Raw genomic sequence first — 57671 nt, 5'->3', positions numbered from 1 at the left:
AATTTATGGGATTTGATACAGCCGGTGTAGTAGGCAGTTTGCAGTAAACAGTGTCCAGTAGGCGGTTGGCAGAAGTACAAATGATAGAAAGTTATCCTGCTTTTCCGAAGGCAGGATTTATAATTCCAATGAAATAGTCCAGCTTCTAACGAAGCCAGATAACAATAACTTATAACTAATTCCTAATAACTATAACCCTTTGGAACATCAACCTAACAATCCTCTTCACGGGCTTCGACTCGATACCATCTTGGAACAATTGGTGGCACATTATGGATGGGAAGAACTCGGAGAGCGGATTACCATACGTTGCTTTACGCATAATCCATCCATCAAGTCCAGTTTATCCTTTCTGAGAAAAACTCCCTGGGCCAGAGAAAGAGTGGAGGGCTTGTATCTGAAAATGTTGAGGGATACGAAAAAGAACCTTTGAGGTCTTTTCTCAGACCTCGAAGGTTTAATCTCCGATCTATCTTTTTTACGAAAACAATATTTTTGATTTTAATAAACAACTTCAATCTGGAAAATCAGAAAACCGAAATGGATCTGCCAAAGTAGCTCGGCCAAAAGAAAATGACTTTATATATTTTTTGTGGTTTTAAAACAACAAAATTAGTATTTTTATGTAGTTTTAAAACTTCATTATGCAAGTATTGATCGATTTTCAGGATTCATTGCTGCTGGCAATAAAAGAGGATTTTCAAAGGTTTTTGAGTAAAAAGATCAATTGGAATCAGCGAATGATTGGTATTAAAGGACCAAGGGGTGCAGGAAAGACCACACTCATGCTTCAGCACCTCAAATTCACCTTATCCAAAAATCAGGTAAATGGCCTATATGTCACAGCAGATCATCCTTGGTTTTATCAAAATACTTTATTGGATACTGCTATGAGTTGGTTTCAGAAGGGAGGCCAAGTTTTATTGATAGATGAAGTGCACAAATACCCCAATTGGTCGAGGGAACTGAAGAATATTTATGATGGGTTACCCCAGCTTCAGGTGATTTTTTCAGCCTCTTCTGCCTTGGATATTTATCGAGGAGAATCGGACCTAAGCAGACGGGTAATTAGTTACTCCCTACCTGGATTATCCTTCAGGGAATACCTTAAGCTATCTGAGGTGGTTGACTTTCCTTCTTTTTCCCTTGAGGATCTACAAAAAAGGCATCGGGAAATAAGCCAAGAAGTAATTTCAAAATTCCGTCCATTGCCCCATTTTGAAAAATACCTCAGCAGAGGATACCTCCCAGTTTTTATAGAAGGTGAACATGAGTATGGATCTAAACTCGAACAAATAATCAATACAGTAGTAGACACAGACCTGGCCTATATCTCTTCCTATAATGCCGGCACAGCCGCTAAGGTCAAAAAATTACTTGGAGTGATTGCTGAATCTGCCCCCTTCAAACCCAATGTTTCGGCTATTTCCGCTAAACTAAGTATTTCTAGAGATCGGATTTTAGAGCATATCTATCAGTTGAAAGATGCAAGAATTCTAAACGTTTTACTTACAAAAGGCAAAGGAATCTCAAGATTACAAAAACCGGATAAATTATATCTTGAAAACACAAACCTTTCTTTTGCCATCAACTCCTCCCCGGATAAAGGAGCTCTTCGAGAGACTTTCCTCCTAAATCAGTTGCTGAATGCAGGATACGAAGTGTTTGAGCCCAAAAAAGGAGACTTTTGGGTGAATGGATTAACTTTAGAAGTGGGTGGGAAAAACAAATCCTCCAAACAAGTCATCAGTGAAGAAAAATATTTGATAGCTAGTGATGATATAGAAACTGGCTGGGGAGAAAAGGTTCCATTATGGCTTTTTGGGTTCCTATATTAAAAAATCAGGATCTAAAGACAAGATTATCCGATTCATTTTTGCTGCCATCCCTGAGCCAGAGAAAGAGTGGAGGGTTTGTATCTGAAAATGGTGAGAGATACGAAAAAGAACCTTTGAGGTCTTTTCTCAGACCTCGAAGGTTTAAATCATCACTAGAGATGAGGAATTTTAGTAAATCGATTGATTTTAATCTTTAAGCTCCAAACAATAGATAAAATAGGAGTTTGCATAATCATTGGATAATCTATGTTTAAAGGAATCCGGTAGCCTATCGGAATTCTCTAGAATCCGTTCTCCGGAAACACCAAAATACAATATTCCATCCTCTACAAACTGAGGGGCAAATAGGTTGATCCCAGAAATTGAATTGTCGACCAAACCACGATAGATTTTCAATTCACCAGAATTAAAATCCAATAAACCCAAAGCTTGATTCCCTTTTTGACTCAGTCCAAATAGTATTCTATTCCCATTCAAACCATAGATTTCACCTAGTAAGTAGCTGTATTTCTTTTCATTGAAAAGCTGAAGCATATCCATTGCACCTTGAATTTGGGAAAATCGATCTTTTGTTACAGCATTTGCTCCAAAATCTACCTGAAATAGCGGTTTGAAATCGACTTGATCCCAAATGTAAATTGTATCATTAAATGCCTGAGAGAATAGTGTTTTTCCATTCCAATTGGAAAAAGGTGAGAAAGTCTGGTTGTAAAAGCGGTACCGGTTTTTATCAATGGGTAAATAGGATTTGGAACTACTGAAACCGTAGCTTACAATGTCCCATTCTCCATCATCTATACCATTTGTGTACGCTATTGTATTTGAATCTTTTCTGAAATGAACTTTAGCCTTGAAAGGTAGTTTCTCTGTTCCAGTCTCTTCTAATTCTTCATTTAACCAAGTGATTTGCTGGCCATAGGTGATTATTCCAATACTATCATTTTGAGTAATGATTTGGGTAATTGCGTTGGCATTCAATTTATCATCAAATCCAAAATCAATACTTTTTCGTACCGCGCCACTCTTTTCTATCTGATGAAGACTAAATACAATTCCTTCTTCAAACAAATAAAAATAATGATCAGATTTGCGGATAGTTGGGGTACCAGAAATTGGATACTTCGTTTTGACCTCAATGATTTCCAAGCTTTTTCCTATTTCAGAGACTAATAGCGACTTATCTACTTGTATAGGAGTAAATGAAAATTGATCAGTCTTATTTGCACAGGAGAAAAAGATAAAAAGCAAAATGAAGATTAAATTTCTCCACATATTCTATTAATTAAAAATGATCTTGGAAGATGTTTCAAATCTTTGAAAGAATCAAGTCAAGGATCTAAAGTAACTTTTGACGAACCCTCCAAGGGTTTAAAATCCCTTGGAGGGTTACAAAAAAGCCCGATTCCACAAATGCAGAACCGGGCTTTAAGCTATAGGGTTGTTTGGTTGATTAATTACACGTAATTGTTGAGCATTACAGGCATTACGAGCATCAGGATATCTTCATTTTCGTCCTGCTCAGCTGGCAAAATCAAACCTGCTCTATTTGGTGCGGAGAACTTCAGGCTGACTTCTTTGCAAGAAAGATTGTTCAACATTTCCACCAAGAATTTGGCGTTGAATCCGATTTCGATATCCTCTCCATCATGCTCGCAAGATAATCTCTCATTTGCCTCATTAGAGAAATCCAAATCCTCCGCAGAGATCATCAATTCGGATCCGGTCAATTTCAATCTCACCTGATGTGTGGTCTTATTGGCATAAATCGCGATACGACGAAGTGAGCTTAATAAGTCCTGACGATCGATGGTCATGATGTTTGGATTGTCCGCAGGAATTACGTTTTCATAATCCGGGAATCTCTCATCAATCAGACGGCAGATCATTTTAATATTGTTGAACTTGAAGTAGGCGTTCGATTGGTTAAATTCCACACTTACCGGTACATTTTCGGATGGTAAAGTGGATTTTAGAAGATTGAGTGCTTTTCTTGGAATAATTAAGCTCGCAGGACTGGAAGAAGCCACGTCCACTCTTCTATAGCGTATCAATCTGTGACCGTCAGTTGCTACAAAAGTAGTATTGGTATCGCTAAGGTTGATATATACACCAGTCATTGCAGGTCTCAATTCATCAGAACTGGTCGCGAAAATGGTATTGGAAACAGCACTGGAAAGTACCTCTGTGGACATATCCACAGTAGTCGCATTATTGACAGTTGGGATTTTTGGAAAGTCTGTGGCATTCTCTCCAGCCAATCTATAGCGTCCATTATCAGAGCTGATTTCCACAGCATAAGTGTCATGATCTATGCTGAAAGTTACAGGCTGCTCCGGAAGGTTTTTCAACGTTTCGATCAAAATCCTTGCAGGTACTGCGATATTTCCGTCTTCTTTGGCTTCTACGTTGATTTCAGTAATCATTGACGTTTGAAGGTCCGAAGCAGTGATCGTCAATAAACTGTCTTTGATTTCAAAAAGAAAATTTTCCAAAATCGGAACTACCGGATTGGTGGTGACTACACCATTGATCGCCGAAAGCTGCTTTAAAAGGGCAGAAGAGGAAACAATAAATTTCATATCGTAGGGCTTAGTTGTATTTTACTTTTGGAATGGGGGTAAATTTATAAATAAAATCGGATTGAAAAGTCCGTAAACGCTTTTCATATACAAATATTATCTTGATTTCTTGAAATTAAAGCTAGATAGTTTTTTTAGAAAACTTTCTAACTCTCCAAGTAGAGATCAATCCTCCCGCAATCAGCAATATCAGGACGGGCACCAAAACATTGATGGTCTGCCAAAAACTTTTTTGCTGAGCCACCTTTACTTTATTCAATGGTCGAATTTGGAAAGCTTTGTTTCTGGAAGCAATAATCCCTTCTGGATTAATTAAATATTGAGAAAGATTCCTCAGGAATAATTTATTGGCAAAAACCAGTTGATTGAATGGATCGTCTCCCAATGTCAGCATTCCACCCGAAACTGGGTCCTTTTGACTTTGAAATACCTCGCCATCTCCAATTACCACCACTTTGCCTGATCCATTTTCTTTGAAATTCTCCTTGGCAAATTCTTCAGGAATAAACCTATTTTTAAACAAGGAGGTGAAATCCCCTTCCAATAAGTAGGCTAAAGGAAGGTTTCGAGTAGCAAATTGATCCACGTCAGGCTCTTCCTGCATATCCCGAAAAGCGACTCTGGCTGGAGCCGGGAGAATTCTCGCGAAATCTGAGCTAAACAGCAAAGGAGTCTTGCGAATTCCCTGAGCCAATACAGTATCCAAACTACTAACAAATCGCATGTACACCACATCTAAGCCTTTGGTGATAGGATGTTGCTGCATTCTGCTGGCCTGAATATAAAATGGCCAAGGTAAAGGGACTAATTGTTCCTGATTCCCAAAATTCCCGCCCATAACAGGGAAATAGCCAAAGTTCAAATCTTGAATCAAATCTTTATTGATTCGGACTCCATATTTGAAAAGGAGGTTTTCCAAGCCGTTTTCAAAAGGCATTGCTAATGTTCCCTCTCCTCCTGCCTGGTTGATATCTACAGCAACCCCATCGCTCAAAATGACCAGATTACCACCCCGCATCACATATTGGTCCAGCAGATAAACTTCTCTTTCTGTGTAGGTTTCTCTTGGGCCTTGAATGAAAATGATTTGAAAATTGATGAGGTCCTCTACTGTTCGGGCTTGTTCCAAGGGTACTTTGAAAATCTCAAAATCACCATCTAAAGCTTCTACCAGACCATATCCATCATCTTCCGCCATTTCTCCATGGCCGATGAGCATAGCGATGGCTGCAGAGCTAGGCTGACTTAGTTTTCTGATAGCATTGCTTAATTCAAATTCAAGATTTTCGATGGATTGATTCAGGATTTGTTCCTGACTCATTCCCTCTTCGCCTTTCAATACCAAAGCACCGGTTTCAAATTCTTCATTGTAGACTAGAATTCCGGGGAAAATCAATTGACTTTTCTGCCCTGCATTTTGATTAACCATCAAGTTGGTCGGGTTGATTCCGTAATCTGCCAATTGAACCACAAACTCCTGCTGCTCCTCTGCCGGCAAACTCAATGGGTCGAAATAGGAAAAAGTTATTTTTTCGCTGCTGTATGCATTAAAGGTTCTTACAGTTTCTTCGATAGATTTTTGAAGCCTCCTCATTCCACCCGGAAGCTGATCTCCGACCAGTAATATCTCCACATGAAGAGGGGTTTCTAGCTGCGCCAAAACTTCCTCCGTGGCCGGGTGAAGTGAGTACCGTTTATCATCCGTCAAATCAAGTCTGAAACGAAGCAGCTGGCTTGTTGCAACCAAAAGCAGTAGTCCTCCAAGCAGGATTCCCCAAGATTTGGTGATATGTCCGAAATACCGACTCATTTATTTTTCAATACTAAAATGGAGGCTCCCAAAAACAGCCAAATCATCCCTGCCAAAAAGAAGAGATCAGAGGAGTCAATCACTCCACGGCTCAGATTGACATAATGATAACTGAGGCTGATCTCTTCTATCCAATAAGAAATAGCTCCCAGCTGCAAATCAGCAATTGCCGTGAAGCCAAAGTAGATCAGAAAGCAAAGAAAAACTCCCAATACAAATGCGACCACCTGTTGAGAGGTTAGTGCGGAAGCGAAAATTCCCACAGCACCAAAGACGGCACCGATCATCAATAACCCAATCCAGCTTCCAAAAAAGCCGGCTTGATCCAAATTACCAATCGGATCGCCTAGCTGAACAATACTGATATAATAGAGCAGGGTAGGCAGTACGGCCAAAATAATTAGGCAAAGCAATGCTAAATATTTGGCTATAATAATTTGAGTCAGTGAAAGTGGCGCAGTTCTTAATAGCTCCCACGTTTGGTTTCTTTTTTCCTCAGCAATGGCACGCATGGAAAGCGCTGGGATCAAAAAAGTAAACACGTAAGGAGTGTAAGTAAATAAGGGCTCCAAATCGGCATAGCCATATTCCAAGACGCTGGTTTCGGGGAAAACCCAAACGATCAAGCCTATGGCGACAAGAAACAAGGCTAGAATCAAATAGCCAAGGAGACTACCGAAAAAAGCATTGATTTCCTTAATGAATAGGCTTTTCATCTTGTGATTTCCCGGAATAGTTCTTCTAAATTTTTCTTGCTTTGGCTCAGGTTAACCAAGTTAAGATTTCGCTCTGAGACAACTCCCAAGATAGCTTTTCTTCCAGCGTTGGGATCTGATACCTGAATTTGAATTTCATTCGGACCTTTCCTTCCAAAAGTGACTTTTCCAATAGTTGAAAACCAATCAAGCTGAAGCTCTTCCTCAGTTTCCAAGGATAAGGTGCTTTGTTGATTTCCAGACTGTAAATTTTGCAAGGAGTCCGCGGCCAATATTTTTCCCTTATTGATGATGACCACATCTTGGCAGATAGCTTCCACTTCCTGCATGATATGGGTGGAGAGAATCAATGTTTTTTCTCTTGCAACCTCCTGAATCAACTTGCGAATTTCTACAAGTTGGTTGGGGTCCAGCCCGGTGGTAGGTTCATCCAAGATCACTACCTGAGGATCATGAATTAAGGCTTTGGCTAATCCTACCCTTTGTTGATAACCTTTTGAAAGCTGGGAGATTTTTTTGTGTTGTTCTGGAATCAAACCTGTTTTATCCAGCATTTCTGCTAGCCGGCTTTTGAGTTGTGAACCAGAAAGACCATAAAGTCCGCCAGCAAAGGATAAAAACTCTTTTACATACATATCCTGGTAGAGCGGGTTTTTTTCGGGCAAATAACCAATCAGAGGGCTCACTTCTTTAGGATTAGTCAAGGCATCTTTTCCCATGACCTGAACATTACCGCTTTCTGCGGCTAAATATCCAGTAATAATTTTCATGGTAGTGGATTTGCCAGCGCCATTTGGTCCAAGAAATCCAAGAATTCTCCCAGGCGAAGCAGAAAAAGTTACCTGATCCAAGGCCTTTTGAGAACCGTAATTCTTACATAAGTGAGAGACTTCTAAGGACATAGGCTATAAAAGAGACCAACCGGGAGTTCACCCGCATGGCATGGGCAAAAACCCGGTTGAGAAGGTCTAGGACAAAAATAGTTATTGCCTGTGGAAAGGCAAGTATTTCAGTACTCAGTTTTTGATAGCTGCCTTTAGTCAAGTCTTTTCAGACTTCTGATTTTAGATTTCAGACTTACTTTTTCCCCTTAGGTCTCAAAGGTCTACATTCCACATCCACTACAAAGTAATTTGGATGCGTTTCCAAAGTCTGAACAATGGTAGTCGCCACATCTATAGGGCGCATCATATTTTCGTGGGCTTGCATGCCTGGAATGTCATCAAAGAAATTGGTTTGAATGGAACCAGGGTAGATGGTTGATACTTTGATGCCAAAGTCACGTAACTCCATGTACAAGGAATGTGAAATTCCTCTTACGGCGTGTTTGGTGCCCACATATCCGGCAAATTGATTTACACCATTCAGTCCTGCAATAGAAGCTACATTCAGAATATGCCCTTCATCTGCCACTTTCATGCCAGGGATTACTCTCTTGGTAGTATAGAAAATACCGTGGACGTTGGTATCAAACATTGCTTTCCAATCTTCTGAAGAAAAAGACTCAGTTGCTCCAGCTATACCAAAGCCGGCATTGTTGACCAAAATGCGAATGTCAGTCCCTAATTTTTGAGTAGTAGCCTGAAAAGCCTTTTCAACACTTTCTTCCTGAGAAACGTCGCATGTGAAAAAGTGAAAGTTTGGATGCTCGAGTTTAGGCTGATTTCTACTCCAACCTGCTACAGTCACTCCTTTTTCCAATAATAATTTAACAAGTTCAAGACCGATGCCCTTGCTGACACCGGTGACAATGGCGGTTTTATTTTTTAATTCCATAGAAAAGCTTTTTAATAAAAAGCAGATTGGATGGAATTGGTTCGGTAGTAAGGTATTTTTTCCTGCTGTTTCTTTATAAAAATCAGAAATATCTAACTTGCTTTTCTTTTACAAACCCCAATCATATTATGAAAAAACTGATAATTCCCTTTGTTCTGCTAAGCGGGATGGCTTTTGGCCAAACAAAACTTCGGCCTGCTATAGATAAAAAAGCTGCCGAAATTGAGTCCAAGGTTATTGAATGGAGAAGAGATATTCACCAAAATCCCGAACTCGGGAATCAAGAGGTTAGAACTGCTAAAAAAATTGCTGATCATCTGAGGTCTTTAGGAATAGAAGTAACTGAAGGAGTGGCCGTGACTGGAGTAGTAGGATATTTGAAAGGAGGGAAGCCAGGACCTACTGTTGCACTTCGTGCTGATATGGATGCCTTACCGGTAACCGAGCGAGTTGACCTACCTTTTAAATCCACAAAAACGGCTATTTACAATGGTCAGGAAACTGGTGTGATGCATGCATGCGGGCATGATACCCACGTCGCTATTTTAATGGGCGTTGCAGAAATCCTGGCAGGTATGAAAGACCAATTACAGGGTAATGTAAAATTTATTTTCCAACCTGCTGAAGAGGGAATATATGAGCCAGGAGTGTCTACCTGGGGTGCAAAACAAATGGTAGAGCAAGGAGTGATGAAAGATGTGGATGCTGTTTTCGGTCTGCATATTTCAGCCCAAACTGAAGTGGGTAAAATAGGCTATAGATCAGGACCTGCACAAGCTGCGGTTGATAATTTGGAGATCATCGTTCACGGTACCCAAGCCCATGGTGCTTCTCCTTGGTCAGGAGTGGATCCTATTGTGACTTCCTCCCAGATTGTGACAGGTTTGCAGACCATTCTTTCCAGAAGCGTCAATATCACAGAAAATCCGGCTGTGGTAACAGTAGGCGCTATTCATGGAGGCATTCGACATAATATCATTCCTGAAAAAGTGGAGATGATTGGAACCATACGAACTTTTGGAGAAGAGCAGCAGGCGCTAGTTCATAAAAGAATTACTGAGATTGCTACCAATATTGCCGAAAGTGCCGGTGCCAGAGCAGAAGTAAATATTCAAAAACTATATCCATCCACTGTGAATGACCCTAATCTCACCAGCAAAATGGTGGCTACTTTAGAAGCTGCTGCAGGGAAAGAGAATGTGAGGGTTAATCCACCTGTAACCGGGGCTGAGGATTTCAGCTTTTACCAGAGGGAAAAACCAGGGCTATTTATCGGTTTGGGAGGAATGAAAAAAGGAGGAGATCCTACCAAAACACCTTCTCATCATACACCTGATTTTTACATAGACGAGAGCGGATTTATTTTAGGTTTGAGGGTGATGAGTTATTTCGTAGTGGACTATATGAATAAGTAGTGTGAATATTTTTTCTGATTTTCCGCAGTCTTCTCAGTTGCTATATTTTCTTTGCTTGACCGATTGGATACTTCGACTTCGCTCAGCACAGGAGACCGAAGACCGAAGCTTCGGATTCTGATCTTTTTTGCTGAGAATAAGCCGTATTTCCATCTTACTGGAAGAACCGGATATATATAACATTTAAAAGAACCCAGGTTTTAATAAGGCTTGGGTCTTTTATTTTTCCTTCAGGTGATACTGGATTTTGTATATTTAAAATCCATTGAAAATTAATTACACATGAAATGCCCATGAGAATAAATCTCATGCTGGAGGAATTATTATCCTGTGCATTTCATGTGACCTTTAAAATCAAACTATAGACACATGAAACGATTAATACTTCCCTTCTTATTGCTTTCCACTACCGCTTTTTCACAATCGAACTTGAAGCCTGCCATTGATAAAAAAGCGACTTCCATAGAGTCAAAAGTAATCGAGTGGAGAAGGGATTTTCATAAATATCCGGAATTGGGAAATCAGGAATTCCGAACAGCCAAAGTCATTGCCGAACATCTTCGATCTTTGGGAATGGAGGTCACAGAGAATGTGGCAGTAACTGGCGTGGTGGGTGTTCTTAAAGGAGGGAAGCCGGGTCCTATGGTAGCTTTAAGAGCAGATATGGATGCACTTCCAGTGACCGAGAGAAATGACTTGCTATTCAAATCGGTGAATACAGCTACTTACAATGGACAGGAAACAGGTGTAATGCATGCCTGTGGGCATGATTCCCATATGGCGATTTTGATGGGAGTAGCTGAAGTGATGGCAAGTATGAAAGATCAATTAAAAGGGTCTGTAAAGTTTATTTTTCAGCCTGCGGAAGAAGGAGTTTATGATGCGGATATTGCAGGTGCCGAACTCATGGTAAAAGAGGGAGTGATGGAAGATGTAGACGCCATTTTTGGATTGCATATTTGGGCTCAAATTGAGGCAGGTAAAATTGGATACCGATCCGGTCCATTTATGGCTGCTGTTGACAATTTGAATGTGACCATTACGGGGACCCAAGCGCATGGAGCATCACCTTGGTCTAGTGTTGACCCTATTGTAACTTCAGCACAGGCTATTATGGGTTTGCAAACCATTTTATCAAGAAATGTAAATATTACCGAAAATCCTGCTGTAGTTACAGTGGGCGCTATTCATGGTGGAATCCGTCATAATATCATCCCAGAAAAAGTGGAAATGATTGGTACGATCCGAACTTTCGGAGATGAACAACAAGCTTTGGTTCATCGAAGAATTACAGAAATCATCACCAATATTGCAGAAAGTGCAGGGGCTAAAGCCGATGTAAATATTGGTAAGCTTTATCCTTCAACCGTGAATCCACCTGAGTTGACTGCGAAAGTGCTGCCCTCAGTAGAATCAGCAGCAGGTAAAGGGAATGTGATTGCAATGCCTCCGGTAACAGGAGCTGAAGATTTCAGCTTTTTTCAAAGAGAGAAGCCTGGTTTCTTTTTCTTTTTGGGAGGTATGAAAAAAGGCGGAGATCCTTTGATTACGCCTTCTCATCATACACCGGACTTTTTTATAGATGAAAGCGGATTTCTTTTGGGAGTCAGAACGCTTAGCTATTTGACGGTGGATTATATGGAGATGAATAAGAAGTAATCTTGAATATCTGAAGTTTGGCTGTTCATTTGGTCAGAGTTCAAGAGTTCACCGTTCAGTTAGTCTTCGGTCAAAAGCTCCATTTTCCGAAATCATCATACTAAACGACCGTAAATCTGAACTCTCAAATCGTAAACAATTTAGCTTCCAACCAAAAAATAAAGCCCGGCTGCCAATGCTGCTCCGGCAATAGGACCTAAGATTGGAACCCAGGCATAGCTCCAATCAGAGCTGCCTTTTCCATGGATTGGTAATAGCTGATGTACTATTCTAGGACCTAAATCCCGGGCAGGGTTGATTGCATAGCCTGTTGTTCCTCCTAAAGACATGCCAATCACCCATACTAGAAATGCCACAGGGAGCGCTCCTACAGAACCTAATCCAATCGGAGTTTGATCAGCGTCTTCGATTTTTGCTCCTGTAATGTAGAGGATGACAAAAATTAGCACGAAGGTTCCTATAACTTCCGAAATAAAGTTGTTTTTCAAATTTCGAATAGCAGGGCTGGTTCCAAATGGGGCCGCAATTTCTCCCGGATCTTTGGTCACTTTGAAGTGGTCGACATGCATGAGCCATGAAAAGAATGCACCTAATCCTGCGCCTAATACCTGAGAGCCAATATATCCTGGAGCCATAGCCCAATCAAATTTTCCAGCTAAAGCTAGACCGACAGTGACCGCCGGATTGAGATGTGCTCCACTATATGGTCCCGCAACCACCACTCCCGTAAATACTGCCAGAGCCCAAGCCGTGGTAATGACCAGCCAGCCTGAGTTATGTCCTTTGGTTTGTGGTAAAACCACATTGGCAACTACTCCAGAGCCTAATAAAAGCAAGAGGCCTGTGCCTATAATTTCTGCAACGTATGGATTCATATGCTATTCTACCCAGTTTTTTGATCTTTCGACCGCTTTGTGCCAAAAATGTAGAAATTTTTCCCGTTTTTCTTTTTCCATATCGGGCTGAAAGCTTTTATCTGTTTTCCAAAGTTCCTGAATTTCTTTTCGGTCTTTCCAGAATCCGATCGCTAATCCGGCCAAAAATGCTGCTCCAATAGCTGTTGTTTCGATGATTTCCGGTCTTTTGATTTCGCACTCCAAAAGATCCGATTGAAACTGCATCAAAAAATTATTGGCAGTTGCTCCTCCGTCTACCCGGAGTTCTTTGGTCTTTTCTCCGGCATCCTTTTCCATTGCTTTCAGCACATCATATACCTGATAAGCGATGGCTTCCAAGGCAGCTCTGGTAAAATGCGCAATTGTTGTTCCCCGCGTAATCCCGAAGAAAGCTCCTCTGGCATTTTGATCCCAGTGAGGCGCTCCCAAACCGGCCAAAGCTGGTACAAAATAAACGCCGTCATTATCCTCTAAACTTAGGGCAAGCTTTTCAGTTTCTTTAGCGTTTCCAAAAAGCTCTATCCCATCTCTTAACCATTGAATTGCTGCACCTCCTATAAACACGGATCCTTCCAGTGCATAATTGATTTCATCTCCGATTTTCCACGCTACTGTGGTTAGCAATTTGTTTTTTGAGCTCACAGCCTCCTTACCAGTATTCATGACTAAGAAGCAGCCGGTGCCATAAGTGGTTTTCGCCATTCCCGGCTCTGTGCAAAGTTGCCCGAAAAGTGCGGCCTGCTGATCTCCTGCAATGCCCGCGATGGGGATTTTACTGCTCAAAACATCACCTGCTGTTTCGCAATACACCTCAGAGCAGGATTTTACCTCAGGAAGCATGGACTTGGGAATGTTAAATAGTTCCAGTAATTCATCATCCCAGTTTTGCTCATGGATATTATACAACATGGTCCGGCTGGCATTGGTGATGTCTGTAATATGACAATTCCCTTTGGTGAGTTTCCAAATAATCCAAGAATCTACGGTTCCGAAGGCTAGTTCTCCAGCTTCAGCTTTTTCTCTTGCTCCCTCTACATTCTCTAAAATCCAACGAATTTTGGTGGCTGAAAAATAAGAATCAATGATTAATCCTGTTTTGGAAACAATCATTTCAGAATGACCCTGATCTTTCAATTCATTGCAATAGGCGGAAGTTCTTCTGTCTTGCCAAACAATAGCATTGTAAAGCGCTTTTCCTGTTTTTCTATCCCAAACGATGGTGGTTTCACGCTGATTGGTAATGCCTATGGCTGCTACTTGGTCGATGCCAATGCTTTTGTTGACCACAGATTCAATCATCACAGAGGACTGTGATTTCCATATTTCTTCAGGATCATGTTCTACCCAGCCTTGTTTGGGGAAATGTTGTTTGAATTCCTTTTGTGCAACAGAAACGATTTGCCCTTTTTTGTCAAAAATGATCGCTCGGGAACTGGTGGTTCCCTGATCAAGGGCCATGATGTAGGGTTTGTTTTGGGTCATTGTCTGGATTTATGTTAAAAAGAAAAATTCTAAGCTTTAATTAAATACTTTTCGGCGACTTTCTTAAATGCAATTAACTCTTCCTGTATCCAATTTTCATCTTTTTGAAGCTCTTTGGCCATGAGTCGAGCTACTTTCTCAGCAGAGTCCAAGGCGGCCTGAGCATCCAAAATGAGCATTCGAATTCTTCTGGATAAAACATCTTCTACTCTGACTGCCATTTCATTTTTGACAGCCCAAAGAACCTCAGCCATCAGGTTTGGAAAATCAGTATGGATTTTTTCAGAAAGCGCGGGATCGCTTTTTGCCAGCCCTTTTATTTCTTTGGCATCTGAGCCATACACTGACCAGTGACCTTCCGGCACGCGTTCGGTATAGCCATGAAGTTTCATTTCAAAGGATTGGCTCGGCACTAATAATTCACCTGAGATTTCAGGAAAATGTTCGACTGTATCTTCTCCCATTTTCCGGTAGGTAGTCCATTTTCCACCCGTGAGTGTCACGAGCTTACTTTCTGAAACGATCACCTTATGGCTTCTTGATATTTCCTTGGTTTTGGTACTGCCTTCTTTAGGTCTTGCTAATGGTCGCAATCCTGCGAAAACAGCTTTTACGTCTTTTCTACTTGGGGCTTTAGTCAGATAGCCCGCTGCTGTTTCTAACACAAAGTCAATTTCCTTTTCCAAAGCTTCGGGTTCTAGTTTGGCTTTTTCACGAAGTGTATCTGTGGTGCCTACTACCAGTTTTCCATGCCATGGAACTGCAAAAAGTACTCTTCCATCTTTGGTTTTGGGGATCATCAGTGCGTCCTTTCCGCCCAGAAAATCCATATCCATAACCAAGTGAATGCCCTGACTAGGTTGGATCATTTTAGGGGATCCTGGCTGGTCCATTTGTAGAATTTTGTCAGCAAAAACTCCCGTGGCATTGACCACCATTTTAGCCTGAAGGGTGTAATTGGTACCGTCCAATTCATCCTTGACTTTCAAACCCGTAATTTTTCCATTTTCATTTTTGATCAGATCTTTGACGGATGCATAATTGAGAATGCAGGCTCCGGCATCATCTGCAGTTTGCGCTATGGCCAAGGCTAGTCTGGCATCATCAAACTGTCCATCGTGGTAAACCACTCCTCCTTTCAGTCCTTTTTGTTTGACTGCAGGTAGGCGTCTGATGGTTTCTTCCTTTGATATGAATTTACTCTTACCCAATCTTAGTGAACCTGCCATCCAGTCGTAGATCTTTAAACCCACGCTGTATTGAACTCTGTCAAACCAAGTGTAGATGGGAATAATAAAAGGCTGGTTTTCTGTCAGGTGAGGTGCGTTTTGCAAAAGTTTACCCCTTTCCTTCAGGGCTTCCAACACCAAGCCTATATCGCCTTGGGCTAAGTAGCGAACTCCTCCATGCACCAGTTTGGTGCTTCTACTAGAGGTTCCTTTTGCAAAATCAGCTTTTTCCAACAATACCACGGTCAAACCTCTGGATATGGCGTCTAATGCCACTCCCAAACCGGATGACCCTCCTCCAATCACAGCAATATCCCAAATTCTGGAAGTATCAGAAATTTGCTTAATGTTTTCTTCTCTATTCATTTGTCAGTAAAAATAACTCAAAAAGAAATAAAAAGAAACTAAAAGAAAGTAAAAAATAGATTTTTACTCCATTTTGCTTTCTTTTACTTAATTTAGTCAAAATTCATTGGATATGACACAGGCAGAGCGACATCGTTTTATTTTGGAGGAATTAGACAAGGCTGGATTTGTGACAGTGTCAGATCTAGCGAAGGCTATGGATGTCACTATGGTAACTGTCCGAAAGGATCTAAAAGTCTTGGAGGATAAGGGGCTATTGTATCGATCCCATGGCAGTGCAACTTCGGTTTCTCCTTATGTTTCTGACCGCTCTGTTCAGGTAAAAAAGTTGGAGCAGGTGGAGGAGAAGTCCAAGATTGCTGAGAAGGCCTTAGCCTACATTGAGGATCAGGAAGCAATCATCATTGGCTCTGGCACCACGGTGGTCGCTTTAGCCCAGGCTATTCCCAGAAATAAACCCTTGACTGTTCTTACTGCAGCGATGAATGTGACTTTAGCCCTGATGGACATGCAGGATGTAGAGTTAGTTCAGCTAGGTGGGGTTGTCAGAAAAAGTAGTAGCTCTGTAGTGGGACATTATGCAGAAGAAATGCTTCAGAGTTTTGCTTGCAGCAAACTTTTTTTGAGTGTGGATGGCATTAGTTTGGAACATGGCTTGACGACCTCCAATATGATGGAGGCTCATTTAAATGCTCAGATGATCCAGTCTGTTCAGAAAACAATAATTTTGGCAGACAGCCGGAAGTTTGGCAGAAAAGGCTTTGGAAAAATCTGCGAATTGGAGGATATAGATGTAATAATTACTGATTCCGGTATACCCGAAATCTACCGTGAAAAGCTGGAGGAAAAGGGGATTGAATTGGTGGTGGTTTAATAATCCTTGTAGAGCTTCCTTAATACCGCCGAACCATCTTTGCTAAGTTTGACTTCATAGATGAAATTATATTCATCTTCGGTAAGGTCATTGAATTTTTCTCCTTCACCGATAAAGTAATTGGCCAAACGACTGACGGTGTTACTATGTCCTACAACCAGTACATTTCCCTCCAATTCATGGAGTTTATCGACCAACTCATCATGGTTGGAAGGTTCATAGGATTGAATTTCTACACCGGCTTGTTCAGCAGTTGGCTGTGCAGTGAGTTGAGTTCTTTTATAATTAGTACTGAATATGTGTTTAATTTCCTGGTCTTTCAGGATTTGAGCAAGCTTTTTAGCCCGGATATACCCTACCTGAGCTAATTCCGGATCCGGATCCTGAACCAGTTGTTTTTCTGCGTGACGAACAATATAGATTGTCTTTTCTTTCTTCTCGGATTTACAAGAAATCATCAGAAAACAGATTAAAAGAAGTCCTATCAAAGCTTTCATAGTATTCAAGTTAGAAAAATATTTTCAAAAAGGTATTTTCCAAATAAGCCTTCGGCGAAATACCTCTCCCGCAAAGTAGCAAAGAGAGGAAGAGTATTTTATTCAACCTCAATCCCGTAGGGATTTAAGCTAGGTAGAAAAAGGTTTATCGCCTTTCTTTCATTCCGTAGGAATGATACTTTCCTCTTCTTTATCCCTTTGCAACTTTGCCACTTCGCGGGAGAAAAAAGGATATTTCAAGATATGCCTGCGGAAGATAGGGATCGAAATACAGTGGAAATACAATAGAAATACGCCTTCGGCGAAATAGCTCTCCCGCAAAGTAGCAAAGAGACGAAGAGTATTTTATTCAACCTCAATCCCGAAGGGATTTGAGCTCGGTAGTAAAAGGCTTATCTTCTTCTTTTCATTCCGTAGGAATGGAACTTTTTTTCTCTTTATCTCTTTACATCTTTTCCTCTTCTCGGGAGATAAAAAGATATTTCAAGATATGCCTGCGGCAAGATACGGGTCAAATCCCCCTTTGGAAACGTAAACCCATTTAAGGACTTAAACTTTAACAAAGGGGGCAAGGGGGATTTTATTGAAGATTTAATGGAAATACGCCTTCGGCGAAATAAATCTCCCGCAAAGTGGCCAAGAGTGGAAGAGTATTTTATTCAACCTCAATCCCGTAGGGATTTAAGCTGGGTAGAAAAAGGTTTATCGCCTTTTTTCCATTCAATAGGAATGGAATTTTCTTTCTCTCAATCCCTTTGCAACTTTGCCTCTTCGCGGGAGCTTAAAAAACATCATCGTTGCTAACCAATTAATCAACCAGAGAACGTATTGTCCAGATGCTGATCTTTAGCTTTAACTTCTTCAAACTCATAAAACTGCTCCCAGAATTCATTTTCCGGTAAAGCGGCTCTGAGGTATAGCTTCTCTTTTTTGATTGGGTGAACAAAGACTAAATTGAAAGCATGAAGGTTGATGCTGGCATCAGGGTTGGGCTTCGCAAATCCATACTTCAAATCTCCACGGATCGGGCAACCCAAAGAAGCTAATTGAACACGTATCTGATGAGGACGCCCTGAGATAGGCCTCACTTCTATCAGCCAGTGATCATTCAGTTTGCCTAAAGTTTTATAATTCAGTTCAGCTTTTTGGGACCCTGGAACTTCACGCTCATGCGCAGTGACCACATTTTTTTGCTCGTCCTTAGTAAGCCAATGGGTGAGCTTACCCATCTCTTCTCTTGGTCGCTTTTTGACGATTGCCCAATAGACTTTATGAATATCTCTTTTTCTAAAAAGCTCCATCATACGTTCCAAACCTTTGCTGGTTCGGGCAAAAGCCACCAATCCACTTACCGGTCTGTCCAAGCGATGGATGGGATGTAAAAAAACTGCTCCGGGCTTATTGTATTTTTCTGCAATATAATCCTTGCAGTAATCAGTCAGGGTTTTGTCACCTGTCTTATCTCCTTGCACTAAAACTCCCGCAGCTTTATTTACAATCAAAAGGTGGTTGTCCTCATAGACAACGTTGAATGGCTTCTTTTTCATAGATTCCACAAAGGTAGGCAATTTGTAATTAGTTCTGGTTTTCTATCAAGCATGTCTTGATTTTTAGTTGATTCTCTTTATACTAGCACTTTAATTTTAATTGTATAATGAAATCTCTACTGTTTATTCCAGTTCTTTTTTTGATTTTTTGCTGTTCACCAACAAGCAATAAAGAAAACCAAAGCATAAATGGGAAAGCTATTTCTTTGGTTGCAGAAGACTCTACTGTTGTCAAAGACATCTTAGCTAGCACCTTTATATTTCAGGATGGAGATCAGAAGCATTTGATCTTCCGTGATGCACCGGCGTCCACTATTTATGTTTTTGATCGGGAAAGTGGAAAGCTGGAATATAAGTGGACTAAAACAGGAGATGTACCGGGAGCCTTTTCGATGGCTACAAAGAATCTAAATCTTACAAATTCAGGTGAACTTGTTTTAATTGATATTAATCAGGGTTTAAGAGTTTTTACAAAAGATGGAGAATTGATCAATGGAGCAAGTCCAGTCGCCAATCAATGGAGTTTTGGAGGCCCGTTTAATCTTTTTCGAAACACCGATTTGGTCAATATCGAAGGAGAAAATTTCATTCTATATTCCTTAGATAAATTAGAAGCTGAGCGAGAATATAATCCAGCTTATCTTCAGAATCGAAATAATCTGGTCTTAACAAATCTAGAAACCGGAGCACATCGTTTTATTTTACAATTCCCAGAGAGTTCCAAATTTCTGAATGGGAAAATTTATCCTTTCGAAGATTTTAGACCAAACTTCGTTGTAGATGAATCTGCAAATAAGCTTTTTGTAATTTTTCAAAATGAACCTATTCTTTATACCTATTTATGGAATGATGGAAATCCGAAATTTCAATCCGCTAAACGAATTGAGCTGCCAGGTTTCGAAGAAAATGAAGGCTGGGAGCCAGGTTCTATTCAAATGGCTCAGATCACCGATCAAGTGAACGAGCCATTTCCTGCCAGAATTCAGGCTTTGGAAAAGGTAGAAGGAGGGTTTTTGTTAAGCTACAGTACCAAGCCTACAGATAAAGACAATTATACCAGATATAAAAATAAGGAGATTACCAAGGATTCGTTCGCTCAAATCATCGAGGAGACAAGGCGAAAAACAGTGTTTATGGATATGAAAGGTCAAATATTTTCTGTTGATTTTCCAGAAATGCATTACGAAAGCTTTCAAATTATTGGGGATAAAATCCACTGGATGAAAAAACCAATTCCAGGAGAAGAATCAGAAAAGTTTACTGTATTCTGGGGCACTCTGAAAATTGAATAAATCAATTTAATTTTTTCGCGATATCTGCCATAATCGATTCAGCATGTACAATGGAATTTTCGATGAAAAACTCCCGTGTATTCAATCCGCCGCAGACTACTCCGGCCAAATATACGCCCGATACATTTGACTCTTGATTGGCTTGGTCATAGCAGGGTTGGCGCTTATCGTCCAGTGATAATTCCACTCCTAACTGATCCAAGAGGGCAAAATTAGGTTTATAGCCTGTCATCGCCAATACAAAGTCATTGGCAATCGTGACGTCTCCCTCAGGAGTTGAGATGGTGACTTCTTTTTCTTTGATCTCCTTCACCTTGGACCGGGTAAATGCACGAATACTTCCCTCTTTTATCCGGTTCATGATATCTGGGCGCACCCAATATTTCACATTGTCATCTACTTCATCACCAAGTAAAACCATACTTACTTCAGCACCTTTTCTCCAAGTTTCCAAAGCGGCATCGACTGCTGAGTTAGCTCCTCCAACCACCAGTATTTTCTGTCCTATGAAAGGCCATGGCTCCTTATAATAGTGCATCACTTTGGGCAATTCCTCACCGGGAACATTCATCAGATTTGGCAAATCATAAAAACCTGTGGCCAATACGATTTTCCGGGTTTGGTAAATTCCCTTGGAAGTAGTGATCTGGAAATGGTCTCCAGGTCTTTCCAATTTTTCTACCCCCTCATACAAATTGACATTGAGTTTGAAGTGAAAAAATATCCTCCTGTAATATTCCAAGGCTTCAGTTCGGGTAGGCTTATTTTCTACCGACATAAAAGGGATACCTGCCATTTCCAATCGGTCGGAAGTAGAAAAAAAGCGCATATTGATCGGATAATTATAAATGGAGTTCGTCAGAGCTCCTTTTTCCAAAATCAAATAGTCTAAGTCATGCTTCTGGGCTTCCACCCCACAGGCTAATCCAATGGGGCCTCCCCCAACTATAATTACATCAAAAATTTTATTCATATACTTTAATAGGTCTGAATTTGTGCTGAAGCATCCTTGAATTTACTCTCGTCCCAATCGAAAGTCCTTTCTTGAATGGAAATAAGGTTGTTTTTGTTCCATAAAACCGAACTTGCAGAGCGAGTTCCGTAATTGCCGTTAGCTCTGATAAGTTGTGCTGACAAAGCAATTTCTAAGTCTTTGGGAGCTCCTGTATCAGGTAATTTCTCCAAAGCATAAGTTTGCTTGGACTTTAGGATTTGAAGGAGCTTGCTGTTGCTTGGATCCTGTTCGAGGGTTTCCTTCAGTTGCTTTTTTGCCAACTCAGTTTTGGGCCAAGGGTCATTGAGCAAGCCATTACTCAATCCATGAATTCCGGGTTCGACTTCTTGGATTCCATTCCCAAAATTACTAAAGTAGAAAAGCTCTTTTCCGTCCGAAACCAAGAGATTGAATCCCTCATAACGATTTTTTTCCTTTTCGATTTCTTTCAAATAATCTTTGGGAGAAATGCTGTCTTCCAGGAAATCTTGTACCAGTTTTCCTCTTGAAATTTCCCCATAGCCCATTTTCCTGAAATCCCGATAATTCGTCAAAAAAGACCAACGGCCGTTTAAATGAAACCCCATCCACGTACCTCCACCTCTCAGATCTTTTCCAGCAATAAAGTCACTTTCCCAGAGTTGCAAAGGGGCTGTGGGTCTTTCAAAAAACTCATCCCGATTGGCTGAGATTACCAAGGGATATTCGCTATGATTTTGCCAGGAGAATGCTACCAAACACATATTTAAATATAAAGCGAAAGGCCGGATAAACCGGCCTCTCTAGGTGAATTAACCAACTTTTGACTCTTTCAAGCTTGGATAATCTGTGTAACCTTTCTCTCCGGGAGTGTAAAATGTGTCCTGATCCCAGTCCTGCAAAGGCGCACCTTCCGCAAATCTCTCAGGCAAGTCAGGATTAGAAATAAATGGTTTACCAAATGCCACAGCATCGGCTAATCCTTCCTCAATCACTTTATTTCCACTTTCTTGATCAAAATTATTATTGATCACCAAAGTACCCTTATATATCGGTCTGTATCGCTTTGCGATGTTTGACTCCAAATAAGAGATCTCTGATACATCGGTGAAAGGCTCTGATAGGTGTAGATACGATAAGTTGTAATCGTTTAGCCTATTGACTATGTAATCAAATGTTGGAATTGTCTCTTCATCTGCCTCCATTCCAAAAGCTCCATGCAAGGAAGGGTTCAGTCTTACACCAATTCTGTTTTCAGGCATCACTTCCTTAATGGCGTCAATGACCTCAAATAGAATTTTTGCCCTGTTTTCTATGCTTCCACCATACTCATCAGTTCGCTGGTTGGAAGAGTTGTTGAAAAATTGGTGAAGCAAATAGCCGTTGGAAGAGTGGATTTCTACTCCATCAAAGCCTGCCTCCATGGCATTCTTTGCTCCATTTTTAAAATCTTGGATAGTTTGTTTGATATCTTCCAAAGTCATTTCCTTTGGAGTGACAGTCTCCTTGAATCCCTCTGGAGTATAAGACTTGGAGTTAGGGTTGATCGCAGATGGGGCATGTGGTAATTCCCCATTATGAAAATCAGGGTGAGAAATTCTTCCTACGTGCCATAACTGGATGAAAATATGACCTCCTTTGGCATGAACTGCCTCGGTTACTTTTTTCCAACCTTCCACTTGCGCTTTGGAGTGAATACCCGGGGTATTAACATATCCCACCGCTTTTTTAGAGATTTGGGAACCTTCAGTGATAATTAATCCAGAGGAAGCTCTTTGTTCGTAGTATTTTACATGAATATCAAAAGGAGCATTCTCCTCATTGTTAGCTCTACTTCTGGTCATTGGAGCCATCCAAACTCTATTGGAAAGTTTCATGCCTCCAACCTCTACAGGTTGTAAAAGTGCTTGCTTAGTACTCATAAAGAATAATTGGTTTAGTTCTAAAATTGAATGTCTATACAACTAACTAGTCTTAATGAAAGTTCACGATTCAAAAAATTGATTATCTTAAAAGCCTGATCACCCCAACAATGAACCCTACCTTACTGATAATTACCGGTGCTGCAAGTGGTATCGGTTTGGAGCTGGCGAGTTATTTTGCCAAGCTTTCCACTAATCTGATTTTGATTGATACCGATGAAAAAACTTTGAAAGAGTCTTTTCAGGAAAATGAACAAATCAGTTTGATCGCAGCAGATATCACTCAAGAAGACACTTGGAACAAAGCTATTGATCTTGCGAAAGGACGATTCACTCCCATATCTCACCTTATTAATTGTGCAGGTGTAATCCAGCCTGGATTTTTGCTGAATTATAAAATCAGCGACATTGGCTATCACTTAGATATCAATACAAAAGGTAGCATCTTAGGCACTACTCTGATTGCGAGGGAAATGAAAAATCAGGAGTTTGGGCATATTATCAATATTTCCTCTCTGGCAGGAATAGCACCTGTTGCAGGGCTTTCATTATATACAGCTTCCAAATTTGCGATTCGAGGTTTTTCACTTGCTGTGGCGGCAGAATTGGAAGAGTATGGTGTCGAAGTTTCAGTTGTCTGTCCTGATTTAGTCCGAACCCCCATGCTGGAAACGCAACTAAATTATCCGAAAGAATCAGTTTTGAGCTTCAGCGGTCCGGAAAAAGTACTGACTCCTGTTGATGTTCGCGAGGCTATCGTCCAATTAATAAAAAAGCCAAAACGGATGATTTGTATTCCGGAACGAAGAGGATTGCTGGCCAAAATAGCCGGAACTTGGCCGGGATTGGGTGAATTTTTTCGGGCTGGTCTGGAGAGAAAAGGTGAAAAGGCCTTGTCTAGACTAAAATAATGTATTGAAGGTAAATTTTTTAACAGATTTTAATACGATTCTTATCGTACTTTTTTTGATAATACGACACTTTTCGTAAACTTTGTACGAAGACAATCGTATAGACTCACATGAATAAACCAACAGAAGCAGAATTGGAGATCTTATCTATCCTTTGGAAGATGGGAGAAGCAAGTGTACGACAGGTACATGAAAAGTTGGCGGAGACCAAAGATACTGGGTATACTACCACTTTAAAGATTATGCAGATCATGCATGCGAAAGGAATGCTTTCTCGAAATGAGCAAAGTAGAACTCATATCTATAGTCCTTTGACCAATCAAAAAGAAACGCAAAAATCACTTTTGAAAAATTTGATGAGCACCGCTTTTGGGGGCTCGAGCAAATCCTTGGTGATTCAGGCATTGGGAGAAGAAAACCCTTCCCAAGAAGAATTGAATGAGATCCGAAACTTTTTAGACCAACTTGAAAATAAAAAATCATGAATCTATTGAATGATTGGATTCCGGAAAATCTCCTGCAGGCCTTGGGCTGGACCTTGGTCCATTCCATCTGGCAGCTGATATTAATTAGCGCTTTTCTATGGATAGCCTTGAAGCTATTTTCCAAGAAATCCCCGGAATTCAAATACAAATTTGCAGTGGCTGCCTTAGGCATGAGTTTGATAGTTACATTCGCTACACTTTGGTACGAGTTTTCCGTTCTCCCAGCAATTGGAAGTAAGCTAACTACCAGCTCAGAACTGATCTTTTTTCAACTATCAGGAGGAATTGCAGAGTCTAATCTTTCTTGGATCGAGTCGTCTATTTTATGGATAGAGTCCCAAATTCCCTTATTCGTCAACTTTTGGTTTTTTGGTTCTATACTCTTCTTGATGAGACTTTTTACCAGTCTTTCGGAGATTAGGAGATTAAGAAAAACTAGTATTAACACTGAGGATTATACCCTGCTTGCTGCTGTTGAAAAAGTGAGAAAAAGATTGGGGATCAATAGAAATGTGAGTTTAAGGATCACCCAAAATAGCCTTTCTCCGTTGACCTTTGGGATTTTCAAGCCTATGATTCTGATACCTGCTGGATTAATATTTCATCTTAGTCCAAGCCAGTTGGAGGCAATTATTGCACACGAACTGGCCCATATCAAAAGGTATGATTACCTCACCAACTTGATGCAGTCTATGATGGAGGTATTCTTTTTTTACCATCCATGTTTCTGGTGGATGAATCAGACTGTTAAAGAACTGAGAGAAAATGCAGCCGATGATTTGGCAGTGTCGACGGGGGTGGAGCCCAAGGAACTCGCTTATAGTTTGGCCGAAGTATTAAATTTTAAACAACAAAACGCACCGGAATTGGCTATGACAGCCAGTAAAAGAAGGAATCCAACCCTTCATAGAATTAAAAGAATGATGGGATTTCCAGCCCAGATTTATCCACAAAACCCTATTATTTCACTACCCATGCTACTAACCCTATTATTAAGTGCGGGACTGATGGCAAGTGCCCAGCAGGATTCTCCGCTAAACACAGAAAGAGAAGAACCAAATGTGTATCTAGAAAACCCGGATTTGGGTGATTTCATCCCAAAAAGTGAGCTTAAGCCTACTTGGACAAAGGCAGATACCAGTAAAAAGGAGGAAACCAAAAAAGTAATAAAAGTCGAAGGTGAAGAGCCTATGATTTGGGAGTCAGAAGGTAATACTTTTATTCTGAAAGGCCAGGGATCTAATAGTTTCCGGTATCAAATTAAAGGGGATACTTTGATTTCAAATGGGGACACTATTATTATGAAAGGGAAGACATCCATGATATTCAAAAATGGACCTTCCTTAAGTCCAGCTCCTAAGCTTGACATGATGGTAGCCCCTGAATTCTCAGAAAACTTTATGGTAATGGCTGTTCCTGAATTTCCTAAAGAGATGATGCCTCCTATGGTATTCGACATGGAAATCATGGAGAGCATGCCGCCTATGCCCAACATGCCTTTGAAAGGGTTTAATATGCCTCCGATGCCTCCAATGCACTTGTCTGATACCTCAGAAATGTCCGGAGAAGAGAGAGAAAAGTGGGTAAAAGAATGGGAAGCAAAGGCTGAGCTTTGGGCTAAAAAAGCAGAGGAATCAATGAAGGAGTTTGAACCTAAGCTCAAAGAATGGCAAAAGAAAATGGAGGAATGGCAAAAGTCTCAGGAGCCAAGAATGAAGGAGTTTGAGCAACAAATGAAAGCTTGGGAAAAAGAAAATGAACCGAGGGTAAAAGCTTGGGAGGAAAAAATGAAAGCTTGGGAAAAGGAACAAGAGCCAAAGCTCAAGGAGTTTGAAGCCAAGATGAAAGAATGGGAGAAATCTCAACAACCCAAAATCGAGGAGTTTCAAAGAAAAATGGAAGAATGGCAGAAAGAAAATGCCAAGAAAATGGAGGAGTTTAGAAAGGCTATCGAAGCTGAATTCAAAAAAACTAAGGAAGATTCCAAAAAATAAAATTGTGTGTTGATAATCTAAAAAGGCCCGGTTGACTGACCGGGTTTTTTTGTGGAGTCTATTTTTTTTGCCTAAAGGAAAAATATATTTTTTCTTAAAGGAGTCTTTAAAAATCTGATTGGCATGAATTTTTATGGGAAAATGCCCCACTTTTTTTACTAAAACTGACAAGATCTTGGGTGTTGATTACTTATTCTGTTCAAAAATGTTCGATTTTGGCTCATTTTGAGGGTTTTTTGAACATCATGAAATCATCCTTAAAGCGCTGAATACCAGTAAAAAAATCTGATAAATTTTTTGATAAATATTGGCTTGGATCAAACTTTTGGCTACTTTTAAGTTAAAGTGGGAAAAAGTGGGAGAAAGTGGTAGAATGTGAAAAGCATTTTATTACTTTTGTCTTTACTACAAACTCGTCTTAAAGCGCTAAGAAGAAATGTTCAACAGTCAATATGAATGTAAGCTGGATCCGAAAGGTCGTCTGGTCTTGCCCTCCAAGATTAAAGGGGCGATTCCGGAGGCTAACGGTACTACGCTCATGCTTCGCATGGCTGAAGACAAATGTCTTGCACTTTATCCAATGGTCGAGTTCAAAAAATTGGAGAACCAGATCAAAGCATTATCCATCAACAATCCTGAGCAGCGTAAGCTTCAAAGGACATTTTTCATCACAAGTGTGGAAGTGGAACTGGATAGTGCCGGTAGACTTTTGATCCCCAAGCTTTACCAAACCTATGCTGGATTAGAGAAAGATGTGGTAGTCGTAGGGATGGGTAGCAGGATTGAAATCTGGAATCCACAAAATTATCTGAATAATATCATCGAAGATCCGGCGGACTTGTCCAGCCTGATGGAAAAGTATCTCTCCTGAAGCTATGACTGAGTCTGTGTACCATATTCCAGTGATGCTCGCCCAATGCACTGAAGGCTTGGCTATTGACCCCAACGGCATCTATGTAGATGTGACTTTTGGAGGCGGTGGTCATTCCAGAGAAATTCTCAAGCAATTGGACAAAGGTCATTTGTATGGTTTCGATCAAGATCAGGATGCTGAAGCGAATATTCCGGCTGACCCTAAGTTTACTTTCGTTCAGGCCAACTTCAGAGATATCAAAAAATACCTTCGCCTATATGGGGTGAAGAAAGTAGATGGAATCCTCGCTGACCTCGGAATCTCTTCTCATCAAATCGATGAACCTAGTCGTGGTTTTTCTACCCGATTCAAAGGTGACTTGGATATGAGGATGAATCAGTCAGCGCCACTGTCTGCCAAAGAAGTGCTGAATACTTATGAAGAAAGTAAGCTGCATAAGATTTTCGGAATCTACGGAGAGGTGAAAAATGCAAAAACGCTTGCTCAGGCAGTAGTAGCTGAAAGAGCACAGCAAGCATTTGAAACGACGGAAGGCTTCACGGCTTTTCTCAAAAAATATGCGCCTCGAGGAAAGGAATTCAAATATTTCGCTCAGGTATTTCAGGCTTTGAGAATTGAAGTGAATGATGAGATGGGGGCCTTGGAAGAGATGCTGATGAGCGCGGTTGAGCTATTGAAGCCGGAGGGTCGATTGGTGGTGATGAGTTACCACAGCCTGGAGGATAGGTTAGTTAAAAACCTGATCCAAAAGGGAAAATTTCAGGGTGAGTTGGAAAAGGACTTTTATGGAAATCCCATGAGGCCTTTGGAGCCTGTGAGTAGAGGAGCAGTAGTAGCTGATGAAAAGGAAATAGCAGCTAATCCAAGAGCTAGAAGTGCGAAGCTCAGGGTAGCTAAAAAGACAGGAAAATGAGTCAGAACACCTTTAGAAAGAAGTTGAAGTCTGGAAATAAGCCGAAGTCATCCGGCTCAGGAAAGACTATTTTCTCCTGGATAGAGGAAAAGCTGGATGTGACAAAAATTCTTGGAGAGGGAGTTCCGGTACAGCTGGTTCCTCCTGTAGGATTTATTGTGATGCTGGCACTTATATATATATGGAGTAATCACCGGGCTGAAAATATGGTCCGAAAAATAGAAAAAGCACAGCAGGAAGTAGAGGATCTGAGAGCAGATGTCACAACGCTTGAGGCGGAATACATGCTCAGTTCCATGCAATCAGAGCTGGCTAAAAAAGTAGAGTCTCAAGGTATAATTGAATTAGAACAACCTCCTATCAAAATAGAAGTCAAGAAGTGAATATCAAGCGATCCATAGTGCTAAGAGTGAGGGTGGTTTTCATCCTGATTGCGCTTGCGACAGCAGCGATACCGCTTCGTATTGCCAAAATTCAGTTTGAGGAAGGAGATAAATGGAGAGAAAAGGCAGAGACTATCAATTTTCAATACAGAGAAGTACCGGCAACAAGAGGTAATATCTACGCCGGCGATGGCAGTCTTTTGGCTACTAGCCTTCCTTTTTATAGAGTTGCTATGGATCCGACAATTGCCAAGTCAGACCGCTATAATGCGGGAATCGATTCTTTGGCCAAAATGCTTTCAGCTTTTTATAAAGACAGATCTGCAACTGCATATAAGCGCATGATCACGGATGCCCGTAGGGACAATAAAAGATATCTGGTCTTGAATCGAAAGCAGATAGGGTATCAGGATATGCAAAAAATGTCCAACTGGCCGATTTTCCGTGATGGGCGATTAGGCGGCGGCGTTTTGTTTGAAAAAGTAGAAAAGCGATACAGACCATTCAATGAGTTGGCCAGCAGAACTGTCGGCTTTTTGAATGAAAATGAATACGGGGCTGGAATCGAATATAGCTTCAATGAGTATTTGAAAGGCCAGGACGGAAAAGCATTGTTTCAGCGGTTAGCTGGTGGCAGTTGGAAGCCTGTTTTTGACGCAGAAGATATCAAGCCTGAAGATGGATATGATGTGATTACCACTTTGGATGTCAATATTCAGGATGTGGCCGAAACTGCTTTGCTAAAGCAACTTATAGAAAGGGAAGCAGCTTTTGGATCCGTGATTGTCATGGAAGTGAAAACCGGGCAAATCAAAGCAATTGCCAATCTTCAAAGAAACAAAAACGGCAAGGGCTACGGAGAAAACTACAACTTCGCCATAGGAGATCAAGGCAATACCGAGCCGGGATCTACTTTCAAGCTACTTTCCATGCTGGCACTTTTGGAAGAAAATAAAGTGAGCTTGAATCAATCTATAGAGACTGGAAATGGTGCTCATAGATTTTATGACCGAACCATGCGAGATGCAAAAAATGGAGGATTTGGCACTATCACTATTCGTGAGGCTTTTGAGAAATCTTCTAATGTGGCTATCTCCAAATTAGTGGATATGCACTTTGGATCCAGTCCTTCCAAATTTTTATCCTATGTGGAAAAGGTTGGAATCAATCAGCCTTTTGGTTTCCAGTTGGCTGGGGAAGGCAAGCCTTTTTTTAAAAAGCCTGGCAGCAAACAGTGGTACGGAACTTCTCTTCCTTGGATTTCTATCGGATATGAGATAAAGCTTAACCCTCTTCATACGCTTGCTTTATATAATGCGGTGGCGAATGGTGGCGAAATGGTCAAGCCTTATATCGTGCAGGCAGTGATCAAAGGAAATAGAATTGAAAAAGAATATCAGCCGGAAGTGCTTCGGAAAAGAATTGCATCTGAAAAAACCATCAAGCAACTGCAAGAGCTTTTGCAGGGAGTAGTGGAAAACGGAACAGCTAAGAATATTTCCAATGCCGATTACAAAATAGCAGGTAAGACGGGTACCGCTCAGAAATTAATCAACGGTCGCTATACCCAGAAATACTACACCAGCTTTGCAGGATATTTCCCGGCAGAAAAGCCAAAGTACTCCATGATTGTAGTAATCGATAGCCCAAATGGATTTGCAGCTTACGGGGGAGATGTTTCAGCACCGGTTTTTAAAGAAATAGCAGACAGGATTTATGCTTTGGATATAGAGTTGAATCCAACGGGACCTTCTCAAATATTACGTGCCGAAGCCTCCACTTCCACTTTGCCATTTGTAAAAGCAGGAAAAGCAGAGGAAGTGCATCAGATCTTGGAGCAATTGGGAGTAAAAGCCAATGCTGTTCAGGCTGATGATTGGGTAAAAGTAGTCGCTCAGGATAATAGAGTAGGCTGGAAAATTAATGATACCGAAAAGGCAATGGTCCCTGATGTTTCAGGTCTGTCCTTGAGGGATGCCCTTTTCATTTTGGAAAACAAGGGCTTGAAAGTGAATTACAGCGGAAAAGGCTTGGTACAAGAGCAATCTCTAGAACCAGGAACCAAGCTTCTACCGAATACAACCATAAATCTGGTGTTGGGATGAAGAAAGTGCTAAAAGACATATTATATAAAGTATCATTGATCGCCACTACCGGAGATATGGAAGTGAAGGTTAAGGATATTGTCTTTGATAGTAGAAAAGTAAGTTCAGGTTCGGCCTTTGTAGCTATTGCCGGAACTCAAGTAGATGGACATGAGTACATCAATGCTGCTCTTGAAAAAGGGGTAAAGGTCATTGTTTGTGAAAATCTTCCGGAAAATCTTTCAGAGGGAATTACCTGGGTTCAAGTTCAGAATTCTGCGAAAGCTCTGGGGATCATGGCCTCTAATTTTTATGACAATCCTTCTCACCAGATTAAGGTAGTTGCGATTACCGGAACTAATGGGAAAACCACCACGGCAACCCTTTTGCATCAGCTATTTATTTCAATGGGATATAGCACTGGCTTATTATCCACTGTTGAAAATAAGATCAACGAGGACGTTATTCCTGCTACACATACCACACCGGATGCGGTTAGTGTGCAGGCTTTGCTTCGCAAAATGGCTAATGCCGGTTGTACCCATTGCTTTATGGAAGCCAGCTCTCATGCTATTGTTCAGGAAAGAATTGCAGGGCTGAAGCTAATTGGTGCAGTATTTACCAATATCAGCCACGATCATTTGGATTACCATAAAACCTTTGACGAATACATCAAAGCCAAGAAAAAGCTTTTCGATGATTTGCCAAAGGATGCTTTTGCACTTGTCAACAGCGACGATAAAAGAGGTATGGTGATGCTTCAAAACTGCAAAGCAACGCATCAAACTTTTGCTTTGAAGTCTGATGCTGATTTCAAGGCAAAAATCATTTCCAACACGCTGGAAGGCCTGGAATTAGACATCAATGGGAAACAGGTTTGGTTCCGATTGATTGGGGCTTTCAATGCTTATAACCTTTTGGGTGTACTTGGAACAGCTGTATTACTAGGAGAGGATGAGGATGAAGTGATGACTTCATTGTCCGCCATTAAGGGAGCCAAAGGCAGGTTTGATCAGATTTCCATAGCGGGAATTACAGCGATTGTAGACTATGCGCATACTCCGGATGCTTTGGAAAATGTACTCAAAACCATCAATGGAGTGAGAGGCGGAGGTGAGCAGTTGATCACTGTGGTAGGCTGTGGAGGCAACCGTGACACAACCAAAAGACCTGTGATGGCAAAAATTGCTGTTCAGGAGAGTGATAAAGTGATTTTGACTTCGGATAATCCCCGATTTGAAGAGCCAGAGGCGATTCTGAAAGATATGCAAGCGGGAATTGGTCCCACTGATCTACGAAAAACTTTGACCATCACAGACAGAAGAGAAGCTATCCGGACGGCTTGTATGCTATCCAAGTCAGGCGATATTATTCTGATTGCTGGGAAAGGACATGAGGATTACCAGGAAATTCAAGGTGTGAAGCACCATTTTGATGATAAAGAGGTGGTAAGTGAAATCTTAAATGAACTGAAACAAAACTAAGATGCTATATCCCATTTTTGATTATTTAGATAAGGTTTTGGACATTCCTGGAGCAGGGGTGTTTCGCTATATCTCCTTCCGTGCTGGGATGGCGGCAGTTCTTTCATTGATTATTACCATCACCTTTGGGCATAAAATCATTGCCTGGATTAGAAATAAGCAGATCGGCGAAACCGTCAGGGATTTAGGTCTTGAGGGACAAACTCAAAAGAAAGGGACTCCAACAATGGGAGGGCTGATGATGATAGCAGCGATTTTAATCCCAACTCTATTATTTGGTGACTTAGACAATATTTACATCCTCCTTCTTCTTATCACAACTGTGTGGCTGGGAGGAATTGGCTTTTTGGATGATTACATCAAAGTATTTAGGAAAAACAAAGAAGGACTAGCCGGAAGATTTAAAATCATAGGTCAGATAGGGATAGGAATCATCGTTGGAGCTACGCTTTACTTCCATGAAGATGTGGTAATCAGGGAGTTTCAAAATCCTGTTTCTATTGAAGAAGGAATTGTAGAGACCCCTGCTTATCAGGATATTAAAATTGCAAAAACAACCATTCCGTTTGTCAAGAACAATGAATTAAACTATGAATCAATCTTAGGATTCTTGGGTGAGTCCATGACTCCGGTTTTATACATTTTAGTAGTGATATTCATTATCACTGCTGTGTCCAATGGCGCTAATATTACCGATGGAATAGATGGTCTGGCAGCAGGGACTTCGGCCATAATTGGTTTAACGATTGCAATTTTTGCCTATTTAAGTGGTAATGCGATTTTTTCCCAATACCTGAATATCATGTACATCCCTAACTCAGGGGAGTTGGTGATTTTCGCCTCAGCTTTTATAGGAGCTTGTGTTGGTTTCCTTTGGTACAATGCTTATCCAGCTCAGGTTTTTATGGGGGATACGGGTTCGCTGATGCTGGGTGGAGTGATTGCAGTTTTGGCATTGACACTCAGAAAGGAACTTCTGATTCCTATTATGTGCGGGATTTTTCTAGTGGAGAATCTGAGCGTAATGATTCAAGTCAGCTATTTCAAATACACAAAGAGAAAATATGGAGAAGGAAGACGCATTTTCTTAATGTCTCCTTTACATCATCATTATCAAAAGAAAAGTATTCCAGAAGCCAAAATTGTAACCCGTTTTTGGATTGTGGGAATCTTGTTGGCAGTCATCACTTTGGCAACTTTAAAATTAAGATAAGTTAATGAAACGCGTAGCCATCATAGGAGCAGGAGAAAGCGGTTTGGGAGCAGCGATGCTAGCCAAGCTGGTAGGCTATGCTGTTTTTGTAAGTGATGCAGGGCCTATTTCTGCGGAAAGAAAAGCTACACTAGAATCCCACGAGATAGAATTTGAGGAAAACACACATAGTGAAGAGAGAATTCTTCATTGTGATTTACTGATAAAAAGCCCGGGTATTTCTGAGAAAACGCCATTGATTCAAAAGGCTACTTCCGAAGGAATTGCAGTGATTGATGAATTGGAATTTGCGCATCATTTCACTCAAGGAAAAGTAATTGCCATCACTGGAACCAATGGGAAAACCACTACAACCTTGCTCACTTATCACTTGATGAGGTCTGCTGGATTGGATGTTGGTCTTGCGGGAAATGTTGGTAAAAGTTGGGCTGGACAATTGGTAGAAAGAGATCATGAATGGTGGGTACTGGAATGCAGTAGCTTTCAGATCGATGGAATGCTTAGCATCCGGCCTAAAGTAGCCATGTTGACCAATATCACTCCTGATCATTTGGACAGGTACGATTATGATGTGAATAAATACATCGCTTCTAAAATGCGGCTTTTCAAAAATATGAAAACGGAGGATTTTGCTGTTTTCTATCAAGAAGATAAGCTAAGTAAGCAAGGAGTAGCTTCCAAAAAAATCAAGGCTTTGCACATTCCAGTTTCTCTCGAGAGCGAGCCTGAAATGGGAGCTTTCTTGGCCAAAGAAAACTTGGAGCTTAAAGTGAAAGGCCGCTCATACACTATTCCCACAGAGATTCTTCCAATTAAAGGAAAGCATAATATTCTCAATGCACTTTTTGCATGCACTGCTGCCACCATAGCTGGAGTAAGTCAGGAGGATTTAATCAAAGGTTTGAAGACATTTCAGAATGCTCCTCATAGAATGGAGCCTGTTGGAAAGATTGAAGGAGTGCAGTTTATCAATGACAGCAAAGGGACCAATGTGGAAGCCACATATTATGCTTTAGGAAGCTTTCAAAATCCTTTGATCTGGATTGCTGGGGGAGTGGATAAAGGGAATGATTATTCAGTACTGCTTCCATTAGTGGAAGGAAAAGTAAAGACTTTGATCTGCTTGGGTAAGGACAATGAAAAGTTGAAAAAGGCTTTTCAAAATACTATTCCAAGTATTCGGGAGACTGAGGATATCAAAGAAGCTGTGAGCTGGGGTTTGGAATTAGGCGAAAGCGGGGATATAGTTCTCCTTTCTCCTGCCTGTGCCAGTTTTGACTTATTCAAAAATTACGAGGATCGCGGTAATCAATTCAGACAGGCGGTTCAGAAATTAAATGAAAAAGAAAGCGCATGAGTCAGTTTAAGACATGGATAGATGAGCATTTCAGAGGTGACCCAATAATCTGGGGCATCGTGATATTGCTTTCTCTTTTCAGTATCCTGGTAGTGTACTCTGCTACTGGTTCTCTTGCCTATAAATATGCTGGAGGCAATACTGAATTGTATCTTATCAGACACTCAACGCTTGTTTTTGTATCACTTTTAGTGATGTGGTTAGCCCATAAGGTTCCTTATAAGAACTATGCCTTGTATGCTCGTTTGGCCATGTATTTATCCATGCCATTATTGCTAATCACTTATTTATTTGGATCTAATATCAATGAAGCCAATAGATGGTTGACCATTCCGGTGATTAATCAGGCATTCCAACCTTCTGATTTGGCAAAATTGGCTCTGATTGCTGCTTTGGCGGCTATGCTTGCCAAGCGTCAGAATAACATCAAAGATTTCAAAAGCACCTTCCTTCCTATCATTATTGCTATAGGCCTAATCTGTTTGCTGATAGCCTTGGCTAATATGTCTACTGCAATTTTGCTTTTGGCAACCTGTCTGTTGATCATGTTTATCGGAAGAGTTCCAGTGAAGTACCTGCTCATAGTGATAATGGTGGGGATTTTGGGCTTGACTTCAGCAGTATTTCTAGGTCAAAGAGGTGATACTTTCGTGGCTAGGATTGAGGCTTTCATGGATGAAAGTGAAGTGCCTTTCCAAGCTGAGCAATCCTATATCGCTATTGCAACTGGCGGAGTAACAGGTAAAGGGCCAGGAAATTCTGAGCAGAGAAATTCTCTTCCACACCCATATTCAGATTTTATCTACGCCATCATTATCGAGGAATACGGATTGGTAGGAGGCGTTTCTGTATTGTTCCTCTATCTCGCTTTACTCTATCGAGGCATGAGAATCGTCTCGAACTCCAATAAGGCCTTTGGAGGTCTGCTATCTGCTGGTTTGAGCTTTGCTTTGGTGATTCAGGCTTTAGTCAATATGGCGGTCGCTGTAGGCTTGGGGCCGATTACGGGTTTACCCCTTCCTTTATTGAGCATGGGGGGTACTTCATTGGTATTTACAGGGATTTCCTTGGGTATTATTCTCAGCGTATCGAGAGGGGATCATCAGGATGAAATTCAGACAGGTTCTGCGATGAACCGACCAAAACTTAAAACTGCCTTATCATAGAAACTACAAAAACATATCGCATACTCATTAGTGGAGGAGGAACCGGAGGACATATCTATCCGGCCATCGCTATTGCTAATGCCTGGGTGGAAAGACATCCGGACAGTGAGGTGCTTTTTGTGGGTGCATTAGGTAAAATGGAAATGCAGAAAATTCCTGAAGCAGGCTATAGGATTGTAGGGCTTCCGGTGGCTGGACTTCAGAGAAGCTTGAGCTTATCCAATTTGAAGTTCCCTTTCAAATTACTGAAAAGCCTATCCAAAGCTTTTGGAATTGTCAAAGAATTTAAGCCACAAGTAGTGGTAGGTGTAGGAGGATATGCCAGCGGACCTGTGTTGTATGCAGCCCAAAGCAAAAAAATTCCAACTCTGGTTCAAGAGCAGAATTCATACGCTGGCCTTACCAATAAAATATTGGCGAAAAGAGCACAAAAAATCTGCGTGGCTTATCCTGATATGGGACAGTTTTTTCCGGAAGAAAAAATTGTCTATTCCGGCAATCCTGTTCGAAAGGATATTTTAAATCTAGCAGGCAAAAGGGAAAAAGCCTTGGCTCATTTTGGTTTGAAATCAGACTTGAAAACTGTCCTGGTACTAGGTGGGTCTCTTGGAGCGAGAACTTTAAATCTGGGAATGCTGGAGGACATGAAAGCCTTTGACCAAGATGGATATCAGGTCCTGTGGCAATCCGGCAAATTCTATTTCAAGGATATGTTGGCAGCAACAGAGAAGGCTCAACTGAAAAATATCCATTTGAGAGAATTCATTAGAGAAATGGACTTGGCCTATGCCGCTGCAGATCTAATCATCTCGAGAGCTGGAGCCTTGTCGGTATCCGAACTTTCATTGGTTGGAAAACCTGTGATTTTCATCCCTTCTCCTAATGTGGCTGAAGATCACCAAACGAAAAATGCCATGGCCTTTGTCATTAATAATGCAGCGGTGATGCTGAAAGACAGGGAGGCAGTCGGTCAATTGAAAAAGAAAACAGATGAAGTCTTAGGGAATCCTGAGATGGTCAAATCCTTAGGAGAAAATATAAAAAAGTTAGCCAAGCCCTTCGCAGCTGAAACTATTGTCAATGAAATGGAACAACTGATCGCATGAGTTTCAAGGGAAAAAATAGCGTCTACTTCCTCGGAATTGGCGGCATAGGCATGAGTGCCTTGGCCCGCTGGTTTCAGCATGAAGGCTATTTTGTAGCGGGTTATGATAAAACCCCCTCTCCTTTGACTGAGGAATTGGTCAAAGAGGGGATTGCTATATCCTTTGTGGACTCTGACCAGCATATTCCTGAAAATATATTAGCTGATAAATCCAAGGTTTTGGTGATCTGGACTCCGGCGATTCCTAAGAACTCTTCCTTATTGGAGTTTTTTACCTCTCAGGGTTATGAGATGAAAAAGAGATCCGAGGTATTGGGAGTATTGACTTCATCCCATAGAAGTATCGCAGTAGCCGGTACTCATGGTAAGACCACAACTTCCTCTTTGATTGCTCATATGTTGAAAACAGCAGGAAAACCAGTGGCAGCATTCTTAGGAGGGATTACTCAGAATTATCAAAGCAATCTGATTCTGAATGATCAAAAGGGTGAGCCAATCATGGTAGTTGAGGCCGATGAGTTTGATAGGTCATTTTTGAGATTGCACCCTAATGAGGCGGTAATTACCAGTGCTGATCCAGATCACTTGGATATTTACGGTGATGAGGCCACCATCCTGGATGGATTCCGACAGTTTGTAGGATTGCTGGATAAGAAAGGGAAGCTATACATACAAATCAATGCGGCTTATAGGTTGGGAGAAGACTCACTTCCTTTAGAAAAAACCAGATTTTATGGGCTGAGATCAGAAGGAATCCGAGCAGAAAATATCAAAGCAATGCCAGGCTCATTTGTCTTTGATTATGTCGACGGTGACAAAGAAATAAAAGGGCTGGAATTATTTATTCCTGGCTTTCATAATGTGGAAAATGCGTTGGCAGCCATTGCCGTATGTCTGGATCATCAGGTTACTGAAGAGCAGGTTCGAAAAGGAATCAGCTCATTCAAAGGCGTGAAGAGAAGATTTGAAATACATGTCAATGAAGGAGGCTTGGTATTTATAGATGATTATGCGCACCATCCGGAGGAAATCAGAGCTTGTTTGAGCTCGGTGATTGCCATGTTCCCGGGAAAAAAGGTGACCGTGGTTTTTCAACCTCATCTATACACAAGAACCCGAGATTTTGCTCCTGGATTTTCAGAAAGCCTATCACTCGCAGACGAAGTGATTTTACTGGATATCTATCCTGCCAGAGAGTTGCCAATTGAAGGAGTTAATTCTGAAATGCTTTTAGAAGGTATTCAGTCCCAGAAAAAGCAAGTTTTAGCGAAGACTGATTTGACAGCATATTTGAGATCAACCAATCCTGAAGTGCTGGTAACATTAGGTGCTGGAGATATAGATCGTTTAGTGCCTGAAATTGCGAATTGGACCCGTTCACGCTTAAATAGTTCTGAATCATGAAAAATACAGGACTGAGGAAATCATTGGTATTTATTCTACTCAGCTTAGTGCTGGTAGGATTCATAGGTTTTGTGGAAAAGCAAAGTCTATACAAGACCTTCCAAGGAAGTGAAGTCAAAATAGGGGGAGTCAGTGGATTGTATTTCGTGGAAGAATCTGAAATACGACAAATTATCAGTGAGTCTTTTCCGGAGCTGAAGGTGGGCATGATGATAGAAGAGGTTCCATTGAAGGAAATTGAAAAAAGGATAGAAGGACATCCATTTGTGAAATCTGTGCAAGCTACGATTGGACAAAAGGGAATTTTAAATCTGGAAATTCAGCAACATCAGCCCATTGCAAGAATAGCAAGACCTACGGCAGCAGATGGCTACATCACGGTGGAAGGCCTGATTATTCCAACTTCTCCAACTTACACCAGTAGAGTGTTGATTTTGGAGGGCAAGCATGCTGAAAAATTGATGAATAAAGGAGATGTCAATTCTGAAATGCCTGAGTTGATGGATCTAATCTGGTATATAGCGGCAGACAAATTCTGGTCCGCACAAATCACTGAGTTGGAAGTCAATTCTCCAACAGATATCAGAATGTATCAACAAGTAGGAAGTCAGATCATTGAATTTGGAGATGCTTTCAATCTTCAGGATAAGTTTGACAGAATTAAGATTTTCTACAAAGAAATATTACCCAGAAAAGGCTGGGATACCTATAGCAGGGTGAGTGTAAAATTTAAGGATCAAATTGTTTGTGAATAATAGCTTGGATATGGAAAACGAAAAACTAATCGTCGGACTCGACATAGGTACAACGAAAATTTGTGCCATTGTGGGTCGCAAGAATGAATATGGAAAACTCGAAGTCCTAGGCATGGGCAAGGCTGTGTCAGATGGGGTAGATCGGGGTGTCGTCACCAATATTGACAAGACTGTTCATGCGATCCAAAAAGCTGTAGAAGAAGCTTCTGAAATGGCTGATGTTGAAATCGGCGAGGTAATCGTGGGAATTGCCGGACAACATATTCAGAGCAAAATTCAAAGTGGAAGCATCATGCGTCCGCCTACAGAGGATGAAATTACCATAGAAGATGTGCGCAGGCTTTCTTCAGAAATGGAGAATATTCTGGTTCCTCCGGGAAATAGAATTATTCACGTCATGCCTCAGGATTATACGGTAGATTATGAAGGTGGAATAAAGGATCCGGTGGGTATGTCCGGAACAAGACTGGAAGCAGATTTTCACATCATCACTGCCCAGACTACAGCTATCAATAATATCAACCGATGTGTAAGGAGAGCGGATTTAACTTCCAAGCAGTTAATTCTTGAGCCATTGGCGAGCTCACTTTCAGTCTTGAGTGATGAAGAGAAAGAGGCTGGTGTTTGCTTAGTGGACATCGGTGGTGGAACTACAGATATTGCCATTTTCTACGAAAATATTATCCGTCATACAGCGGTGATTCCTTTAGGTGGAAACATTATTACTAAGGATATCAAAGAGGGCTGTATGGTGATGCACAATCAGGCAGAACTATTAAAAACACGATTTGGAAAAGCGATCGCAGAAGAGGCGAATCCAAATGAAATTGTGTCTATCCCAGGCTTGAGAAATAGACCTCCAAAAGAAATTTCTATCCGTAATCTGGCCTCTATTATTCAGGCTCGAATGGAAGAGATCATCGAGATCGTCCAAAATGAAATTATGCAGAGCGGCCATTATAAGAAATTGGCTGGAGGAATTGTGATCACTGGTGGTGGTTCTCAATTGCAGTTTATCTCTCAGCTTTTCGAATACATGACTGGATTGGATACCAGAATTGGATATCCAAATGAGCACTTGGGCAAGTCAGTAATTGAAGAAGTGAAGAGTCCTATGTTTGCCACTTCAGTAGGACTTGTATTAGCAGGTTTTAAGGCTTTGGATGATCGTGAGGAGAATTATAACAAGCGCTTGGCTAATGCGGGTGTTCAGCCTAAAGCAATTAAAAAAGACTTTAATCCAAAAGATATTTTCCGAAACATCGGGGATAAGCTCAAGAGCATTATTCACGATGATATAGGAGACGACGGTAATTACTAGGGCTTATGATTGGGGGGAGATAAGCGGTCCTGCTGCTTATTTCCCTATTTCCTAACCCTATCAAATTGAAAATAACTAATTCACCAATTAAATAATATGTCAGATAACATGAAAGATTACAGATTTGATCTTCCAAAGAATCAAAAGTCAATTATCAAGGTAATTGGCGTGGGTGGTGGTGGCTCCAATGCCGTAAACCACATGTACAGTCAGGGAATTAAGGATGTAGAGTTTGTGGTAGTCAATACCGATGCGCAGGCTCTAAAGTCAAGTCCTGTTCCTTTAAGATTGCAATTAGGTGCAAACCTAACTGAAGGCCTTGGTGCAGGAGCGAATCCTGAGCAAGGAAAAAATGCAGCGATTGAGTCTCAGGACGAAATCCGTGAGCTATTGGCAGACAATACCAAAATGGTATTTATTACCGCAGGTATGGGAGGTGGAACCGGAACAGGAGCAGCTCCTATCATTGCCAAAATCGCAAAAGAACTGAACATCCTTACAGTAGGTATCGTGACTGCTCCTTTCATGTTTGAAGGGAAAAAGAAAATGACGGTAGCTCAGGAAGGGATTGAGTCCTTGCGTGAAACTTGCGATACTGTCCTGGTAATTTTGAATGACAAGCTTCGTGAGATTTACGGAAACTTGGCAATCAGAACCGCATTCGGTAAAGCAGATGACATCCTGACAACAGCAGCAAAATCTATCGCTGAAATCATTACGATTCATCAAGATGTAAACGTGGATTTTGAAGATGTTAAGACTGTAATGAAAGATGCCGGAGCAGCCGTGATGGGATCTTCAACTGAGGAAGGTGAAGGCAGAGCTATCAGAGCAGCTGGTGCGGCTATTTCTTCTCCACTATTGAATAATGTAGATATCAAAGGAGCTCAGAAAATCCTTTTGTCAATTATGTCAGGGGAAGAAGAAGAGCTTTCTATGGACGAATTGAGTGAGATCACTGAATACATCCAAGAAAAAGCAGGAGATAATGCTGAAGTGATTTTTGGTCAGGGTATTGATCAGGAATTGGGTAAGGCGATCAGGGTTACTGTCATCGCAACTGGTTTCGAAATGGATAAACTGAAAGGTGCCAGAAGAACTCCGGAGAAAAGTGTGGCTCCTACCCCAGCTCCGATCCCAGCTCCTATTGTCGAAAAGCCTACTGCTGAAGTTGAGGAATCAGAAGAAGTAAAGACGGTGATCAACTTGGATTCCGGAAAATCTGAAAAGGTGAAAGAGGAGCCGATCAGTAATGGAAGCACCTTCGTTTTTACTACTCCAAAGGCACCGATAGCTCCAAAAGAGCCAACACCTATGCCTGAAAAGGAAAAGCAGGAGTCAACCTTTACATTTGATTTTACAAAGAGAGAGGAAAGTAAGCCTACTGAATCCAAGCCATCTCAGCCTGAAAAGATCGTTCATGATCTTTATGAAGAAGAGCCTGAAGAGGAGAAAAAGGAGCAGGAGTTACCTTCTAATCAAGAGCCTTCCAAGCCGGTTTATGCAAATGATTACTATGAGCAAATGAAGCAAAAAGCTATTCAAAGAGCGCATGAGCGATTTGAGAAGCTAAAAGGAAACCGTTCGTTTAACCCGACTCCTGAAGAATTGAAAGAAAAAATGGAGGTTCCTGCTTATTTGAGAAAAAATGTGACATTGAATGAGCCTGAGCATAGTTCAGAGAATACTATCAGCAAATTCAATGTCAACGATGATAACGAAATCCTGGGAAACAACAGGTTTCTGCATGATAATGTGGACTAAGTCCTAAAAATCAAGCAGCATCTCTGCCTGGGATTGCAGCAGTTCTACATACAGCCTGTTGGTGAGCAGGTTATCTGACATATTTTGCTCAATTTTAGCGAGCTTCGGCTTGAGAGCAAGAACATGCATTCCTAGGTAATGGAATATATCGGTGAGGTGGCTCAATGCGATGCCACCTCCCCCGATTCCAGAAGAAAGGCCGACTAGTGCGGCTTTTTTATTTCTAAAGGTATTGGGATAGGTCATCCCGTCAATGAATGATTTTAAAATCCCTGGAAATGACCCATTGTATTCAGGGACGATGAAGACAAACTTTTTCCCATCTGCTACCCTTTGATGGAATGAATTATATTCCTCATTTTTTCCATTATTCTCATAAAGAGCTGTCTCGATAAAATCCGAAGGCAAATCTTCCAATTCCAGAATTTCAGATTCAACTCCTTTTTGACTCAATAGGCCTTGATAGTATAGGGCGATTTGTTTGGAAACAGAGTTTTTGCGGTTTGTTCCGACTATGATCTTAATCATTTTTTTCAAATTATGCTGAAAGCTATACAAGCTAAAGGGGGTAAAAGTTCGTAGCTAGGGCAATATTAATATCTTTGCGATAAACCTAAACTTCTATGACTTATCCATCTCAAATTGCAGAAGCGAGCAACTTTTTGAAAAATCTTTATCCTGAGCCTATAGAGAATATGATTATTCTCGGCACTGGATTGGGTAAACTGGGTGACCAGATCGATCCTGACTTGGAAGTCGATTATGCGGATATTCCTCATTTCCCGGTTTCCACCGTTGAAAGTCATTCAGGCAAACTTATTTTTGGAATTCTCGGCGGCAAAAAAGTCGTGGCCATGAAGGGAAGATTCCATTACTATGAAGGGTACTCTATGAAGCAGGTGACATTTCCTGTAAGAGTTTTGAAGACGCTGGGTGTAAAAAGACTTTTCGTTTCCAATGCTTCCGGAGGGCTAAATCCCAATCAAGAGGTAGGAGAAGTCATGATAATCAGCGATCACATAGATCTATTTCCTGAAAACCCTTTAAGAGGTCACAATCCGGATGAGTTTGGGCCAAGATTTCCGGACATGAGTGATGCTTACTCAAAAAGACTGATTGAAAAGGCAGAAAAGATCGGAAAAGATTTAGGCTTCAAATTACACAAAGGAGTGTATGCAGGCGTATCAGGCCCAAATTTGGAAACTCCTGCAGAATATAAATATTTGAGGATTATTGGAGCTGATGCAGTAGGCATGAGTACAGTTCCGGAGGTTTTGGTGGCCAGACAATCAGGAATTGAGGTTTTTGGAATTTCCGCCATAACTGATCTAGGTGTAGAAGGGAAAATAAAGAAAATTACCCTTCAGGAAGTCTTGGAGGCAGCTGCCAAAGCTGAACCTATCATGGCGAGAGTTATGAAGGAATTGATTCAGGCTCTTTAATCAATCCTGTGGCAACTGATCTATAAATTCAGTCAATTCTTCCAAATAAGGCCTGATCACTTCAGGCCAGGTAGTTTCATCTGCATCTATTTGCCAATATAGAGTCCCTTCACGATTGTCAAAAGCCAAATAAATACCACCTTGGTCCGCGCAATCCGGGCATCCAATTACAGAGAAGGGATTTTCCAACAATGATTGGGGAAAGCTATCTCTTAGTGATTTTGCCTTCGCTACGTACTGATTACTTAAAGGTGTAGGCTTATAAGTAATGGTGGCGGCTTCCCTAAATGAGTTTAAGTTGTCTACGTACAACTTATCATTTTCCAGCTTGTAAATCTGAATACAGTTGCCCGTACAAAAGGCTGACCATCTCCCAAATACAAAAGCATCCTGAAGCGGTTCTTCTGATTCTTTACAGGCACCGAACACAAGAATTGTCAGCAAAAGAAGCATTAGCTTTTTCATGATTCGAATTTTATGGTCTTCTAATGTGTAAATTTAATAGTAATAGCTAAAGCATTTTAATGCCTTTATCATCCTTTAAATACGCTTTGTCAAGTTTTTCTAAAGCTTTGACATTTTTGAAGTGTAATTTATCGGATTGATAATTACATTTATCATATACGAATTTCATATTTTTTTGATACTCGAATCAAGTATGCTTAAAGCAAAACTGATATTTTCTTTCCTGCTGTTTTTTTGGGCAATAAACTCCTACGCTCAAACCGACTCTTTGAGTTTTCAATTTGGAAAAAAGGAAGGAAACCATCCTATTAATTATATTCTCACAGGTAAAATTACCGACAAGAAAAGTGGCGAGGGGATTGATGGGGTAGGAGTTCATGTAGATGGATTTTATTCGGGAATCAGTACCGATAGATTTGGAACATATTTTATTCAGCTTGCTCCAGGAGAGCACAAGGTCACCTTCAGGCATACTTCAAAAATTCCGGTTTTTACTCAAGTGTCACTTTTTGACAATGGAATTATTTCTATTTCTATGGAGGAGAAAAGTTATGAGTTAGAAGGGGTAGTAGTACTTTCTGATGAGCCTGATAGAAATGTGCGAAATCCAATAACTGGAATAGAAAAATTGACCACGCGCGAACTCAAGGCAATTCCTGCGTTTTTGGGAGAAGCTGATATTTTTAAAGGGTTACAACTTTTGCCAGGTGTCAGCTCAGTCGGTGAGGGTACTTCAGGAATCAATGTAAGGGGAGCAAAAACCGATCAAAATCTCCTGTTGATGGACGAAGTTTTAGTTTTGAGTTCCAATCATGCATTAGGATTTTTGTCGGCATTTAATACCGATGTGACGGAATCATTTACTCTTTACAAAGGAAATTTACCCTCGAATTTAGGGGGTAGAGCAGGGTCAGCATTAAATATTGCAATGCGCTCTGGTTCTAAAGAGAATTGGTCTGGGCTAGCGGGTATTGGTACTTCCAATGCGAAACTGATGCTAGAAGGCCCTATTCAGAAGGAAAAGGCAAGTTTAATTATTGGCGGGCGAGTGTCCAACGCCAATTGGTTATTGCAGCAAGCTAGAGACTTAGATATCAAAAACTCCGAACTAAATTTCCATGATGCCTACATAGGGTTGAATTGGAACTTGGCTCAAGGGCATGATTTGGAAGTAAACACTTTGATGACGGGCGATTATTTTAAATTTTCTGATGAATTCGGCTATGATTGGTCAAATCGAGTGAGTTCCATCAAGTATAAAGGAATCTTGGGAGAGCAGCTATCATTGAAAGCTTTATTAGCCAATGGGGAATTTTCCAATACTTTTTTCGACCCTGAGGGAATCGATGCTGCGCAAGTAGAAAATGGGATGGATTATCAGCAGGCAAAGGTCACTTTGGTATGGGCCTCTGATCGCTTTTCCATTTCCAATGGAGCCGAACTTGTCTATTATTCAGGGAAATCCGAGCAGTTAAGTCCCTTTTTTGAAGGATCAAATGTAGCTACTGAGCAGGTTGGAAAAGAACAAGGTCTGGAAAGCGCTTTATTTTCAAGTCTAGAATGGGATATTAGTCAAAATACCGCTATTGTGGCGGGTTTACGATACTCATTTTATAGCCAAAAAGGACCTGATACCGTTTTTGTCTACAGGGAAAATGCTCCAATCACTAGGGAAGAAACTATTGGACAGGAGTTTTTTGAAGGAGGATCTATAGCCAACTATAATGGGTTTGAGCCCAGGATTTCCTTACGTCAGAATTTTGGTCAAAACCTTTCAGCCAAATTGAGCTATTCCAGGCTTAATCAATACATACAATCAGTAAGCAATACTTTCGGGCCCACTCCAATTGATCTTTGGCAATTGAGCACAAGATATATTCCCCCTCAGCGATCTGATAATTTTTCATTTGGCATTTTCAGAAATAGTAAAGGGAATGAGTGGGAGTTTTCTGTGGATGGATTTTATCGAAAAATTCAGAACCAAGTAGAATACAAAGATTTTGCTCAGATCTTTTTAAATCCTCAGATGGAAACCGAATTAGTTTTTGGGGAAGGAAGAGCCTATGGTGCTGAATTCATGATTAAAAAGAATCTAGGGGTTCTCACAGGTTGGCTCGCTTATACCTATTCCAGGTCCTTTTTCAGAAGTCTGGGGGAGTTTGAAGAAAAGCAAATCAATCAGGGAGAATGGTATCCCAGCAATTATGATAAGCCACATGAGATAAATTTTATTCTTAGCAGAAAAATGTACCCAAGAGGATTGTTTAACTTTTCTGTCAATTATGCCAGTGGCAGACCAGTCAGCGCTGTCAATTCAAGTTACATTTTAAATGGATTGGTTATTCCGGAGTATTCTGAGAGAAATCAGTATAGAATACCGGATTACTTTCGGGTTGACATTTCGTACACTTTCGAAAAAGTATTTTCAAAGAAGGGCGATAGTCTCAACTTTAGCATTTATAACCTCTTAGGGAGGCGAAATGCATATTCAGTTTTTTGGCAAAAAGATGGGGATAGTAGGCAATTGAGGCCTTACAGACTGGCAGTTTTAGGAGCTATCTTCCCCTCAATTACGTATAGCATTCAGATAGGAGGAGAAAATGAATAAACATCTTACAACTTTTTGCTTAGCCTTGATTTTTTTGATGTTTGCCTCATGCATAGATCAGATTACTTTTCCTTTGGATAAAGGAACAGAAAAGCTCATTGTTTCTGGACAGATAAGTAACCTCGATGAAGATAAATTTGTATTCCTGTCAGAAACCACTTCGGCCAACAGGGAGCCATTATACTCAGGGCAATATTTGGTTTTAAATGATTTGCCCAGACCTGTAAGGGGTGCTCAAGTAGTTGTTATAGGGAGTGATAATTCCCAGAGTAGATTCAATGAAATCGGACCTGGAAAATACATGCTCGGCAGAGAAGTGAAATTCAAATCAGGGGTAGAATATCACCTTGAGATAATCATTCAGGGAAAGCGATACCTGTCTATTCCGGAAAGGATGCCTGATATTGTTGGAGAAGATGAATTGAGCTATGAGTTTGTACGTGGTAATTTTAAAGGGGCCCCCGAAACTGCCTTCATTTCTATACAAACTGAAGTTAGCCTTCCTGAAACTAATGAGCCCTACTATTTACGATGGGATGTGGACGAGGCTTACTATTGGAATTTGACATTTTTTCCTAACCCTTTCAACAAAGCACCCCCAGATTGCTACGTTTTTGACTTTCCTGATCCAGAAAGAATTGCGTTGTTTAATGGACAAGCCTCCGGTTTTTCTACAAATCAAAATAGGCAGATAGTAGCCCAACGCGTGGTGGATGAGTCCTTCTTGAGTAGACATTATTTCAATGTCAGACAAGTGAGTATTTCCAGGGAGTCTTTTGATTATTGGCAAAAGGTAAAAGTTTTGGTCAATAATACTGGCTCAGTGTTCGATACTCCACCAGCTCAGATTAGAGGTAATTTGTATAATGACATAGATCCTGAAGAACTTGTTTTGGGATATTTCGAAGTGGCAAAAGTGAGTCAAAAAAGAATTTACACCACAAGAGCAGACGTGCCTTTTTTCCTTCCAGAGATCTGTACTTACGAACGAAATAGACCGCTGGATAAATATCCAAAAACATGCCTCCGATGCAGTGAATTTCCAAATAGTACAAACGATACCCCTCATTGGTGGTTTGATCAATAGGAGATTATCTGGTGGGGTCCTATGGAATAGCTTTGTAATTTCTTACTGAGATCGATTTAGATGATAAGCATTAAATGAGCTCTTGATTAGCCGATAATAAAAAAAATACTTATTGACTTCTAGGTTTTTGTATTTTGTGTTTGATAACAACTCAAACCCCAAAAAACCTATGAAACTTAAATTCCTTTTACTTACAGTTTGTCTCCTAACTGCCGGTTTGATGCAGTCCCAAGCTCAACAATTCCGAGCTTTGGTTTTTAGTAAAACTGCTGGCTTCAGACATCAGTCCATCCCAGACGGTGTGGTTGCCTTGAAAAAATTGGGTCAGACCCATGTGTTTTCTGTCCATACGACAGAGGACGCCAACTACTTCAAAGATGAGAATTTGGAGAAATTCGATGTCATTATCCTGATGAGTACTACAGGGACTATTTTCAATGAGGAGCAAAAGGCGGCTTTTCAAAAATTTGTAAGAAGTGGTAAAGGTGTAGTTGGGATTCACTCAGCCACAGATACAGAATACGATTGGCCATGGTACAATCAATTGATTGGAGCATACTTTTTAGCTCATCCCAAGCAGCAAACTCTGAGATTAGAAGTAGTAGATTCCAATCATCCGGCCACTTGGCATTTACCAAAAAATTGGCTTTGGACGGATGAGTTATATGAATTCAGAAATATCAATCCCAATATTAAAGTGCTTCTCAATGCAGATGAATCAACCTATCAAGTAGCTAAAGGTAATGGGGCAAATCATCCTATGGCTTGGTATCATGAGTTTGACGGCGGACGGGTATTTTATACAGCTTTAGGCCATGTGGAGTCCGCTTATGAGGATCCGGATTTTTTAAAGCATTTATATGGGGGGATTTGGTACGCAGCAACCGGAGAGCCTATGAAATAATTCCGAATGGAAACTTACCTTTGCAGGAACTATTCGCCTTGATCAGGGTTTATTTCAACAAAAAACTGATAAACTGATGCTAAAAGCACAAGCAAGACCGGTTCACCTCTACATGGAGGCTAACCCAAATCCGAATTCCTTGAAGTTTGTTGCCAATTTTATGTTGGTGGAAGACGGTTTGAGCTTTGATTTTCCCAATGCAGAAAGTGCCGAAAATAGCCCATTGGCTCAAGAATTGTTTAACTTCTCTGCAGTGGAACGCGTTTTCATAGCTTCTAATTTTGTCACAGTTACCAAATCGGAGGAAGTAGAGTGGCCTGAAATTCAGACCATCATCAGAGATCATATCAAACAATATTTGGAAGCAGGGAAAATGCCTGTTCAAGCTAGTTTTGATAAGGATCCTTTATTTGATGAAAATGACTCCGAAATTGTCAAAAAGATCAAAGGAATCCTCGATGAATATATCCGTCCAGCAGTAGAGCAGGATGGTGGAGCCATCGTATTTCATTCCTTCAAAGACGGTGTGGTGAAGGTTCTTTTACAGGGAGCCTGTTCAGGATGTCCTTCCAGTACAGTTACCCTCAAAGCAGGTATCCAAAACTTGCTTACCCGCATGCTTCCCGAAGTGAAGGAAGTAGAGGCTGAAGGCATCTGATATTATAAATAATGGGAAAGAGAGATTGGTCGTGGACAATCCTTGGCCTGATGGCTCTGGGTTTAAGATGGTTGGCAATTCGCTATCCAGAAGCGACTGATGATATTTATTCCAGAACATTCTTTCCGGGAATTAGAAATGTGATTGATTTAACGCTGGGGCATTTGCCATTCCCCAGCGTTTATCTTTTTATCCTCTCCATTGTAATTTTAATAGGGATCTTTATCCGCAATTTTTACAAAACTAAAGGCTGGAAAAATCGAAGCATACTCAGTATTAGGTCCTTGCTCAATAGTCTGGGAGCCATAGTTTTTTTCTTTTTGGTTCTTTGGGGATTTAATTATCAGCGAACACCCATATTCAAACAGCTTTCTTTGACACCTAAGTCTCTGAATTTGGAGCAAATCAAATCTGAAGTTCAGATCACCCAACGCTTGGTGACTCAATACAGAGGGCAAATTTCCACTGATACCGCGGCTATAGGAGAAATAATAGCCTATCCTGAATTGGAAAAATTGGTAAGAGGAAATATGAGTGAAAATCTGGATTTGCTGGGTTTGAATTTCACAGGAAGACCACGAACCAAATTATTTCCACCACCCGGATTCATGCGTAAAATGGGGATATTGGGGATTTATTTCCCTTTTACCGGTGAAAGTTACATAGACCCCACGCTTCATCCTTTGGAAAGACCATTTACCGTTGCTCATGAAATGGCGCACAGCTATGGAGTGACAGACGAAGGAGAAGCAAACTTTATAGCTTGGGTAATTTGTACCAATTCCAATGATCCTCTTTTGAGGTACTCAGGTCAACTGAGACTCTTGCTTTACCAAATCCGAGATTATTATCGAATGGCCCCTGACCAGTATAAAGAATGGCTCAAGACCTTGGATGTAAGTGTACGTAATGATATTAGGTCCATTCAGGCTGAAAATGCTAAGTATCAACCCATATCATTGGAGATAAGTAGGAAAACGAATGATATTTTCCTAAAGTCTCAAGGCGTCAAGGCAGGAATAAACAGTTATCAACAACTCCCCATGTTAGCCTATGCATGGAGAGAGCGAATGAAAGAATTTTGAATTAAAAATTGTGCAATTAGTTTATTGGCTATATTTTTAGATTCAAACCATATATTTTCATGAGAACCCTTTTTGCTTCCTTTTTCCTCTTCATATTTTCATCTTCTTTTGCCCAGATAACAGTTGAATCAGAAAGAGATTCCGATGGAAATGTTCAAATCTATGCTACAAACAGTAGTCTAATTCCCTATACGATCCAATTTGAGTTTTCCAACCTTCAAAATCTTAGTCCTACAGGCGGGACTTATGCCCTGGGAGTAGCCAACCCCGGTAAGTCCAAGGTGGCGACTCTTAAAAAGGTGAATGCTAATCAGGGAACTAATTTTTCATTTAAATACACCTATCTGAAAGGAAATATCTATGCTAAATCTAAAACAGAACCAGTTTATTTAATCCCTGTTGAGGAAGGCGTGAAAGTTCTTGGGGGCAAAATGACCCATATTGAAAACAGGATTCGTTCAGAAGCCAATAATGACACCTATGTCGGAGTCTCTTTTAGATTTGATGATGAAGTGGAAATTGTAGCTCCTAGAAAGGGAGTAATAGTAGATATGAATATGGACTTGATCGAAGGCAAAGAAAATCTAGCTTTTACAAGGGAAGAGAACTATATAGAAATATACCATGAGGATGGTACGTGGACCAAATTGATGGTATTGAAAGGAGGTTCTCAAAAAGTAAAGCTAGGTCAAGAGGTCTTTCCCGGAGATGTTTTGGCTATATCTGGAGGTGAAAATTATGAGAATGGACGTCATATTAGAATGACCGTTACTAAAATCGAAAAGGATAATCTGGGGAAGCTAAAATATATGGTAGAGCCTGTTAAATTTTGGATAGCAGGCAAGGAAACCGCAGTTGAGTCATCGAGCTCATTCGGAGTGGAGCATCCCAAAGAGCTAATTACAGCCGAAATGAGTAAAAGGGAATTGAAGGCCTATGAGGGTAAATAAAAATTTTTTCATGTTAATCAGAATTTCTTCCATTAAGTAAAAAAATCACCTTAGTGGAGCCCAAAGGATCAGAATCTGGATGCTTCGGTCTCTCTGATGATAGAAATCAAAGTGTCTAACCCATTTAAGTAAAGACTAGATGGCTACTGGCAAGATTCCAGATAATCATGCTATTTTTTTATTCTTTTTTCTATTCCCGATCCATACTCCCAAGATCACCGCCGCTATTCCAACATAATGCCCAAATAGCAAAACTTCTCCGTCCCAAACTCCCCACATAATAGCTACAATTGGAATCAGGTAGGTAACAGAACTTGCAAAAACCGGGCTTGCTGTTTTCACCATCATATTGAAAATGATGAGTGCTAGGGCTGTTCCCAAGACTCCTAAAAGTGTAACGTATCCCAATGCAGTCCAAGCGCCTTCCACCGAAACCAGCTTGTAGGAAAACTGAGTTCCTGCCATTAAATAGATCAGTGCTGCAGGCAAAACCATGAGCAAAGAGATGGCTGTGATCTCTACCGGCTTAAGTTCCACAAATCGAAACTTGATCAGGTTGAGGTTGAAGCCATAGCAAGTACAGGCCAAAATGACAAAGAAAGCATAGGCATTGATGTCCGAAAAAGCTCCAAATCCACTCCCTTCCTTGACGGTTACCAGAACTACCACTCCTAAAAAGGCTATGAATAGTCCTATGGCATTTCGTCTGGTGATTTTTGAATTAAAGAATATAGCACCTACCAAAACAACGAATAATGGGGTAAGAGCATTCAGAACCCCAGTTAGGGAGCTGCTTAGCTGGGTTTGTGCTTTTGCAAATAGAAATGCAGGAATGAAACTTCCCACGAGGCCCACCAAAATAAGGTTTTGTATTTGATGGCTCTTTAGGTTTTTTACTTTAGGAATCGAAAGCGGAAGCAGAAAGGTAGCCGCAGCAACTATCCTGTAGGCGCCAAGCTCTCCGGGGGAAAACACATTCAGCCCCCTCTTTATCAAAATAAAAGAGCTTCCCCAAACTAAAGCTAAAACGATTAAGAAGCCCCAGTTTTTTAAAGTGTTTTCAGATTCTCCAGTTGACATTCGCTTGGGTGGGTGAGTAATGCACGGCAAAAAAAGCGAATTCAACTCAGAATTGTTTAAAAAAGTTGATCAAGCCCAAATATTCAAAGTTGAGATGAAAATGACTGTGATGTCTTTTGATTTTTTTGCCAAAAACAGAATAGAAGTCAAAAAAAAGCCCCAACAATTGTCGGGGCTCAAGTTAGAATTAAGAAAATTCATAATCAGCATAAGCGTGAGCTACCTGTTGGAGAATTTCGCAAACATGTTCATAGGACTCTGCTGTTACCATTTCGGTTCTATATTGTTTGAAATTGGGCATTCCTCTAAAATAATTGGTGTAATGCCTTCTCATTTCAAGTATTCCTAATTTTTCACCTTTCCATTCTACTGAAAAATCCAGATGTTTTTTTGCTACGGCAATTCTTTCATCCAAATCTGGGGCTGGAAGTTTCTCTCCGTTCTGAAGGTATTGTTTTATTTCGTTGAAAATCCAGGGATAACCTATAGAGGCTCTTCCTATCATCATCCCATCCACATTGTATTTTGCCTTGTATTCTGCAGCTTTCTCAGGAGAATCTATATCTCCATTTCCAAAGACTGGTATGTGCAATCGGGGATTTTCCTTTACCAAATTGAGATACGACCAGTCCGCTTCACCCTTATACATCTGCTGTCTGGTTCTTGCATGTATACTAATAGCCTGAATTCCTACGTCCTGTAGTCTTTCTGCAACTTCTACAATGCGAATGGTTTCGTGATTCCAGCCTAGTCTGGTTTTCACTGTAACTGGGATATTGACAGCTTTGACAATTTCAGCAGTCATGGATACCATTTTGTCTATATCCAAAAGAATACCTGCTCCCGCACCTTTGCAGGCTACTTTATGAACAGGACAACCATAATTAATATCCAAAATGTCAGGCCCGGCTTCTTCGGCGATAGCAGCAGCTTCCCTCATAGATTCAATTTCATTTCCGAAAATCTGAATCCCGATAGGACGCTCATAATCGAAAATATCGAGTTTTTGGACGCTTTTGGCTGCGTCTCGGATCAGCCCCTCAGAACTGATAAACTCAGTATACATCAAGTCTGCGCCGTTTTGTTTGCACACAGCACGAAATGGAGGATCACTCACATCTTCCATGGGTGCCAACAATAATGGGAATTCTCCCAACTCCAACTTTCCTATCTTTACCACTGCTAATTCTAAATTTGGCGTAAATTTACACTCAAATATGGAGATATACGAAACTCAAGCAGAAATAGGTAAGCGCAAGAGCTGGCTTTTGTCCTTGGTAGTCATAGTTTTAGTAGGTTTTGGAGTCCTGATTTTACTCCAATCTCTTGCCCTCGCCCTCGCAGTTCCCCTTTTTGATTTATCAATTTCTCAGATCATGTCCCTCATGTCAGGGGATAGCAGTATTCCCAATGGTCGCATGGCGATGTTATTTATTCAGGGTATTGGCTCAGGGATAGGCTTTTGGTTTGCTGCTTGGATCATAATTAAATGGATTGATAAAGCAGAGTTAAACTGGGACTTACAGATTTCAAGGTTTGGTCTCAAGAAATTCTGGGTCATGGTAGCAATTACCCTTGGGGCTATGTTTTTCAATGGACTTTTGGTGTATTGGAATTCTCAATTGGTTTTGCCTGAATCTCTTTCGGCCTTGGAAAGTTGGATGAAAGCCATGGAGGACCAATTGATGCAGTTAACTCAGTTTTTAACTGATTTTCAATCTGTTCCAGAGCTATTGACAGGCTTGTTGGTGATTGGGGTACTTGCAGGTATTGGTGAAGAGATGTTTTTCAGGGGTGTATTGCAGCCTAAGTTACACTTATATACAGGCTCAGTTCACTGGGGCATCTGGTTGACTGCCATTATTTTCTCAGCAATTCATATTCAATTTTATGGCTTTGTGCCTAGGGTATTTTTGGGAGCTATCTTTGGATATTTATATGTGTATTCAGGTAGTTTGGTGTATCCGATTATTGCCCATATTCTCAATAATTCCTTGACCGTATTATTGGTCTATGCCTCCAACCAAGGATTGGTAGATTTTGATTTGGAGTCCACAGATAATGTCTCATATCCCCTAGCTTTGGGTGGATTATTGGTACTTTTGGCAGGAATCCATTACTTTAAGAAATATAAGCCCCAATCAAATGGAGAACTGGATCAAGGTGTTTGAAAGTCCACAGCAGATTAGAGCTGAAATAGTCAAAGGAGTTTTGGAAGAAAACGATATTCCAGCGGTAGTGCTAAGCAAAAAAGAAACAGCTTATCAGTTTCTAGGGGTATATGAAGTCCATGTCAGCAAGGAAAATCTCATGAAGGCCACCAATTTTATTCAAAATGAGATCTCGTTTTAATATTAATAATTACAGTAATTTGGGGCAAAGAGCTATCACAGCCTTAGTCGGTGCAGTGGTGGTAATTTCTTCTATCATTTATTCAGATTGGACCTATTTCATAGTTTTTGCAGCAATTTTGGGCTTTGCCCAAATGGAATTCTATAAGCTTTGTGGTTTGGATGGGATGTTGCCTTTGAAGAGCTTTGGGACTTTCCTTGGACTCATGATTTTTACGCTGACGTTTATGATAGAAAAGGAGCGTTTGCCACAAGAATATCTTTATCTGATATTCCCGATCATTTCCTTGACCTTTTTTATCAAGCTGTATAAGAAAACAGATAAAAAACCATTTACAGGGGTTGCATTCACCTATTTGGGGATTTTTTATGTAGCAGTTCCTTTCTCTTTGTTAAACCTTGCGGTATTTTCGGTAGATCAGGTCTACCATTTTGAAATAATTCTAGGGAGCCTTTTGATTCTTTGGGCCTCGGATACAGGAGCCTATTTCGCAGGAACCAAGTTTGGGAAAACAAAGTTATTTGAGAGGGTTTCACCTAAAAAATCTTGGGAAGGGTTTTTGGGCGGAGCTTTTTCGGCCATAGCAGTCGCCTTTTTGGTGGCACGATATTTTCACTCTATCCAAGATTGGAAATGGTTGGTGATCTCCGGGATCATCATCATAGCAGGTACGTATGGAGACTTGATAGAGTCTCTTTTCAAAAGATCCATTGAAATAAAAGATTCAGGAAAAGGATTACCGGGACATGGGGGATTTATGGACAGATTTGACGGATTGTTATTATCCGCCCCTTTTATCACCGCTTTTTTGAAAATCTTCTAATTCTGGCTTAGGGAATCTGAAAAACTACTTAATATTGTATCGCATTTCACTACTCAAATAAAACCCAATATGGCTTACATTGAACCGGCTCCGATTAAGGATAAAGAGAATCCTTTGGAGTCAATGATGGAACGATTCAACATTGCAGCTGAAAAGCTGGGACTTTCTGATGAGGTTTACAATGTGTTGAAAAATCCGGCCCGTCAAGTAATTGTTTCCTTACCCATCACCATGGATAATGGAAAAATTCAAGTTTTCGAAGGAATCCGTGTGGTCCATTCCAATATTCTTGGACCAGCAAAAGGTGGGATTCGATTTGCACCTGATGTACATATAGATGAAGTAAGAGCACTGGCTGCTTGGATGACTTGGAAGTGTGCTGTTGTAGATATTCCATACGGTGGAGGTAAAGGAGGCGTTAGATGTAACCCTCGTGAAATGTCCAAAGGAGAAATCGAAAGATTAATGAGAGCCTATACCATGGCTATGATTGATGTTTTCGGACCTGATAAGGATATTCCTGCTCCAGATATGGGTACAGGACCAAGAGAAATGGCTTGGTTGATGGATGAATACTCCAAAGCTCATGGAATGACTGTGAACTCAGTAGTTACCGGTAAACCTCTGGTACTTGGTGGTTCATTAGGAAGAACCGAAGCAACTGGTCGTGGGGTAATGGTTTCAGCTTTGGCTGCGATGCAAAAACTGAAAATCAATCCTTTCCAAGCTACATGCGCTGTTCAGGGATTTGGAAACGTAGGTTCTTGGGCTGCTCAGCTTTTGGAAGAAAGAGGATTGAAAATAGTTGCTATCTCTGATCATACAGGAGCTTTCTACAATGAGAAAGGGATCAACATACAGGAAGCAATTCAGTTCAGAGATTCCAATGGAGGGCACCTAGAAGGATTCACCGGAGGTGATAGAATGGATGATCCTATGGATTTACTGACATTGGAAGTAGATGTATTGGTTCCTGCTGCTGTGGAAGATGTAATCACTGCGAAAAACGTTGATAACATCAAGGCGAAGCTGATTGTAGAAGGTGCTAATGGACCTACCTCGGCAAAGGCTGATGCCATAATTAATGAAAAAGGAATTATGGCTGTTCCGGATATTCTGGCAAATGCCGGCGGAGTTACTGTATCCTATTTCGAATGGGTTCAAAACAGATTAGGTTATAAATGGACAGCAGACCGTGTTAACAGACGTTCTGACCGGATCATGAAAGATGCATTTGAGCATGTATATGAGGCTTCTAAGAAGTATGATGTGCCAATGAGAATTGCTGCTTATATCGTTGCAATTGATAAAGTTGCGAAAACTTATACTTATCGTGGTGGCTTCTAAAAAGCATCAATTGTAAGAATCACTTATCTTTGAGGCGTGGAAGTAATTTCACGCCTCTTATCATTTATATTATGACCATACACAGAGAAGGACGAGTTTTATTATTTTGGTTGTTGATCATTTTAGTGGCAGCCAACTATCTATTATATTACTTCTATCCAGATGCGAGATTTTGGCTCAATGTCAGCATTTTGGGTAGTATTGTGATTTATTTGCTGGTGTTGCAATTTTTTAGAAATCCAATCTTTCAGATTCCAAAGGAAGAAGGAGTGATTTTGGCTCCGGCTGATGGCAAGGTAGTCGTTATTGAAGAAGCCTTTGAAGACGAGTATCTTAAAGAAAAAAGAAAGCAGATATCTATATTCATGTCACCTGTCAATGTGCATGTTAATAGATCTCCAATCCGTGGTGTAGTTGAGTTTTTTAAATATCATCCGGGAAAATACTTGGTAGCTTGGCATCCTAAATCCAGTACGGAAAATGAAAGAACTACCATGGTTTTGAAGCTGGATGACGGAATGAAAATTTTGGTGAGGCAAATAGCCGGTGCAGTGGCCAGAAGAATCAAATGGTATGTGAAGGAAGGTTCCCAGTTAGATCAGGGTGCAGAATTCGGGTTTATCAAATTCGGATCAAGAGTAGATGTTTTCGTTCCTCTTGACGCAGAGATTCTGGTTTCCCTAGATCAAGTGACGAAAGGTGGTAGAACACCATTAGCCAGATTGAAAAAATAATTAGTTTTTGATGTATCAAAATTTCGAGGCCCAGATTCAAGTAATAATTGCA

At 40.7% G+C, this 57671-nt stretch carries 53 protein-coding genes (1 of these 53 running past the window's edge); 35 read left to right on the top strand and 18 right to left on the bottom strand.

The features are described 5' to 3' along the window. The 3 genes from B2906_RS11945 to B2906_RS11935 all read left to right on the top strand — a co-directional run. A protein-coding gene (locus B2906_RS11945) for a VOC family protein (RefSeq protein ID WP_286939806.1) crosses the window boundary here: on the top strand, nucleotides 1–30 show its end. The gene continues 357 nt to the left of window position 1, outside the view; 30 of the gene's 387 nt are visible here — the last part of the coding sequence; the start codon falls outside the window, past its left edge; its stop codon occupies nucleotides 28–30. 169 nt (nucleotides 31–199) lie between these two features. Continuing rightward, a complete protein-coding gene (locus tag B2906_RS11940) occupies nucleotides 200–433 on the top strand; it encodes a VF530 family protein (protein ID WP_286939805.1) in 234 nt (77 codons plus the stop codon). Between the two features lie 211 nt (nucleotides 434–644). Further along, nucleotides 645–1838 carry an ATP-binding protein gene (locus tag B2906_RS11935; protein WP_219957692.1) on the top strand — a complete coding sequence of 398 codons (1194 nt, stop codon included), beginning with the start codon at nucleotides 645–647 and terminating at the stop codon, nucleotides 1836–1838. Nucleotides 1839–2024: 186 nt separating this feature from the next. Here B2906_RS11935 and B2906_RS11930 read toward each other — a convergent pair whose 3' ends face one another. From B2906_RS11930 to B2906_RS11905, 6 genes are all read right to left on the bottom strand, one after another. Next, on the bottom strand, nucleotides 2025–3110 hold the full coding sequence (locus tag B2906_RS11930) for a 6-bladed beta-propeller (protein ID WP_219957693.1): 1086 nt from the start codon (nucleotides 3108–3110) through the stop codon (nucleotides 2025–2027). A gap of 182 nt (nucleotides 3111–3292) precedes the next feature. Next, nucleotides 3293–4417, bottom strand: a complete 1125-nt coding sequence (dnaN, locus tag B2906_RS11925; protein ID WP_091651216.1) for a DNA polymerase III subunit beta — start codon at nucleotides 4415–4417, stop codon at nucleotides 3293–3295. 121 nt (nucleotides 4418–4538) lie between these two features. Further along, nucleotides 4539–6227 (bottom strand): gliding motility-associated ABC transporter substrate-binding protein GldG, encoded by a 1689-nt coding sequence (gene gldG / locus B2906_RS11920; protein WP_286939804.1) that lies wholly within the window; start codon nucleotides 6225–6227, stop codon nucleotides 4539–4541. Continuing rightward, nucleotides 6224–6943, bottom strand: a complete 720-nt coding sequence (gene gldF, locus B2906_RS11915; RefSeq protein WP_219957695.1) for a gliding motility-associated ABC transporter permease subunit GldF — start codon at nucleotides 6941–6943, stop codon at nucleotides 6224–6226. Before gldF ends, gldG begins: the two co-directional genes overlap by 4 nt. Next, on the bottom strand, nucleotides 6940–7845 hold the full coding sequence (gene gldA, locus B2906_RS11910) for a gliding motility-associated ABC transporter ATP-binding subunit GldA (protein WP_219957696.1): 906 nt from the start codon (nucleotides 7843–7845) through the stop codon (nucleotides 6940–6942). Before gldA ends, gldF begins: the two co-directional genes overlap by 4 nt. A 175-nt stretch (nucleotides 7846–8020) precedes the next feature. Then, nucleotides 8021–8719 (bottom strand): SDR family oxidoreductase, encoded by a 699-nt coding sequence (locus B2906_RS11905; protein WP_339816463.1) that lies wholly within the window; start codon nucleotides 8717–8719, stop codon nucleotides 8021–8023. A gap of 128 nt (nucleotides 8720–8847) precedes the next feature. On the opposite strand from B2906_RS11905, the gene B2906_RS11900 reads away from it, so the two are divergent. After that, nucleotides 8848–10134 (top strand): amidohydrolase, encoded by a 1287-nt coding sequence (locus B2906_RS11900; protein ID WP_219957697.1) that lies wholly within the window; start codon nucleotides 8848–8850, stop codon nucleotides 10132–10134. A gap of 369 nt (nucleotides 10135–10503) precedes the next feature. Then, nucleotides 10504–11793, top strand: a complete 1290-nt coding sequence (locus B2906_RS11895) for an amidohydrolase (RefSeq protein WP_219957698.1) — start codon at nucleotides 10504–10506, stop codon at nucleotides 11791–11793. 140 nt (nucleotides 11794–11933) lie between these two features. Here the strand turns inward: B2906_RS11895 and B2906_RS11890 are convergent, their stop codons facing one another. Genes B2906_RS11890 through B2906_RS11880 form a run of 3 tightly spaced genes read right to left on the bottom strand, consistent with a single transcriptional unit; the run spans nucleotide 11934 to nucleotide 15766 of the window. After that, nucleotides 11934–12668 carry an MIP/aquaporin family protein gene (locus B2906_RS11890; RefSeq protein ID WP_219957699.1) on the bottom strand — a complete coding sequence of 245 codons (735 nt, stop codon included), beginning with the start codon at nucleotides 12666–12668 and terminating at the stop codon, nucleotides 11934–11936. Between the two features lie 3 nt (nucleotides 12669–12671). Continuing rightward, nucleotides 12672–14171: a glycerol kinase GlpK gene (gene glpK, locus B2906_RS11885; RefSeq protein WP_219957700.1), complete on the bottom strand. Its 1500-nt coding sequence runs from the start codon at nucleotides 14169–14171 to the stop codon at nucleotides 12672–12674. Nucleotides 14172–14200: 29 nt separating this feature from the next. Then, entirely contained in the window at nucleotides 14201–15766 is a 1566-nt protein-coding gene (locus tag B2906_RS11880; RefSeq protein WP_219957701.1) for a glycerol-3-phosphate dehydrogenase/oxidase, read from the bottom strand. A gap of 112 nt (nucleotides 15767–15878) precedes the next feature. Between B2906_RS11880 and B2906_RS11875 the strand changes: the two genes are divergently transcribed. Further along, nucleotides 15879–16640, top strand: coding sequence for a DeoR/GlpR family DNA-binding transcription regulator (locus tag B2906_RS11875; protein WP_219957702.1), 762 nt, complete (start codon nucleotides 15879–15881; stop codon nucleotides 16638–16640). Here B2906_RS11875 and B2906_RS11870 read toward each other — a convergent pair. Both B2906_RS11870 and B2906_RS11865 read right to left on the bottom strand, forming a co-directional pair. Beyond that, a complete protein-coding gene (locus tag B2906_RS11870) occupies nucleotides 16637–17137 on the bottom strand; it encodes a SixA phosphatase family protein (RefSeq protein ID WP_219957703.1) in 501 nt (166 codons plus the stop codon). The genes B2906_RS11875 and B2906_RS11870 overlap by 4 nt on opposite strands. An 812-nt stretch (nucleotides 17138–17949) precedes the next feature. Further along, entirely contained in the window at nucleotides 17950–18684 is a 735-nt protein-coding gene (locus tag B2906_RS11865; protein WP_219957704.1) for an RluA family pseudouridine synthase, read from the bottom strand. Between the two features lie 107 nt (nucleotides 18685–18791). On the opposite strand from B2906_RS11865, the gene B2906_RS11860 reads away from it, so the two are divergent. Beyond that, complete coding sequence (locus tag B2906_RS11860) at nucleotides 18792–19976, top strand: hypothetical protein (RefSeq protein ID WP_219957705.1); 1185 nt, start codon at nucleotides 18792–18794, stop codon at nucleotides 19974–19976. A 1-nt stretch (nucleotide 19977) separates the two neighbouring features. On the opposite strand, the gene B2906_RS11855 is transcribed toward B2906_RS11860, so the two are convergent. Genes B2906_RS11855 through B2906_RS11845 form a run of 3 tightly spaced genes read right to left on the bottom strand, consistent with a single transcriptional unit; the run spans nucleotide 19978 to nucleotide 22871 of the window. Further along, the gene (locus tag B2906_RS11855; RefSeq protein ID WP_219957706.1) at nucleotides 19978–20949 is read right to left on the bottom strand and encodes a YpdA family putative bacillithiol disulfide reductase; all 972 of its coding nucleotides are present in this window, start codon (nucleotides 20947–20949) and stop codon (nucleotides 19978–19980) included. 5 nt (nucleotides 20950–20954) lie between these two features. Further along, nucleotides 20955–21713, bottom strand: coding sequence for an NRDE family protein (locus B2906_RS11850; protein ID WP_219957707.1), 759 nt, complete (start codon nucleotides 21711–21713; stop codon nucleotides 20955–20957). 48 nt (nucleotides 21714–21761) lie between these two features. Continuing rightward, the gene (locus B2906_RS11845; protein ID WP_219957708.1) at nucleotides 21762–22871 is read right to left on the bottom strand and encodes an alkene reductase; all 1110 of its coding nucleotides are present in this window, start codon (nucleotides 22869–22871) and stop codon (nucleotides 21762–21764) included. A gap of 110 nt (nucleotides 22872–22981) precedes the next feature. Here B2906_RS11845 and B2906_RS11840 point away from each other — a divergent pair, with 110 nt between their 5' ends. The 16 genes from B2906_RS11840 (at nucleotide 22982) to ftsZ (ending at nucleotide 42084) form a co-directional block, all read left to right on the top strand. Further along, the gene (locus tag B2906_RS11840) at nucleotides 22982–23782 is read left to right on the top strand and encodes an SDR family NAD(P)-dependent oxidoreductase (protein ID WP_219957709.1); all 801 of its coding nucleotides are present in this window, start codon (nucleotides 22982–22984) and stop codon (nucleotides 23780–23782) included. Nucleotides 23783–23892: 110 nt separating this feature from the next. Continuing rightward, nucleotides 23893–24267, top strand: coding sequence for a BlaI/MecI/CopY family transcriptional regulator (locus B2906_RS11835; protein WP_091651166.1), 375 nt, complete (start codon nucleotides 23893–23895; stop codon nucleotides 24265–24267). Then, on the top strand, nucleotides 24264–26261 hold the full coding sequence (locus B2906_RS11830; protein WP_219957710.1) for a M56 family metallopeptidase: 1998 nt from the start codon (nucleotides 24264–24266) through the stop codon (nucleotides 26259–26261). Before B2906_RS11835 ends, B2906_RS11830 begins: the two co-directional genes overlap by 4 nt. 436 nt (nucleotides 26262–26697) lie before the next feature. After that, nucleotides 26698–27132: a division/cell wall cluster transcriptional repressor MraZ gene (gene mraZ / locus B2906_RS11825; RefSeq protein ID WP_286939798.1), complete on the top strand. Its 435-nt coding sequence runs from the start codon at nucleotides 26698–26700 to the stop codon at nucleotides 27130–27132. Nucleotides 27133–27136: 4 nt separating this feature from the next. Further along, nucleotides 27137–28048 (top strand): 16S rRNA (cytosine(1402)-N(4))-methyltransferase RsmH, encoded by a 912-nt coding sequence (rsmH, locus tag B2906_RS11820; protein ID WP_286939796.1) that lies wholly within the window; start codon nucleotides 27137–27139, stop codon nucleotides 28046–28048. Next, nucleotides 28045–28431 carry an FtsL-like putative cell division protein gene (locus B2906_RS11815; RefSeq protein ID WP_091651155.1) on the top strand — a complete coding sequence of 129 codons (387 nt, stop codon included), beginning with the start codon at nucleotides 28045–28047 and terminating at the stop codon, nucleotides 28429–28431. The genes rsmH and B2906_RS11815 overlap by 4 nt, the downstream gene beginning before the upstream one ends. Beyond that, nucleotides 28428–30536: a penicillin-binding protein gene (locus tag B2906_RS11810; RefSeq protein WP_219957713.1), complete on the top strand. Its 2109-nt coding sequence runs from the start codon at nucleotides 28428–28430 to the stop codon at nucleotides 30534–30536. The genes B2906_RS11815 and B2906_RS11810 overlap by 4 nt, the downstream gene beginning before the upstream one ends. Continuing rightward, on the top strand, nucleotides 30533–31999 hold the full coding sequence (locus B2906_RS11805; RefSeq protein WP_219957714.1) for a UDP-N-acetylmuramoyl-L-alanyl-D-glutamate--2,6-diaminopimelate ligase: 1467 nt from the start codon (nucleotides 30533–30535) through the stop codon (nucleotides 31997–31999). The genes B2906_RS11810 and B2906_RS11805 overlap by 4 nt, the downstream gene beginning before the upstream one ends. Before the next feature lies 1 nt (nucleotide 32000). Further along, nucleotides 32001–33212, top strand: coding sequence for a phospho-N-acetylmuramoyl-pentapeptide-transferase (mraY, locus tag B2906_RS11800; RefSeq protein WP_091651148.1), 1212 nt, complete (start codon nucleotides 32001–32003; stop codon nucleotides 33210–33212). A 4-nt stretch (nucleotides 33213–33216) separates the two neighbouring features. Further along, nucleotides 33217–34569, top strand: coding sequence for a UDP-N-acetylmuramoyl-L-alanine--D-glutamate ligase (murD, locus tag B2906_RS11795; protein WP_219957715.1), 1353 nt, complete (start codon nucleotides 33217–33219; stop codon nucleotides 34567–34569). Beyond that, nucleotides 34566–35735, top strand: coding sequence for an FtsW/RodA/SpoVE family cell cycle protein (locus tag B2906_RS11790; protein ID WP_091651145.1), 1170 nt, complete (start codon nucleotides 34566–34568; stop codon nucleotides 35733–35735). Before murD ends, B2906_RS11790 begins: the two co-directional genes overlap by 4 nt. After that, a complete protein-coding gene (gene murG / locus B2906_RS11785) occupies nucleotides 35732–36841 on the top strand; it encodes an undecaprenyldiphospho-muramoylpentapeptide beta-N-acetylglucosaminyltransferase (RefSeq protein ID WP_370627676.1) in 1110 nt (369 codons plus the stop codon). Before B2906_RS11790 ends, murG begins: the two co-directional genes overlap by 4 nt. Beyond that, nucleotides 36838–38244 (top strand): UDP-N-acetylmuramate--L-alanine ligase, encoded by a 1407-nt coding sequence (gene murC, locus B2906_RS11780; RefSeq protein ID WP_219957716.1) that lies wholly within the window; start codon nucleotides 36838–36840, stop codon nucleotides 38242–38244. Before murG ends, murC begins: the two co-directional genes overlap by 4 nt. Further along, a complete protein-coding gene (locus B2906_RS11775; protein WP_219957717.1) occupies nucleotides 38241–38999 on the top strand; it encodes a cell division protein FtsQ/DivIB in 759 nt (252 codons plus the stop codon). Before murC ends, B2906_RS11775 begins: the two co-directional genes overlap by 4 nt. Before the next feature lie 10 nt (nucleotides 39000–39009). Next, nucleotides 39010–40320: a cell division protein FtsA gene (ftsA, locus tag B2906_RS11770; RefSeq protein ID WP_091651994.1), complete on the top strand. Its 1311-nt coding sequence runs from the start codon at nucleotides 39010–39012 to the stop codon at nucleotides 40318–40320. Nucleotides 40321–40428: 108 nt separating this feature from the next. Further along, nucleotides 40429–42084, top strand: a complete 1656-nt coding sequence (gene ftsZ / locus B2906_RS11765) for a cell division protein FtsZ (RefSeq protein WP_219959499.1) — start codon at nucleotides 40429–40431, stop codon at nucleotides 42082–42084. Between the two features lie 3 nt (nucleotides 42085–42087). On the opposite strand, the gene B2906_RS11760 is transcribed toward ftsZ, so the two are convergent. Then, a complete protein-coding gene (locus B2906_RS11760) occupies nucleotides 42088–42612 on the bottom strand; it encodes an NADPH-dependent FMN reductase (RefSeq protein ID WP_091651988.1) in 525 nt (174 codons plus the stop codon). Nucleotides 42613–42707: 95 nt separating this feature from the next. Here B2906_RS11760 and B2906_RS11755 point away from each other — a divergent pair, with 95 nt between their 5' ends. Continuing rightward, nucleotides 42708–43526, top strand: a complete 819-nt coding sequence (locus tag B2906_RS11755) for a purine-nucleoside phosphorylase (RefSeq protein WP_219957718.1) — start codon at nucleotides 42708–42710, stop codon at nucleotides 43524–43526. Here the strand turns inward: B2906_RS11755 and B2906_RS11750 are convergent, their stop codons facing one another. Next, nucleotides 43527–43991 carry a hypothetical protein gene (locus tag B2906_RS11750; protein WP_091651130.1) on the bottom strand — a complete coding sequence of 155 codons (465 nt, stop codon included), beginning with the start codon at nucleotides 43989–43991 and terminating at the stop codon, nucleotides 43527–43529. Nucleotides 43992–44184: 193 nt separating this feature from the next. Here B2906_RS11750 and B2906_RS11745 point away from each other — a divergent pair, with 193 nt between their 5' ends. From B2906_RS11745 to B2906_RS11720, 6 genes are all read left to right on the top strand, one after another. Then, nucleotides 44185–46599: a TonB-dependent receptor gene (locus B2906_RS11745; RefSeq protein WP_286939791.1), complete on the top strand. Its 2415-nt coding sequence runs from the start codon at nucleotides 44185–44187 to the stop codon at nucleotides 46597–46599. Then, a complete protein-coding gene (locus tag B2906_RS11740) occupies nucleotides 46592–47686 on the top strand; it encodes a DUF4249 domain-containing protein (RefSeq protein ID WP_286939789.1) in 1095 nt (364 codons plus the stop codon). The genes B2906_RS11745 and B2906_RS11740 overlap by 8 nt, the downstream gene beginning before the upstream one ends. A gap of 169 nt (nucleotides 47687–47855) precedes the next feature. Next, nucleotides 47856–48590 carry a ThuA domain-containing protein gene (locus B2906_RS11735; protein WP_091651121.1) on the top strand — a complete coding sequence of 245 codons (735 nt, stop codon included), beginning with the start codon at nucleotides 47856–47858 and terminating at the stop codon, nucleotides 48588–48590. Nucleotides 48591–48666: 76 nt separating this feature from the next. Next, the gene (locus B2906_RS11730; RefSeq protein WP_219957722.1) at nucleotides 48667–49248 is read left to right on the top strand and encodes a NifU family protein; all 582 of its coding nucleotides are present in this window, start codon (nucleotides 48667–48669) and stop codon (nucleotides 49246–49248) included. An 11-nt stretch (nucleotides 49249–49259) separates the two neighbouring features. Next, nucleotides 49260–50333 carry a DUF3810 domain-containing protein gene (locus B2906_RS11725; protein WP_219957723.1) on the top strand — a complete coding sequence of 358 codons (1074 nt, stop codon included), beginning with the start codon at nucleotides 49260–49262 and terminating at the stop codon, nucleotides 50331–50333. A gap of 59 nt (nucleotides 50334–50392) precedes the next feature. Then, the gene (locus B2906_RS11720; protein ID WP_219957724.1) at nucleotides 50393–51283 is read left to right on the top strand and encodes a peptidoglycan DD-metalloendopeptidase family protein; all 891 of its coding nucleotides are present in this window, start codon (nucleotides 50393–50395) and stop codon (nucleotides 51281–51283) included. Between the two features lie 165 nt (nucleotides 51284–51448). Here the strand turns inward: B2906_RS11720 and B2906_RS11715 are convergent, their stop codons facing one another. After that, a complete protein-coding gene (locus B2906_RS11715; RefSeq protein ID WP_219957725.1) occupies nucleotides 51449–52363 on the bottom strand; it encodes a DMT family transporter in 915 nt (304 codons plus the stop codon). Nucleotides 52364–52550: 187 nt separating this feature from the next. Next, nucleotides 52551–53543 carry a tRNA dihydrouridine synthase DusB gene (gene dusB / locus B2906_RS11710; RefSeq protein WP_091651101.1) on the bottom strand — a complete coding sequence of 331 codons (993 nt, stop codon included), beginning with the start codon at nucleotides 53541–53543 and terminating at the stop codon, nucleotides 52551–52553. A gap of 37 nt (nucleotides 53544–53580) precedes the next feature. Between dusB and B2906_RS11705 the strand changes: the two genes are divergently transcribed. The 5 genes from B2906_RS11705 (at nucleotide 53581) to B2906_RS11685 (ending at nucleotide 57619) form a co-directional block, all read left to right on the top strand. Then, complete coding sequence (locus B2906_RS11705; protein ID WP_219957726.1) at nucleotides 53581–54534, top strand: CPBP family intramembrane glutamic endopeptidase; 954 nt, start codon at nucleotides 53581–53583, stop codon at nucleotides 54532–54534. Continuing rightward, the gene (locus tag B2906_RS11700; protein WP_219957727.1) at nucleotides 54509–54715 is read left to right on the top strand and encodes a putative signal transducing protein; all 207 of its coding nucleotides are present in this window, start codon (nucleotides 54509–54511) and stop codon (nucleotides 54713–54715) included. The genes B2906_RS11705 and B2906_RS11700 overlap by 26 nt, the downstream gene beginning before the upstream one ends. After that, a complete protein-coding gene (locus B2906_RS11695) occupies nucleotides 54699–55538 on the top strand; it encodes a phosphatidate cytidylyltransferase (protein WP_091651093.1) in 840 nt (279 codons plus the stop codon). Before B2906_RS11700 ends, B2906_RS11695 begins: the two co-directional genes overlap by 17 nt. Before the next feature lie 69 nt (nucleotides 55539–55607). Beyond that, complete coding sequence (locus B2906_RS11690; protein WP_091651090.1) at nucleotides 55608–56885, top strand: Glu/Leu/Phe/Val family dehydrogenase; 1278 nt, start codon at nucleotides 55608–55610, stop codon at nucleotides 56883–56885. Nucleotides 56886–56956: 71 nt separating this feature from the next. Next, the gene (locus tag B2906_RS11685; RefSeq protein WP_286939785.1) at nucleotides 56957–57619 is read left to right on the top strand and encodes a phosphatidylserine decarboxylase family protein; all 663 of its coding nucleotides are present in this window, start codon (nucleotides 56957–56959) and stop codon (nucleotides 57617–57619) included. Nucleotides 57620–57671 lie beyond the last annotated feature (52 nt).

It is taken from the genome of Algoriphagus sp. UBA3586, assembly GCF_002376385.1.
GTDB classification, from domain to species: Bacteria; Bacteroidota; Bacteroidia; order Cytophagales; family Cyclobacteriaceae; genus Algoriphagus; species Algoriphagus ornithinivorans.
The sequence above is the reverse complement of the archived record's forward strand: the minus strand, read 5'-3'. Positions and strand labels throughout refer to the sequence as shown.

Bases quoted from the DNA above. Each gene is read 5' to 3' on its own strand.
- B2906_RS11835 (WP_091651166.1), top strand. From the start codon at position 23,893: ATGAATAAACCAACAGAAGCAGAATTGGAGATCTTATCTATCCTTTGG.
- mraY (WP_091651148.1), top strand. From the start codon at position 32,001: ATGCTATATCCCATTTTTGATTATTTAGATAAGGTTTTGGACATTCCT.
- rsmH (WP_286939796.1), top strand. From the start codon at position 27,137: ATGACTGAGTCTGTGTACCATATTCCAGTGATGCTCGCCCAATGCACT.
- B2906_RS11775 (WP_219957717.1), top strand. From the start codon at position 38,241: ATGAAAAATACAGGACTGAGGAAATCATTGGTATTTATTCTACTCAGC.
- B2906_RS11850 (WP_219957707.1), bottom strand. From the start codon at position 21,713: ATGTGTTTGGTAGCATTCTCCTGGCAAAATCATAGCGAATATCCCTTG.
- B2906_RS11875 (WP_219957702.1), top strand. From the start codon at position 15,879: ATGACACAGGCAGAGCGACATCGTTTTATTTTGGAGGAATTAGACAAG.
- gldA (WP_219957696.1), bottom strand. From the start codon at position 7,845: ATGTCCTTAGAAGTCTCTCACTTATGTAAGAATTACGGTTCTCAAAAG.
- ftsZ (WP_219959499.1), top strand. From the start codon at position 40,429: ATGAAAGATTACAGATTTGATCTTCCAAAGAATCAAAAGTCAATTATC.
- B2906_RS11870 (WP_219957703.1), bottom strand. From the start codon at position 17,137: ATGAAAGCTTTGATAGGACTTCTTTTAATCTGTTTTCTGATGATTTCT.
- B2906_RS11900 (WP_219957697.1), top strand. From the start codon at position 8,848: ATGAAAAAACTGATAATTCCCTTTGTTCTGCTAAGCGGGATGGCTTTT.
- dnaN (WP_091651216.1), bottom strand. From the start codon at position 4,417: ATGAAATTTATTGTTTCCTCTTCTGCCCTTTTAAAGCAGCTTTCGGCG.
- B2906_RS11760 (WP_091651988.1), bottom strand. From the start codon at position 42,612: ATGATTAAGATCATAGTCGGAACAAACCGCAAAAACTCTGTTTCCAAA.
- B2906_RS11750 (WP_091651130.1), bottom strand. From the start codon at position 43,991: ATGAAAAAGCTAATGCTTCTTTTGCTGACAATTCTTGTGTTCGGTGCC.
- B2906_RS11935 (WP_219957692.1), top strand. From the start codon at position 645: ATGCAAGTATTGATCGATTTTCAGGATTCATTGCTGCTGGCAATAAAA.
- B2906_RS11685 (WP_286939785.1), top strand. From the start codon at position 56,957: ATGACCATACACAGAGAAGGACGAGTTTTATTATTTTGGTTGTTGATC.
- B2906_RS11890 (WP_219957699.1), bottom strand. From the start codon at position 12,668: ATGAATCCATACGTTGCAGAAATTATAGGCACAGGCCTCTTGCTTTTA.
- gldF (WP_219957695.1), bottom strand. From the start codon at position 6,943: ATGAAAAGCCTATTCATTAAGGAAATCAATGCTTTTTTCGGTAGTCTC.
- B2906_RS11790 (WP_091651145.1), top strand. From the start codon at position 34,566: ATGAGTCAGTTTAAGACATGGATAGATGAGCATTTCAGAGGTGACCCA.
- mraZ (WP_286939798.1), top strand. From the start codon at position 26,698: ATGTTCAACAGTCAATATGAATGTAAGCTGGATCCGAAAGGTCGTCTG.
- B2906_RS11930 (WP_219957693.1), bottom strand. From the start codon at position 3,110: ATGTGGAGAAATTTAATCTTCATTTTGCTTTTTATCTTTTTCTCCTGT.
- B2906_RS11865 (WP_219957704.1), bottom strand. From the start codon at position 18,684: ATGAAAAAGAAGCCATTCAACGTTGTCTATGAGGACAACCACCTTTTG.
- B2906_RS11815 (WP_091651155.1), top strand. From the start codon at position 28,045: ATGAGTCAGAACACCTTTAGAAAGAAGTTGAAGTCTGGAAATAAGCCG.
- B2906_RS11695 (WP_091651093.1), top strand. From the start codon at position 54,699: ATGAGATCTCGTTTTAATATTAATAATTACAGTAATTTGGGGCAAAGA.
- B2906_RS11725 (WP_219957723.1), top strand. From the start codon at position 49,260: ATGGGAAAGAGAGATTGGTCGTGGACAATCCTTGGCCTGATGGCTCTG.
- B2906_RS11845 (WP_219957708.1), bottom strand. From the start codon at position 22,871: ATGAGTACTAAGCAAGCACTTTTACAACCTGTAGAGGTTGGAGGCATG.
- B2906_RS11905 (WP_339816463.1), bottom strand. From the start codon at position 8,719: ATGGAATTAAAAAATAAAACCGCCATTGTCACCGGTGTCAGCAAGGGC.
- B2906_RS11715 (WP_219957725.1), bottom strand. From the start codon at position 52,363: ATGTCAACTGGAGAATCTGAAAACACTTTAAAAAACTGGGGCTTCTTA.
- B2906_RS11730 (WP_219957722.1), top strand. From the start codon at position 48,667: ATGCTAAAAGCACAAGCAAGACCGGTTCACCTCTACATGGAGGCTAAC.
- B2906_RS11740 (WP_286939789.1), top strand. From the start codon at position 46,592: ATGAATAAACATCTTACAACTTTTTGCTTAGCCTTGATTTTTTTGATG.
- gldG (WP_286939804.1), bottom strand. From the start codon at position 6,227: ATGAGTCGGTATTTCGGACATATCACCAAATCTTGGGGAATCCTGCTT.
- ftsA (WP_091651994.1), top strand. From the start codon at position 39,010: ATGGAAAACGAAAAACTAATCGTCGGACTCGACATAGGTACAACGAAA.
- B2906_RS11735 (WP_091651121.1), top strand. From the start codon at position 47,856: ATGAAACTTAAATTCCTTTTACTTACAGTTTGTCTCCTAACTGCCGGT.
- B2906_RS11860 (WP_219957705.1), top strand. From the start codon at position 18,792: ATGAAATCTCTACTGTTTATTCCAGTTCTTTTTTTGATTTTTTGCTGT.
- B2906_RS11690 (WP_091651090.1), top strand. From the start codon at position 55,608: ATGGCTTACATTGAACCGGCTCCGATTAAGGATAAAGAGAATCCTTTG.
- B2906_RS11745 (WP_286939791.1), top strand. From the start codon at position 44,185: ATGCTTAAAGCAAAACTGATATTTTCTTTCCTGCTGTTTTTTTGGGCA.
- murC (WP_219957716.1), top strand. From the start codon at position 36,838: ATGAGTTTCAAGGGAAAAAATAGCGTCTACTTCCTCGGAATTGGCGGC.
- murD (WP_219957715.1), top strand. From the start codon at position 33,217: ATGAAACGCGTAGCCATCATAGGAGCAGGAGAAAGCGGTTTGGGAGCA.
- B2906_RS11895 (WP_219957698.1), top strand. From the start codon at position 10,504: ATGAAACGATTAATACTTCCCTTCTTATTGCTTTCCACTACCGCTTTT.
- B2906_RS11805 (WP_219957714.1), top strand. From the start codon at position 30,533: ATGAAGAAAGTGCTAAAAGACATATTATATAAAGTATCATTGATCGCC.
- B2906_RS11880 (WP_219957701.1), bottom strand. From the start codon at position 15,766: ATGAATAGAGAAGAAAACATTAAGCAAATTTCTGATACTTCCAGAATT.
- B2906_RS11840 (WP_219957709.1), top strand. From the start codon at position 22,982: ATGAACCCTACCTTACTGATAATTACCGGTGCTGCAAGTGGTATCGGT.
- B2906_RS11830 (WP_219957710.1), top strand. From the start codon at position 24,264: ATGAATCTATTGAATGATTGGATTCCGGAAAATCTCCTGCAGGCCTTG.
- glpK (WP_219957700.1), bottom strand. From the start codon at position 14,171: ATGACCCAAAACAAACCCTACATCATGGCCCTTGATCAGGGAACCACC.
- B2906_RS11855 (WP_219957706.1), bottom strand. From the start codon at position 20,949: ATGAATAAAATTTTTGATGTAATTATAGTTGGGGGAGGCCCCATTGGA.
- B2906_RS11755 (WP_219957718.1), top strand. From the start codon at position 42,708: ATGACTTATCCATCTCAAATTGCAGAAGCGAGCAACTTTTTGAAAAAT.
- B2906_RS11700 (WP_219957727.1), top strand. From the start codon at position 54,509: ATGGAGAACTGGATCAAGGTGTTTGAAAGTCCACAGCAGATTAGAGCT.
- B2906_RS11705 (WP_219957726.1), top strand. From the start codon at position 53,581: ATGGAGATATACGAAACTCAAGCAGAAATAGGTAAGCGCAAGAGCTGG.
- B2906_RS11720 (WP_219957724.1), top strand. From the start codon at position 50,393: ATGAGAACCCTTTTTGCTTCCTTTTTCCTCTTCATATTTTCATCTTCT.